The 57671-nt window shown below is 58.0% G+C and carries 46 protein-coding genes and 4 pseudogenes (2 of these 50 only partly in view); 23 read left to right on the top strand and 27 right to left on the bottom strand.

What is annotated here, in order from left to right:
• Window positions 1–24, top strand: partial view of a C13 family peptidase gene (locus tag AC4ANE_RS03300; RefSeq protein WP_460408698.1) — the 3' portion only. The gene continues 1704 nt to the left of window position 1, outside the view; the window shows 24 of its 1728 coding nt (coding positions 1705–1728); the start codon falls outside the window, past its left edge; it ends in the stop codon at window positions 22–24.
• A 28-nt stretch (window positions 25–52) separates the two neighbouring features.
• Window positions 53–690, top strand: a pseudogene (locus AC4ANE_RS03295) (NAD(P)H-binding protein).
• Between the two features lie 143 nt (window positions 691–833).
• Here AC4ANE_RS03295 and AC4ANE_RS03290 read toward each other — a convergent pair.
• From AC4ANE_RS03290 to mpl, 3 genes are read right to left on the bottom strand one after another with little or no spacing between them, the layout of a single operon-like run.
• A complete protein-coding gene (locus AC4ANE_RS03290) occupies window positions 834–1118 on the bottom strand; it encodes a YceK/YidQ family lipoprotein (protein ID WP_002555551.1) in 285 nt (94 codons plus the stop codon).
• A complete protein-coding gene (gene ubiX, locus AC4ANE_RS03285) occupies window positions 1111–1740 on the bottom strand; it encodes a flavin prenyltransferase UbiX (RefSeq protein WP_002555552.1) in 630 nt (209 codons plus the stop codon). The genes AC4ANE_RS03290 and ubiX overlap by 8 nt, the downstream gene beginning before the upstream one ends.
• Window positions 1737–3086, bottom strand: coding sequence for a UDP-N-acetylmuramate:L-alanyl-gamma-D-glutamyl-meso-diaminopimelate ligase (gene mpl / locus AC4ANE_RS03280; RefSeq protein WP_460408696.1), 1350 nt, complete (start codon window positions 3084–3086; stop codon window positions 1737–1739). The genes ubiX and mpl overlap by 4 nt, the downstream gene beginning before the upstream one ends.
• A 225-nt stretch (window positions 3087–3311) precedes the next feature.
• Between mpl and exaC the strand changes: the two genes are divergently transcribed.
• From exaC to AC4ANE_RS03230, 10 genes are all read left to right on the top strand, one after another.
• Window positions 3312–4832, top strand: coding sequence for an acetaldehyde dehydrogenase ExaC (exaC, locus tag AC4ANE_RS03275; protein WP_002555554.1), 1521 nt, complete (start codon window positions 3312–3314; stop codon window positions 4830–4832).
• A 90-nt stretch (window positions 4833–4922) separates the two neighbouring features.
• Window positions 4923–6274, top strand: a protein-coding gene (locus tag AC4ANE_RS03270) for an IS3 family transposase (protein WP_095077641.1) whose coding sequence is annotated in 2 segments (ribosomal slippage) — window positions 4923–5382 and window positions 5382–6274 — 1353 coding nt in all. Because the reading frame shifts where the segments join, the coding sequence is not laid out codon by codon here.
• Window positions 6275–7456: 1182 nt separating this feature from the next.
• The gene (locus tag AC4ANE_RS03265; RefSeq protein WP_002551875.1) at window positions 7457–8851 is read left to right on the top strand and encodes an ethanolamine ammonia-lyase subunit EutB; all 1395 of its coding nucleotides are present in this window, start codon (window positions 7457–7459) and stop codon (window positions 8849–8851) included.
• Window positions 8848–9711: an ethanolamine ammonia-lyase subunit EutC gene (gene eutC, locus AC4ANE_RS03260; RefSeq protein WP_010212896.1), complete on the top strand. Its 864-nt coding sequence runs from the start codon at window positions 8848–8850 to the stop codon at window positions 9709–9711. Before AC4ANE_RS03265 ends, eutC begins: the two co-directional genes overlap by 4 nt.
• Before the next feature lie 83 nt (window positions 9712–9794).
• Window positions 9795–10253, top strand: coding sequence for a GNAT family N-acetyltransferase (locus tag AC4ANE_RS03255; protein ID WP_002551873.1), 459 nt, complete (start codon window positions 9795–9797; stop codon window positions 10251–10253).
• A gap of 190 nt (window positions 10254–10443) precedes the next feature.
• A complete protein-coding gene (locus tag AC4ANE_RS03250) occupies window positions 10444–11091 on the top strand; it encodes a DedA family protein (RefSeq protein ID WP_002551872.1) in 648 nt (215 codons plus the stop codon).
• Between the two features lie 3 nt (window positions 11092–11094).
• Entirely contained in the window at window positions 11095–11904 is an 810-nt protein-coding gene (locus tag AC4ANE_RS03245; protein WP_002551871.1) for a M90 family metallopeptidase, read from the top strand.
• Between the two features lie 110 nt (window positions 11905–12014).
• Window positions 12015–12542 (top strand): inorganic diphosphatase, encoded by a 528-nt coding sequence (gene ppa, locus AC4ANE_RS03240; RefSeq protein ID WP_002551870.1) that lies wholly within the window; start codon window positions 12015–12017, stop codon window positions 12540–12542.
• 356 nt (window positions 12543–12898) lie between these two features.
• Entirely contained in the window at window positions 12899–13630 is a 732-nt protein-coding gene (locus AC4ANE_RS03235; protein WP_002551869.1) for a LexA family transcriptional regulator, read from the top strand.
• Between the two features lie 407 nt (window positions 13631–14037).
• Window positions 14038–14280 carry a helix-turn-helix domain-containing protein gene (locus AC4ANE_RS03230; protein ID WP_002551868.1) on the top strand — a complete coding sequence of 81 codons (243 nt, stop codon included), beginning with the start codon at window positions 14038–14040 and terminating at the stop codon, window positions 14278–14280.
• 92 nt (window positions 14281–14372) lie between these two features.
• Here the strand turns inward: AC4ANE_RS03230 and AC4ANE_RS03225 are convergent, their stop codons facing one another.
• The 12 genes and pseudogenes from AC4ANE_RS03225 to AC4ANE_RS03170 form a co-directional block, all read right to left on the bottom strand.
• On the bottom strand, window positions 14373–15224 hold the full coding sequence (locus tag AC4ANE_RS03225; RefSeq protein ID WP_002551867.1) for an alpha/beta hydrolase: 852 nt from the start codon (window positions 15222–15224) through the stop codon (window positions 14373–14375).
• On the bottom strand, window positions 15224–17503 hold the full coding sequence (locus AC4ANE_RS03220) for an autotransporter family protein (protein ID WP_031594771.1): 2280 nt from the start codon (window positions 17501–17503) through the stop codon (window positions 15224–15226). The genes AC4ANE_RS03225 and AC4ANE_RS03220 overlap by 1 nt, the downstream gene beginning before the upstream one ends.
• Before the next feature lie 192 nt (window positions 17504–17695).
• Window positions 17696–18739, bottom strand: coding sequence for a WavE lipopolysaccharide synthesis family protein (locus AC4ANE_RS03215; RefSeq protein WP_002551865.1), 1044 nt, complete (start codon window positions 18737–18739; stop codon window positions 17696–17698).
• 42 nt (window positions 18740–18781) lie between these two features.
• Window positions 18782–19387, bottom strand: a complete 606-nt coding sequence (locus AC4ANE_RS03210) for a hypothetical protein (RefSeq protein WP_002551864.1) — start codon at window positions 19385–19387, stop codon at window positions 18782–18784.
• Window positions 19384–21158 (bottom strand): annotated as a pseudogene (locus AC4ANE_RS03205) (hypothetical protein). The gene AC4ANE_RS03210 and the pseudogene AC4ANE_RS03205 overlap by 4 nt, the downstream one beginning before the upstream one ends.
• 3 nt (window positions 21159–21161) lie before the next feature.
• On the bottom strand, window positions 21162–21482 hold the full coding sequence (locus AC4ANE_RS03200; RefSeq protein WP_002551862.1) for a hypothetical protein: 321 nt from the start codon (window positions 21480–21482) through the stop codon (window positions 21162–21164).
• Complete coding sequence (locus AC4ANE_RS03195) at window positions 21479–22210, bottom strand: glycosyltransferase family 2 protein (RefSeq protein ID WP_002551861.1); 732 nt, start codon at window positions 22208–22210, stop codon at window positions 21479–21481. Before AC4ANE_RS03195 ends, AC4ANE_RS03200 begins: the two co-directional genes overlap by 4 nt.
• Window positions 22207–22845, bottom strand: coding sequence for an HAD family hydrolase (locus AC4ANE_RS03190; RefSeq protein WP_002551860.1), 639 nt, complete (start codon window positions 22843–22845; stop codon window positions 22207–22209). The genes AC4ANE_RS03195 and AC4ANE_RS03190 overlap by 4 nt, the downstream gene beginning before the upstream one ends.
• A gap of 7 nt (window positions 22846–22852) precedes the next feature.
• The gene (locus tag AC4ANE_RS03185) at window positions 22853–23467 is read right to left on the bottom strand and encodes a PI-PLC domain-containing protein (protein ID WP_002551859.1); all 615 of its coding nucleotides are present in this window, start codon (window positions 23465–23467) and stop codon (window positions 22853–22855) included.
• A gap of 1 nt (window position 23468) precedes the next feature.
• Complete coding sequence (locus AC4ANE_RS03180) at window positions 23469–24236, bottom strand: glycosyltransferase family 2 protein (protein ID WP_002551858.1); 768 nt, start codon at window positions 24234–24236, stop codon at window positions 23469–23471.
• Window positions 24237–24294: 58 nt separating this feature from the next.
• Window positions 24295–24999 (bottom strand): ABC transporter ATP-binding protein, encoded by a 705-nt coding sequence (locus AC4ANE_RS03175; protein ID WP_460408693.1) that lies wholly within the window; start codon window positions 24997–24999, stop codon window positions 24295–24297.
• Window positions 24996–25771, bottom strand: a pseudogene (locus tag AC4ANE_RS03170) (ABC transporter permease). Before AC4ANE_RS03170 ends, AC4ANE_RS03175 begins: the two are co-directional and overlap by 4 nt.
• A gap of 312 nt (window positions 25772–26083) precedes the next feature.
• Here AC4ANE_RS03170 and yghU point away from each other — a divergent pair.
• The 7 genes from yghU (at window position 26084) to AC4ANE_RS03135 (ending at window position 33946) form a co-directional block, all read left to right on the top strand.
• Window positions 26084–26926, top strand: coding sequence for a glutathione-dependent disulfide-bond oxidoreductase (gene yghU, locus AC4ANE_RS03165; protein WP_002551855.1), 843 nt, complete (start codon window positions 26084–26086; stop codon window positions 26924–26926).
• A 200-nt stretch (window positions 26927–27126) separates the two neighbouring features.
• Window positions 27127–28122: a PDDEXK nuclease domain-containing protein gene (locus AC4ANE_RS03160; RefSeq protein ID WP_460408691.1), complete on the top strand. Its 996-nt coding sequence runs from the start codon at window positions 27127–27129 to the stop codon at window positions 28120–28122.
• 85 nt (window positions 28123–28207) lie between these two features.
• On the top strand, window positions 28208–29374 hold the full coding sequence (metC, locus tag AC4ANE_RS03155) for a cystathionine beta-lyase (protein ID WP_002551853.1): 1167 nt from the start codon (window positions 28208–28210) through the stop codon (window positions 29372–29374).
• A 102-nt stretch (window positions 29375–29476) separates the two neighbouring features.
• Window positions 29477–29722 carry an exodeoxyribonuclease VII small subunit gene (locus AC4ANE_RS03150; protein WP_002551852.1) on the top strand — a complete coding sequence of 82 codons (246 nt, stop codon included), beginning with the start codon at window positions 29477–29479 and terminating at the stop codon, window positions 29720–29722.
• Window positions 29719–30606, top strand: a complete 888-nt coding sequence (locus AC4ANE_RS03145) for a polyprenyl synthetase family protein (protein WP_002551851.1) — start codon at window positions 29719–29721, stop codon at window positions 30604–30606. Before AC4ANE_RS03150 ends, AC4ANE_RS03145 begins: the two co-directional genes overlap by 4 nt.
• A 160-nt stretch (window positions 30607–30766) precedes the next feature.
• The gene (dxs, locus tag AC4ANE_RS03140; RefSeq protein ID WP_002551850.1) at window positions 30767–32659 is read left to right on the top strand and encodes a 1-deoxy-D-xylulose-5-phosphate synthase; all 1893 of its coding nucleotides are present in this window, start codon (window positions 30767–30769) and stop codon (window positions 32657–32659) included.
• 72 nt (window positions 32660–32731) lie between these two features.
• Entirely contained in the window at window positions 32732–33946 is a 1215-nt protein-coding gene (locus tag AC4ANE_RS03135) for an AGE family epimerase/isomerase (RefSeq protein ID WP_031594768.1), read from the top strand.
• 42 nt (window positions 33947–33988) lie between these two features.
• On the opposite strand, the gene AC4ANE_RS03130 is transcribed toward AC4ANE_RS03135, so the two are convergent.
• From AC4ANE_RS03130 to AC4ANE_RS03105, 6 genes are all read right to left on the bottom strand, one after another.
• Window positions 33989–34753, bottom strand: coding sequence for an SDR family oxidoreductase (locus tag AC4ANE_RS03130; RefSeq protein ID WP_002551848.1), 765 nt, complete (start codon window positions 34751–34753; stop codon window positions 33989–33991).
• 720 nt (window positions 34754–35473) lie between these two features.
• The gene (locus AC4ANE_RS03125) at window positions 35474–36190 is read right to left on the bottom strand and encodes an ABC transporter ATP-binding protein (protein WP_002551847.1); all 717 of its coding nucleotides are present in this window, start codon (window positions 36188–36190) and stop codon (window positions 35474–35476) included.
• Window positions 36187–37062: an ABC transporter ATP-binding protein gene (locus AC4ANE_RS03120; RefSeq protein ID WP_002551846.1), complete on the bottom strand. Its 876-nt coding sequence runs from the start codon at window positions 37060–37062 to the stop codon at window positions 36187–36189. The genes AC4ANE_RS03125 and AC4ANE_RS03120 overlap by 4 nt, the downstream gene beginning before the upstream one ends.
• Entirely contained in the window at window positions 37059–38372 is a 1314-nt protein-coding gene (livM, locus tag AC4ANE_RS03115; protein ID WP_002551845.1) for a high-affinity branched-chain amino acid ABC transporter permease LivM, read from the bottom strand. The genes AC4ANE_RS03120 and livM overlap by 4 nt, the downstream gene beginning before the upstream one ends.
• 2 nt (window positions 38373–38374) lie before the next feature.
• Window positions 38375–39289 carry an ABC transporter permease subunit gene (locus tag AC4ANE_RS03110; protein ID WP_002551844.1) on the bottom strand — a complete coding sequence of 305 codons (915 nt, stop codon included), beginning with the start codon at window positions 39287–39289 and terminating at the stop codon, window positions 38375–38377.
• A 161-nt stretch (window positions 39290–39450) separates the two neighbouring features.
• The gene (locus AC4ANE_RS03105; RefSeq protein ID WP_002551843.1) at window positions 39451–40587 is read right to left on the bottom strand and encodes a branched-chain amino acid ABC transporter substrate-binding protein; all 1137 of its coding nucleotides are present in this window, start codon (window positions 40585–40587) and stop codon (window positions 39451–39453) included.
• Between the two features lie 504 nt (window positions 40588–41091).
• On the opposite strand from AC4ANE_RS03105, the gene AC4ANE_RS03100 reads away from it, so the two are divergent.
• From AC4ANE_RS03100 to nadE, 3 genes are all read left to right on the top strand, one after another.
• A complete protein-coding gene (locus AC4ANE_RS03100) occupies window positions 41092–41997 on the top strand; it encodes a LysR substrate-binding domain-containing protein (RefSeq protein ID WP_031594767.1) in 906 nt (301 codons plus the stop codon).
• Between the two features lie 99 nt (window positions 41998–42096).
• Window positions 42097–43320, top strand: a complete 1224-nt coding sequence (gene pncB / locus AC4ANE_RS03095; RefSeq protein WP_002551841.1) for a nicotinate phosphoribosyltransferase — start codon at window positions 42097–42099, stop codon at window positions 43318–43320.
• A gap of 26 nt (window positions 43321–43346) precedes the next feature.
• Window positions 43347–44174 (top strand): NAD(+) synthase, encoded by an 828-nt coding sequence (gene nadE, locus AC4ANE_RS03090; RefSeq protein WP_002551840.1) that lies wholly within the window; start codon window positions 43347–43349, stop codon window positions 44172–44174.
• 214 nt (window positions 44175–44388) lie between these two features.
• Here nadE and azu read toward each other — a convergent pair whose 3' ends face one another.
• The 4 genes and pseudogenes from azu to AC4ANE_RS03070 all read right to left on the bottom strand — a co-directional run bounded on the left by azu (window position 44389) and on the right by AC4ANE_RS03070 (window position 51744).
• Complete coding sequence (gene azu / locus AC4ANE_RS03085) at window positions 44389–44835, bottom strand: azurin (protein ID WP_002551838.1); 447 nt, start codon at window positions 44833–44835, stop codon at window positions 44389–44391.
• 153 nt (window positions 44836–44988) lie between these two features.
• Window positions 44989–45882: a transglutaminase family protein gene (locus AC4ANE_RS03080; protein ID WP_002551837.1), complete on the bottom strand. Its 894-nt coding sequence runs from the start codon at window positions 45880–45882 to the stop codon at window positions 44989–44991.
• A pseudogene (locus AC4ANE_RS03075) lies at window positions 45882–48376 on the bottom strand (circularly permuted type 2 ATP-grasp protein). The gene AC4ANE_RS03080 and the pseudogene AC4ANE_RS03075 overlap by 1 nt, the downstream one beginning before the upstream one ends.
• An 89-nt stretch (window positions 48377–48465) precedes the next feature.
• Entirely contained in the window at window positions 48466–51744 is a 3279-nt protein-coding gene (locus tag AC4ANE_RS03070) for a transglutaminase family protein (protein ID WP_002551835.1), read from the bottom strand.
• Between the two features lie 273 nt (window positions 51745–52017).
• On the opposite strand from AC4ANE_RS03070, the gene AC4ANE_RS03065 reads away from it, so the two are divergent.
• Window positions 52018–54762 carry a hypothetical protein gene (locus AC4ANE_RS03065; RefSeq protein ID WP_002551834.1) on the top strand — a complete coding sequence of 915 codons (2745 nt, stop codon included), beginning with the start codon at window positions 52018–52020 and terminating at the stop codon, window positions 54760–54762.
• Between the two features lie 51 nt (window positions 54763–54813).
• Here AC4ANE_RS03065 and AC4ANE_RS03060 read toward each other — a convergent pair whose 3' ends face one another.
• Both AC4ANE_RS03060 and dnaB read right to left on the bottom strand, forming a co-directional pair.
• On the bottom strand, window positions 54814–57129 hold the full coding sequence (locus AC4ANE_RS03060) for a YgiQ family radical SAM protein (RefSeq protein ID WP_002551833.1): 2316 nt from the start codon (window positions 57127–57129) through the stop codon (window positions 54814–54816).
• 107 nt (window positions 57130–57236) lie between these two features.
• On the bottom strand, window positions 57237–57671 hold the end of the coding sequence (gene dnaB / locus AC4ANE_RS03055; RefSeq protein ID WP_002551832.1) for a replicative DNA helicase. It continues 960 nt past the right edge of the window; the window shows 435 of its 1395 coding nt (coding positions 961–1395); its start codon lies beyond the right edge, outside the window; it ends in the stop codon at window positions 57237–57239.

The following is a 57671-nucleotide window of genomic DNA, read 5'->3' as shown; positions in this document are numbered from 1 at the left end:
GCGAAGACCTCGACTAGCCACTAGGCTATCAGTGTATGAAGGGAGAACAGTTATGTATCTGACGCCGCAACACATCCTGCTTGCAGGGGCCACCGGCCTGACGGGCGAGCACTTGCTTGACCGCCTGCTCAACGAACCGACAGTCAGCCGCGTGCTGGCACCAACGCGCAGGCCCTTGGCAGAACACCCGCACCTTGAAAACCCGGTCGGCGAGCTGACCACTCTGCTGCCAACATTGGCTGGCCGTGTGGATATCGCGTTCTGCTGCCTGGGCACCACGATCAAGCAAGCGGGCTCACAGGATGCGTTCAAGGCGGTTGATCTGGACCTACAGCGTTCGCCAAACGAGCGCGTGAGCTGGGCGCGCGCCACTTGCTGGTAATCAGTGCGATTGGTGCAGACCCCAAGTCCAGCACCTTCTACAACCGTATCAAAGGCGAGACGGAACAGGCATTGCGCGCGCAGGACTGGCCGCAACTGACCATCGCCCGCCCTTCATTGCTGGTAGGCAGCCGCACCGAAACCCGCTGGGTCGAGCAACTGGCAGCCCCCATCGCCAAACTGATCCCCGGTAAGTATGGCGCTATCGAAGCCTGCCAGCTGGCCCGCGCCATGTGGCGCCTGGCGCTGGAAGAGCAGAATGGCGAGCGTATCGTCGAGTCGGATGAACTGCGCAAGCTGGGCAAGTAGATGACGGTCGCTGCGGCCGGACGATGATCGTTTCCTAGCCCATCGCATGATCGTTCCCATGCTCCGCGTGGGAATGCAATTCGTGACGCTCTGCGTCACCCAAGGGAGCATTACCTGATAGCGCAGGTGTTGCACCGGTAACCCTAAAGCCCGCCCGTAGCCTGAACCCCTAGTCCCGCTGCCGTCAGCAATGACAGCGGCAGCAACAAGGTGTCGAGCAGCGCGCTGCCCGGCAGGTCCAGGCCCGGATAGCTCGGTGCTTCGGCACCGAAACGGTCAGCCGCACAGCAACCACCCTGCAGCGCATACATATTCAACCGCGTGCCTGCATACACCACCGGCGCGCCGGGTTTGGCCGCATCGAGCGTGCGCGCGGTGGCGCAGCCGGTCAGTGCCAGCGCAAGTGATATCAATATCAGCTTATTCATCGCCGCCAATGTGGTGCTCGCCCCAACGCGGCAGCATGTCCTGAGGAATATTCAGCAGATTGAGAATCCGCGCGACGACAAAGTCCACCAGGTCGTCGATGGTCTGCGGCTGATGATAAAAGCCCGGAGATGCGGGCAGAATCACCGCACCCATGTTCGACAGCTTGAGCATGTTCTCCAGATGAATACTGGAAAACGGAGCCTCGCGGGGCACCAGAATCAACTGGCGACGCTCCTTGAGCGTGACGTCGGCAGCGCGTTCGATCAAATTGTTGCAGGCCCCGGTAGCAATTGCCGACAGCGAACCGGTGGAGCATGGCACCACCACCATTGCGCTGGGCGAACCAGAACCTGACGCCACTGGCGACATCCAGTCGTCACGACCATAAACGCGAATCTGCCCGGCAGACGCGCCGGTGTATTCCGTCAGAAACGCCTGCATCATCATCGGTTTGGGTGGCAGGCGTACGTCGGTCTCGGTGGCCATTACCAACTGCGCGGCCTTGGAAATCAGGAAGTGCACCTCCCGGTCCTCACGCACCAGACAATCCAGCAAGCGCAGGCCATATTGCGCGCCAGAAGCGCCGGTCATCGCAACCGTAACGCGCTCCGGACCGCTCATTTCAGCGCCTCGGCCAGTTTGCCGTGCAGGCCGCCAAAGCCGCCGTTGCTCATGATGACGATATGCGTGCCGGGCCGCGCCTGGCTATGGACTCGCGCGATGATTGCTTCAAGCGAATCACATACCGTCGAGGGTACGCTGCCTCCTGCGACCGTAGCCGCCAGGTCCCAGCCAAGATTGGGCGGGGCATACCAGACCACCTGATCTGCCTGACTCACGCTTTCCGGCAGACCATCGCGGTGCGCGCCAAGCTTCATGGAATTGGAACGCGGTTCGATGACGGCAATGATCGGCGCATCACCGATTTTCTTGCGCAGGCCATCCAGCGTGGTGGCAATGGCCGTCGGGTGGTGAGCGAAGTCATCATAAATAGTGATGCCGCGCACTTCGGCGACCTTTTCCATGCGCCGCTTGACGCTCTTGAAGGCGCTGAGTGCCTGCACGCCCAGCGAAGGCACAACGCCCACGTGGCGAGCAGCCGCCAGCGTTGCCAGGGCATTGGCCACGTTGTGCTGACCGGTCATGTCCCACTCGACGCAACCTTGAAGCTGGCCTTCGAACAACACTTCAAAACGCGAACCGTCTTCACTCAACAGTCGAGCCTGCCACTGACCGCCTTCGCCAGTGGTTTGCACCGGCGTCCAGCATCCCATTTCGATGACCCGCGACAACGCAGGCTCGGTGGTCGGATGGATCACCAGGCCTTCACTCGGAATGGTACGCACCAGATGGTGAAACTGGCGTTCGATAGCGGGCAGATCCGGGAAGATGTCGGCATGATCGAACTCAAGGTTATTGAGGATCGCAGTGCGCGGGCGGTAATGAACGAACTTGGAGCGCTTGTCGAAAAACGCACTGTCGTATTCATCGGCCTCGACTACGAAGAACGGTGTGTCACCCAGACGCGCCGACACGGCGAAGTTCTGCGGGATGCCACCGATCAGGAAGCCGGGGCTCATGCCGGCATGTTCCAGCACCCAGGCCAGCATGCTGCTGCTGGTGGTCTTGCCGTGCGTACCGGCCACCGCCAATACCCAGCGGTCTTGCAGCACATGGTCGGCCAGCCATTGCGGGCCGGACACATACGGCAAACCTTTATTCAGGACATATTCAACCGCCGGGTTGCCACGCGACAGCGCATTGCCGATCACAACCAGATCAGGTGCGGGGTCCAGTTGCGCAGAATCGTAACCCTGGGTCAGCTCGATGCCCTGGGCTTGCAGTTGGGTGCTCATCGGCGGATAGACGTTGGCGTCGGAGCCGGTGACCCGGTGCCCCGACTCTTTGGCGAGCACCGCCAGAGAACCCATGAACGTGCCGCAGATACCAAGGATATGAATATGCATGACCAACCTCTCAGAACATCTGCGCAGGTTAACGTAGGGACGGTGAAATGGCACCCTGAGTTTGTCCGCTGCATTGCCTGCACAGGCCATTTCAATGACCGGCAGATAAGCCTAAAGTCCTAACCACGGCCGGATGCAATTGGCCTATTCTTGAACGCTTATTGCCATATGCCCGAAAGCAGAATCGACACAGACTCCCTCACAACAAGAACCAGGAGACATATCATGCGTTACGCTCATCCCGGTACCGAAGGCGCTATCGTCAATTTCAAGGAACGCTACGGTAACTATATCGGCGGCGAGTTCGTCGCACCGGTGAAAGGCCAGTATTTCACCAACACCTCGCCGGTCACCGGCAAGGCCATTGCAGAGTTTCCGCGCTCCACCGCCGAAGACATCGACAAGGCCCTCGACGCTGCGCACGCTGCCGCTGCGGCCTGGGGCTCGACCTCGGTGCAGGCACGCTCGCTGGTCCTGCTGAAGATTGCCGATCGCATCGAAGCCAATCTGGAAGTCCTGGCCATCACCGAAACCTGGGATAACGGCAAGGCAATCCGCGAAACCCTCAACGCCGATATTCCGCTGGCCGCCGACCATTTCCGCTACTTCGCCGGCGTGCTGCGTGCGCAGGAAGGCAGCGCCGCCGAAATCGACGGCAATACCGTGGCCTATCACATTCATGAGCCGCTGGGCGTGGTCGGGCAGATCATCCCGTGGAACTTCCCGCTCCTGATGGCCGCCTGGAAACTCGCCCCTGCGCTGGCTGCCGGTAATTGCATCGTGCTCAAACCTGCCGAGCAGACGCCGCTGGGCATCAGCGTGCTGATCGAACTGATCGGCGACCTGCTGCCTCCCGGCGTGCTGAACATCGTGCAGGGTTATGGCCGCGAAGCGGGTGAAGCGCTGGCCAGCAGCAAACGCATCGCCAAAATCGCCTTTACCGGCTCGACACCGGTCGGCTCGCACATCATGAAACTGGCGGCGGACAACATCATCCCGTCCACCGTGGAACTGGGCGGCAAGTCGCCGAACATCTTCTTCGAAGACATCATGAGCGCCGAGCCGGAGTTCATCGACAAGGCCGCCGAAGGCCTGGTGCTGGCGTTCTTCAATCAGGGCGAAGTCTGCACCTGCCCGTCCCGCGCGCTGGTGCAGGAGTCGATCTATCCGCAGTTCATGGAAGCGGTGATGCGCAAGGTCGAGAAGATCAAGCGCGGCGACCCGCTGGACACCGACACCATGGTCGGCGCTCAGGCATCCGAGCAACAATTCGACAAGATTCTTTCGTATCTGGACATCGCCAAGGGCGAAGGCGCCGAGCTGCTGACCGGCGGCAAGGTCGAGAAGCTTGAGGGCAGCCTGTCCACTGGCTACTACATCCAGCCGACGCTGCTCAAAGGCAACAACAAGATGCGTGTGTTCCAGGAAGAAATCTTCGGCCCGGTGGTCAGCGTCACCACCTTCAAGGACGAAGCAGAAGCTGTGGCCATCGCCAACGACACCGAGTTCGGTCTGGGCGCAGGCTTGTGGACCCGCGACATCAACCGCGCCTACCGCGTGGGCCGGGCGATCAAGGCCGGGCGAGTCTGGACCAACTGCTACCACCTGTACCCGGCCCACGCCGCATTCGGTGGCTACAAGAAGTCCGGCGTCGGCCGCGAAACCCACAAAATCGCGCTTGAGCACTATCAACAGACCAAAAACCTGCTGGTGAGCTACGACACCAACCCGTTGGGTTTTTTCTAGGCCAGTTGATTGTCCGACGATCGTTACCACGCTCCAGCTGAACTGCCCCCAAGAAGTTGGACACCAATCCGACCTCACGGGGGTGTTCAAATGGGTAAGTATTCAGAGCAGTTCAAGCTCACTGTCGTCAAAGCGTATCTTGAAGACAACATGGGCTTTCGTATGGTAGCCCGCCAGTTCTCGATCGATTTCAGCCTGCTTCGACGCTGGGTCGCTAACTACAAGAGTCATGGTCACACCGGCCATCGCAAGCCTGGTCTTCGATACAGCGAAGCTTTCAAGCGCTCAGTGCTTGAGCACAGGCGTGAACACAAGCTATCGCTCCGTCAGGCCGCTGCGCATTTTGGTATCGGGGATCCCGGCCAAATAGTCATTTGGGAAAAGCGGCATTACAGTAGCGGTACAGCCCCGTATGTTCCTGCCAGAAGAAAGCCTGTCGCCATGCCAAAGAAGCCTTATCCCGCCAAACCAGTAACCGCCGACGATACGCAGAAGACGCGCGACCAGTTGATGAGCGAGCTTGAATATCTGCGCATGGAGAACGCTTACCTAAAAAAGTTGGAAGAGCTGAAGGAGCAGAAACGACGGCAACCGAAAAAGCCCTGAGCATCAAGCAACTGAGGGGCCGGTTCCCGCTTTGCGCTCTGCTGAGGCTGGCGGGCTTGGCACGCAGCACGTTTTACTATCAGGTTCAGGTGCAATCCAGACCCGATCCCTATGCTGCTTTGAAACAGTTAGTCGAAAGCATTTACCACGAGGAGAAAGGCCTTTATGGCGCTCGGCGTATCACGGCGGTCATTCGCACTGCAGGTATTTTGGTCAACAAGAAGGTTGTAGAACGACTGATGGCAGAACTGGGCCTGCGATCAGTGGTGCGCCCCAAAAAATACCGCTCCTATAAGGGCGTAATCGGAACCATTGCGCCGAATTTGCTGGAGCGCAATTTCAGCGCGCAACGCCCGAACCAGAAGTGGGTGACCGATGTGACTGAGTTCAAGGTAGGCAATCGAAAGCTGTATCTCTCACCCGTGATGGACTTGTACAACGGTGAAATCGTGGCGTATGAAGTGTCGACAAGGCCGAGCTTTGAGCTGGTCACCAGCATGCTGGACAAGGCGCTTCAGCAGTTGCAGGACGAGCCGAAGCTTGTGATGCACTCGGACCAGGGCTGGCAGTATCAACACGCGCAGTATCGCCATAAGCTATCGGTACGAGGCGTCAAACAAAGCATGTCCCGTAAGGGCAACTGCCTGGACAATGCGGCAATGGAAAGCTTTTTCGGTACACTGAAATCCGAGTTTTTCTACCTGAAACAGTTTGAAAGCATCGATGAGTTGAAAGCAGGTCTGGATGAGTACATCCACTACTACAACCATGACCGCATCAAGCTGAAGCTCAACGGCCAAAGCCCCGTAAAATACAGGGCTCAGGCGGCAAGCTAAAACCGTCCAACTTTTGGGGGGCAGTTCATCCAATCCTGAATGCGCGCTGGCAGCACGAGCTTGTGACGCAGGGCGTCACGAACTGCATGCCGACGCGGAGCATCGGCACGATAGTCGCCTCAGGATGTTCATCGTTACCACGCTCCAGCGTGGTAACGCCGTTCTGGACGCTCCGCGTCCGATCCTGAATGCGCGGGGTCAGTACGAGCTTGTGACGCAGAGCGTCACGAACTGCATGCCGACGCGGAGCATCGGCACGATAGTCGTCTAAAAATGTTCATCGTTCCCATGCTCCGCGTGGGAATGCCTTTCTGGACGCTCTGCGTCCGATCTCAAATGCGCGGTGTCAGCACGAGCTTGTGACGCAGGGCGTCACGAACTGCATGCCGACGCGGAGCATCGGCACGATAGTCGTCTCAAAATGTTCATCGTTCCCATGCTCCGCGTGGGAATGCCTTTCTGGACGCTCTGCGTCCAATCCTGAATGCGCGCTGGCAGCACGAGCTTGTGACGCAAAGCGTCACGAACTGCATGCCGACGCGGAGCATCGGCACGATAGTCGTCTCAAAATGCTCATCGTTCCCATGCTCCGCGTGGGAATGCCTTTCTGGACGCTCTGCGTCCAATCCTGAATGCGCGCTGGCAGCACGAGCTTGTGACGCAGAGCGTCACGAACTGCATGCCGACGCGGAGCATCGGCACGATAGTCGTCTCAAAATGTTCATCGTTCCCATGCTCCGCATGGGAATGCCTTTCTGGACGCTCTGCGTCCGATCTCAAATACGCGGTGTCAGCACGAGCTTGTGACGCAGAGCGTCACGAACTGCATGCCGACGCGGAGCATCGGCACGATAGTCGCCTCAGGATGTTCATCGTTCCCATGCTCCGCGTGGGAATGCCTTTCTGGACGCTCTGCGTCCGATCTCAAATGCGCGGTGTCAGCACAATAGTCATCTCAAAAAGCATCGCGCACCAACCCTGTGCATGGCGCCTTGGCATACTGCCTTGGCGTGATGCATCTTTGCTCTGAATCCTCTGTTCATGGTTGCAAACTCGCACTCCCGGCCGGGATGGAGTATTAATTGCTTGCATCGCTTCCCTCAGTCGTTTGAACCGGGACGTCACCGGTTCACCCGAAAGACTACGTCCGACGCAAGCAGCGCGGCGTCATGGAGAATCTGTATGGCGAGCTTTTCCCATTCTGTCGGTGCGCAGACGTACCGCTTCGACAGCCTCAAAGAAGTCATGGCCAAGGCCAGCCCCGCGCGCTCCGGTGATTATCTGGCCGAGGTTGCGGCGCAAAGCGACGGCGAGCGCGTTGCAGCGCAAATGACGCTGGCGAATATTCCGCTCAAGCACTTTCTTGAAGAAGCCCTGATCCCGTACGAACAGGACGAAGTCACCCGGCTGATCATCGACACCCACGACAAACTGGCGTTTGCCCCGGTCAGCCATCTGACGGTCGGCGGCTTTCGTGACTGGCTGCTCAGCGAGCAGGCCGATGAAACCAGCCTGCGCGCCTTGGCTCCCGGCCTGACACCGGAAATGGCCGCTGCCGTGTCGAAAATCATGCGCGTGCAGGACCTGGTTCTGGTGGCACAGAAGATCCGGGTGGTGACGCGCTTTCGTAACACCATGGGCCTGCGCGGGCGGCTGTCGACACGCCTGCAACCCAATCATCCCACCGACGACCCGTCCGGCATTGCCGCCAGCGTGCTCGACGGCCTGCTGTACGGCAATGGCGATGCCATGATCGGTATCAACCCGGCAACCGACAGCACCTCGTCCATCGTCGCCTTGCTGGAAATGCTCGACGCCATCGTCCAGCGCTATGAAATCCCGACCCAATCCTGCGTGCTGACCCATGTCACTACGTCCATCGAAGTGATAAACCGTGGCGTACCGGTGGACCTGGTGTTCCAGTCGATCACCGGCACCGAGGCCGCCAACGCAAGCTTCGGCATCAGTCTCAAGCTGTTACAGGAAGGCTACGAAGCGGGCCTGAGCCTGAACCGCGGCACCCTCGGAAAAAACCTGATGTATTTCGAGACCGGGCAAGGCAGCGCGCTGTCGGCCAACGCACATCACGGCGTCGACCAGCAGACCTGCGAAACCCGAGCCTATGCCGTCGCCCGGCATTTCAATCCGTTTCTGGTCAACACCGTGGTCGGTTTCATCGGCCCCGAGTACCTCTACAACGGCAAGCAGATCATCCGTGCCGGTCTGGAGGATCACTTCTGCGGCAAGCTGCTGGGTGTGCCGATGGGCTGTGACATCTGCTACACCAACCACGCAGAAGCCGATCAGGACGACATGGATACCCTGCTGACGCTGCTGGGAGTTGCCGGGATCAACTTCATCATGGGCATCCCCGGCTCGGACGACATCATGCTCAATTATCAAACCACCTCGTTCCACGATGCGCTGTATGCCCGGCAAAGCCTGGGCCTGCGTCCCGCACCGGAATACGAGGCCTGGCTGGAGAAAATGGGCATCTTTACCCAGACCGACGGCCGCGTCCGCTTCGGTGACAGCCTGCCGCCTGCGTTCCGCCAGGCACTGGCGCACCTCGCATGAGTGATCAGCCAATGAACGAAATACAAGACAACGCCGCACCAGCCAATCCCTGGCTGGAGCTACGCCGCCTGACCTCCGCACGCATCGCGCTGGGGCGAACCGGCACCAGCCTGCCCACCTCCGCGCAGCTCGACTTTCAAGCGGCGCATGCCCAGGCGCGCGATGCCGTGCATCTGGCCTTCGATCATGCCGCGATCAGCGCGCAACTGACCGAGAAAGGTCGTGAAACCATTTTGCTGCACAGCGCTGCTGCCGACCGCGACAGCTACCTGCAACGCCCGGACCTGGGCCGACGCCTGAATGAAGAGTCTGCGCAGGCACTGCGCGAGTACGCGGCGGCTCATCCGGGCGGCCTCGATCTGGCGGTAGTGGTCGCCGACGGTCTGTCAGCCCTGGCCGTGCATCGACATGCCGTGCCTTTTCTCATTCGCCTTGAAGAGCAGGCAAACGCCGAAGGCTGGTCCCTGTCGCCAGTGATAATGGTCGAGCAGGGCCGCGTCGCCGTGGCTGACGAGGTGGGTGAACTGCTCGGCGCGAAAATGGTGGTTATCCTTATCGGCGAGCGCCCGGGCCTAAGCTCACCGGACAGTCTGGGGCTGTATTTCACCTACGCGCCGAAGGTCGGGCTGAATGATGCGCACCGCAACTGTATTTCCAACGTGCGCCTGGAGGGCTTGAGCTATGGCATGGCAGCCCATCGGCTGCTGTACCTGATGCGCGAGGCCTGCAGGCGGCAGATCTCGGGGGTCAATCTTAAAGACGAAGCGCAACTGCAGACCCTTGAGTCAGACGGATCTGCCGAGCATTCAGGCAAGCCGATCGGCAATTTCCTGCTCGACGGCCCGGCCGCACCACATTAGATTGTGCTTTCTAAAGTCGCCGGGCAGGATCGCGTAATCATCCCGGCGCACTGCATCAGCCCATAGGGAAGTTGAGGCCAACCATGCGGATCATCAAAGCGACTCTCGAACACCTGGACCTGCTCTGCCCATTGTTCATCAAATACCGCGAGTTCTACGGTGAGTCACCGTTCCCGGACTCCTCACGGGACTTTCTCGAAAAACGTCTGCGTCGTGACGAGTCAGTGATCTATCTGGCGCTGGCCAAGGATGACGAGAGCAGACTGCTGGGCTTCTGCCAGCTGTATCCCAGCTACTCATCGCTGTCGCTCAAGCGGGTATGGATTCTCAACGACATCTATGTTGCCGAGGACGCGCGCCGCCAACTGGTCGCCGATCACTTGATGAAACAGGCGAAGAAGATGGCCAAGGAAACACATGCGGTGCGACTGCGCGTGTCGACCAGCAGCAATAACGAGGTGGCGCAAAAAGTCTATGAGTCCATCGGTTTCAAGGAAGACACGCAGTTCAAAAACTACGTGCTGCCCATCAACCAGGACTGATCACCCCCTCGCCAGCACGCGGCAGCAAAGCCGCGTCAGCGCAACATACCGCTCCAGTCGTCACACATCAAAAACCCAGCGTTTATTCCCAAACCCCTTCTGCGCATTCTGCTCCTATAATGCCGCGCATACTGAACAGTCGTTTCTTCCGCATGCGACCCCGTACAGGGTTCTCGCCTCAGGTGCCTTAATGGATTTCAACCCGCTTGACCTTATTCTGCATCTCGACGTCTACCTTGACCTGTTGGTGACCAACTACGGTACGTGGGTCTACGCGATTCTGTTTCTGGTGATTTTCTGCGAAACCGGGCTGGTGATCATGCCCTTCCTGCCAGGCGACTCGCTGCTGTTCATCGCCGGAGCCGTGGCTGCCGGCGGCGGCATGGACCCGGTCCTGCTGGCCGGGCTGCTGATGCTGGCGGCGATTCTGGGCGACAGTACCAACTACGTCATTGGCCGCACTGCGGGCGAAAAACTGTTCAGCAACCCCAAATCGCGCATCTTCCGCCGCGACTACCTGCTGCGCACCCAGGACTTCTATGAGCGCCACGGCGGCAAAACCGTAACACTCGCGCGTTTCCTGCCGATCATCCGCACGTTCGCTCCATTCGTGGCCGGTGTGGGCAAAATGTCCTATCCGCGCTTCGTGGGTTTCAGCGTATTGGGCTCAGTGCTGTGGGTCGGCAGCCTGGTGACACTGGGCTTCTTCTTCGGCAACGTGCCGTTCATCAAGCACAACCTGACCTTGCTGGTGCTGGCAATCATCCTGCTGTCGCTGGTGCCGATGATCATTGGTGTGGTTCGCAGCCGTAGCGCGCCTCCGGCAGACGCACGCTGAATCATGTGGTCGTTCAGCAACTGGCGCAGGCAGCGCACGCTCGCCAGACACCCGGTTGCTGACGAGCTGTGGCAGAAGGTGCGTGGACGTCTGCCGATCCTCGATGGGCTGAGCAGCGGGCAGCATGCGCAATTGCGTGACGCCTGCGTACTGTTTCTAAATGACAAACACCTCAGTGCACTGCCGGGCGTTGATCTGGATGACGAGCAGCGATTGTTTCTCGCCGCCCAGGCGCAACTGCCTCTGCTGAATCTGGGCGAACTGAACTGGTATCAGGGCTTTCACGAGATCGTGCTGTACCCCGACGACTTCGTCAGCCCGCAGCGCCATCGCGATGCCAGTGGCGTGGAGCACGAGTGGGATGGCGAACACAGCGGCGAAGCCTGGCTGCAGGGCCCGGTGATTCTGGCCTGGCCGGGCGTGTTGAGCAGCGGCGACTGGGATGGCTACAACCTGGTGATCCATGAACTGGCGCACAAGCTCGACATGCTCAACGGCGACGCCAATGGGCTGCCGCCGCTGCACAGCGATATGCAGGTGACCGAATGGGCTCGCGTCATGCAAAGCGCGTTCGATGATCTCAACCGGCAACTGGACCACAACCCCGACGCCGAGCCCGCCATCGATCCCTATGCCGCAGAAGACCCTGCCGAGTTTTTCGCCGTGACCAGCGAATACTTCTTCAGCGCACCCGACCTGCTGCACGACAGTTACCCGGCAGTCTACGAACAACTGAAGGCGTTTTACCGGCAAGACACTCTCGCCAGACTGAACCTGCTGCGTCAGCAGGACCCGGCTTACCGGGACAACTGACAGCCGCCAAGGCCATGCGTGGCAACCAAAACAGAATATGCCTATAATCCGGACCACTTTTTGGCGGTTCGCGCCAAAATCTGTCTGGTCAACTATGGGGGCAATGCCCAATGAGCTACAGCAAGATTCCGGCAGGCAAAGACCTTCCGAACGACATCTACGTCGCGATCGAAATCCCGGCCAACCATGCGCCGATCAAGTACGAAATCGACAAAGAAACCGATTGCCTGTTCGTTGACCGTTTCATGGCCACCCCGATGTTCTACCCGGCCAACTACGGTTTCATCCCTAACACGCTGGCTGACGACGGCGACCCGCTGGACGTGCTGGTGGTGACGCCTTACCCGGTGTCCCCAGGTTCGGTCATCCGTGCCCGCCCGGTCGGCATTCTGCACATGACTGACGACGGCGGTGGCGATGCCAAGGTTATCGCAGTGCCACACGACAAGCTGTCCCAGCTGTATGTCGACGTCAAAGAGTACACCGACCTGCCAGCCCTGCTGCTTGAACAGATCAAGCACTTCTTCGAGAACTACAAGGATCTCGAAAAAGGCAAATGGGTAAAAATCGAAGGTTGGGGCAATGCTGACGCTGCCCGCGCCGAGATCACCAAATCGGTTGCAGCGTTCAAAGGCTGATCACTGATCTGGCGTTTCAGGGCACGCCACACACGTGCCCTGAAACACGCTTGACCCCTTCCCTGCCGCTGCTCCCCGCTAATACCGTTCCTTGAAACACACCTATCCATTTTTTTGCAGCGCACACGTTTAAAAATGCGTTCGACTTTTAGGCGCTCGATAAACAGTTCGTTAACTCCCGTATAGCAAGGGTAAACGCCCGATAAGTCGTTTAGCCAAAAAAGCGCTATTACGGAATCTGCCTACACGATGTTCATTCCATCCGTAGTCCGAATAGCCGCCACCCCCTTGGGATAACGTCGATCTCAACACCTCGTTCATTTAAACGCCCAAGCGACGTCCGTAGACTTCGCCCTATGAATACATCAGGCGATCGACTCCGCATCCTCCTTCGGGAGTGCCATCTCACAGCGACTGACTTTGCGGCCAACCGCAAAATCACGCCGCAACACGTCAATAACTGGTTCAAGCGTGGCGTGCCCATGGCGCGGATCGATGAGGTGGCTGAACTGTTAACCGTAAACGCACGCTGGCTGCGCACGGGCGACGGGCCCAAACATCCCAATGAATCGGCCAATGAAAACACTGGTGAAGACACACGCATGGTCATCCAGCAGACCAGAAACGTCCTGCGCGGCGATGTGGAAATTCAGATCTACACGGAGGTTGAATCCACTCATGGCGTCGGCAAAACCGTCCTTTCCGAAGCCCCTGGGCAAAAAATCCGCCTGCCCGTGCAAGTTCTGCAAACCATGGGCATCGACCCAAAAAACTGCATGTGTGTCGCCATGGTCGGCAACAGCATGGCCGACAAGATCCAGGACGGCTCGATTCTCGGCGTCGACCGCGAACTGACCCAGGTCATCGACGGCGAAATCTACGCCCTCGAGCACGGCGGCATCCTGCGCGTGCGCTACCTCTACCGCATGCCCAATGGCGGTCTGCGCCTGCGCAGCCATAACGACGCCGAATACCCGGACGAACTGTTCAGTGCCGAAGACATCGACCGGGAGAAAATACGGATTCTGGGCTGGATATTCTGGTGGTCGACACTCAACAGTCGGCGCAATGCGATGCTGCTGTTGTGAGGCGTTTGGGGTTGAAAGGCATTCGGGCTGGGCATTGGCGGAGAATTTCAGTATTCTGTGCGCCATCCAGAGCACCTGACGCAGTCATGCGATGCGGTGTTTGAATGGGGCATGTGATCCGTTTGCCCTGTTGCCTATTCGCGCTTCTTCAAGAGGCGCATCTGTTGAAGGCGATTGCGGTCTATCAAAAATAGATCGGAACCGCCTACGAGAAGCCGGCCACAAGCCGGCTTTTTAATGCCTCCCGCGTTCTTCTCGCGGCTGGGCAGTGGATATCATCTACTTGAGAAGCTTCCCGCCAAATCAGCCGTTGACAGTACTTTGCTGGTTGTCCCGGTCGAAACCCACTTTAGGATAATCCCAAGTCAGGTTTATTCAGGTAACCGGACTATTAGAGGGTTTGCCACGTGAAAACCATCCATAACGCCCGCTACCAAGCGTTGCTTGATCTTTTGCTGGAAGCGCGCAGCGCAGCCGGTATGACGCAAAAAGAATTGGCCGTCAGGCTAGGGCGGCCGCAGTCATTTGTCTCAAAGACGGAGAACGCCGAGCGCAGGCTCGATGTCATTGAGTTCATGGATGTCTGTCGGGGGATCGGGACTGACCCGTATGCGCTGCTCAGCAAGCTGGACTCTATGGCTCGCCTGTAATCGACAATCGCGAAGCTTTGCTGGATGAGCGCTTGCGTGAAAAACGACTCATAGCGATTCAATGCAGTGCGTTTTGGTCAGATATAGGACGATCACGGACACACATCTACGCCCCGCCCTCTCCACAGCTTCCAGACCTGTTCCCAACCGTCTTCGTGACTCGGCCCCGAGACGACAATCAGTTGGCTGCACGCACCGTTGCCCAGTTGCCTGCTGTAACCCTTTGCAAGTTCAGTCGGGATCATTTCGTCACGCGTGCCCGACAAGTGACGCTGAGGTATCAATGCCAGGCGCTGAATGTAATCGAGTGGGTCCAACGATCCATTGAGAGGCGAAAGTCCTTTTAGTGCTGTCCACTGATTCGGGGCCAGATTGCCAGCGATGGTCTGGATCCGGGTGATGTCGTTTCGTTGTCCAGCCAGTAGCAACGCGAGGGTTGCGCCGCCTGAATAACCAATCAGCTCGAACTCGTTATTACCGTAACGTTGTTTCATATGGTCCAGCGCACTGCTGAGGCTGGTGACCACTGCCTGGGAGAAACGGCGATTGGTCCAGAGGGCAGCGTTGCAAGCCGGGGCCGTGATGAATTGGCAAGGTCGTGCCAGATAGGCGCTGGGCGTCGGGTCGTTGACTGCCAGCTGCGGCACGAGGAGCTTACGTGGGCTCGGGTCGAGACTGGGTTGAGTGGCGGTGGCCCAGGCATGACCGTCGCCTTCCAGATAGACCCGCAGACGGTTCGCTCTGAAGGTCTCTGGCGGTAACAGCGCCGCAAGTGGAAAGGGCTGTGCCGACAGAATCTGCATCTGTCGGCCATGCTGGTTGGCCAATTGCTGTAGATCAGCGCGCGGAGACTGACAACCGGCGATGGCTCCGCTCAACAGCAGCGCCATCACGACTGCAAGGGTACCGCCCAAGCGTTTTCGACCGAGGCGGTAACTCCACATCAAAAGTCGTAACGCACTTTTGCAGAGAACACATCGGCATCGAAGCCTGATTTACCGATGTAGTCATAGTTGACGCCCAGTGTGACGGCACCCAGTTTGTAATCGGCACCCACACCCGCTTCGTAACTGTCACGCACAGCCTTGGCACCGCTGGTTACAAACGGTGTACTGCCGAGCAAAAAGGTGGACGTGCTCTGCGCTTCGTCGGCGGCGAAGTCGTGGTAGGCCATCAGTTTGGCTTGTGGCTCCAGTGTTCCGGCGCCCAAGAGGAAGCTGCCAGCCACGCGCATGCCTGCGCCCAGCTCAATGGTTTCATAACGCTGGTCTTCAACCTTTAACGCAGTCGACGAGCCTTTCTCACGATAGCCGTCGATGTTCACTTGGCTGTAACGCGCCGCCAGGCGTGGTTCGACCAATACTTGCGGGTTGACGTGATAGGTGTAGCCACCCACCAGATTCAGGCCCAGCAGGTCACTGTCGTAATCTGCCTTGGCACGCGTACCTGCAATGCTGCGTTTGCCCTGGTTGTCGTTGAGGCCGTAAGTCAGGCTTGTATCGACAAAGTAATTGCCTTGTTCGAAGCCGCTGTACAGCGTGAATGCATGGCTATCGACTTCGGTCTTGTTGCCACTTTTGCCATTCACGTCGGTATTGATGAAGCTGTACGCCAACCCCAGCGTCAGGTTGTCGTTGAGCTTGCCGTCAGCGCCCACCGCGACTCCGCTGCTGTACGCGTTATAGCCAGCAATTCCGTCACGCTGGCCTTGAGTGGCATCGCTGTAGAGCGACTGGACCCAAACCCCGGCATTCTTGAAACCTTCGCCAGAAGACGCGCCGCGTATCGAGCTGGTGCGGCTGCCCGTTACGTTGCTGATCAGACCCTGGCTGGTAGTAGCGGCGCTTCTGGCCCCGCCGTTGACCTCCGGCGACAGCTGCGAGGCCAGCTTGGCAAGCTGCCCTCCGTCAGCGTTCAGCAAAAGCTGTTTGAACGCATCGCTGTCGTTCAGCTTGCTGATGATGCTGTCGCCGGTCAGGTTGACCAGTGTGGTCTGTTCATTAACTGAGCCGCCGTTGTTGGCAACTACCTGAGCGACCTCTTCCTTGCCCTTGGCGGTGACCACAGCTACAACGTCTTTGCCGTCAACGGTATAGCTGTCGATTTTAAGTAGCGCCGAGGTACTGACTACATCCAGTTTGCCAGCAGGGTCGACCGCGCGCCCATCCTTGGTCAGCAGTTCGATCTTGCCTGATTCGATGAGCGTGTAAGCAGTGCCGTTGGCATTGAAGTCGTCACCCTTGGCCGCGAGCTTTACTTGCGCTCCCGGTTCGAACTGAGTAGTGCCGGTAACTTTCAGCACCGCGGTTTTAGTATCAGTGGCCTTACTCAGATTCAGGCCGAGTGCCGAATTGCCGTCGACATACAGATCGCCGCCAATGCTGCTGTGTGCGGACTCGAAAGTCATGGTAGTAGGACTGTCGGAGGTGCCACCAACATAAACCGATCCGCCGCTCTTGAGGCGAATGTTGTAGCCATCTTTACGGCTGTCAGTACCTGTGAAGGAAGTATCCCCCTCCAGCTCGATATTGCTTACGTCGATCAGGTTACCGACAACGACGCTGCCCTTTCTCAGGATCAGCTCGATCGGACGATTGCTTCCAGAAGCGTCGATAGCCCTGTCAGCGGAAATGATCGAACCTTCGTTATAGATATTGAAGTCGCCCCGTTCGATGTACCAAGGCTGAGCGCCGATCATAGAGAATTTAGTAGTGCCCATCACGATAGCAGCGCTCTCGCCGCGGATCGTCCCGGTGTTGGTTATGTCCGCACTATTGCCTATCATAGTGGCCCCGTCGATTCGAAGACCTTGAGACCCCGCGCCGCTAGCGGAGAGGCTGCCATGGTTTTCGAAGAATTTCAGGCTCGTGGCGACGTCCAGGGCCGTCGCGCCTTGACCGGAAACTTCAACCAGACCGTGGTTGATGACGTTGCCGTTGATCCTACCGCCCTCCAGGCTGATGCCTTTGGCTCCTTCACCACTAGCAAAGGTGCCGGAGCCACTGATGTTCCCGTTGAGGATAAGGTTCTTTTCAACGGTCGAACCACTTAGCTGAATCGCATCTTTAACCGCACTCCCCGAATAGGCACCGTTGATCTCAAGATTGCCGGTATGGGTCTGACGCTCGCTTTTGTAGCCAGCGTTGGTCAGTTGGACTGTTTCAGCAAAAGCCGGAACGGCAGTTGCAGCCACAGCCATGGCGAGAAGGGTCTTGCGAAACATCACAGAGTTCAAGATTCATTCCTTATGTTGGGGGCGCTGCCATGCTTGTCGAGAACCTGTCGCAGCGAAAAGTGGCCATTGGCCACACAGAAGAGCGCGGCGAGAATAAAGTAACCGACTTGAAATAACATCAACTATTATCGGCGCAATCGCACTTCGCTAAAGTCGAGCAAGTGCTCAGGGTCGGGATGACTAGATCCGATATGACTCTGCATGCGCTACCTTCCTGAGCGTGCGCCAGTACGAGCGAACGCGCTTGGCAAAGGTCGGCGAACTGCTGAACAATACGATGGTCGCAAAGGACACCCACCAGCCGGGGCGCAGGCAGGTCAGCAGGTACTGATTGAGCCAGATGCGCGCGATTCTCAGCCTGTAGCGCTTCGGATCAATACCCCGCAATTGCTCTATCGCAGAAGCTTTGTAGAGTGTGCTCAATACGCGGCGGCTGGTTAGAAAGCGTTCCGGGAAGTCTACGCCAGCCTCGGAGTGATTCAGGACTCTGAAGTTGCGCCTCAAGACGTTGTCCCATAACTTCAGATTGCTCAGCCCTACCTCGCAGGGACGTCCAAGCCGGGCGTCAATGCCCTTCCTGCGCATGACACCCAGCATCAGCGCCTGCTCGGTCACCATGCGCGCAGACGTGTAGCCAATGAAGTTGCCAAACGGGTTGCGAGACGGCTTGTCATTGAAAAGCGCGCGCCTTTCAAACAGTGGTTGCTCCCACATGGCGAGCATCGCATCGCGTGTGCCGAACTGAACAAGGTCCGATATGTGGAACAACATCGGTAACCGTTCAGGGTCACGAATGTAGAGCGTCGTGGTGGTAATGGGCGTCTCGAACAAGCGCGTTTCGCCAGGGTTGGCATCATCTGGCTGGCCTATGACAGCCAGTGCAGGGCTGGTCAGGTTGTGGTCGGCGCGCGTCTTCATGACATACGGTCTTGAGGCGGCCTGAATACCGCACAACGTCGATCGCAGCATGCGATTGATGTTGATCTGATTACCGGCATCGTCGACGAAGGCACCCGGATCATCCGACATGATGAGCTGATCCGCTTCAACCGCAGAAGTATCTTCATGACACCAGGTAGAGACGATAACTTCGGCATGTGGCAGGTGTGTCCTGACCGATGCGATACAGGCGAAGATATTCCGCTGGGGGCTCAGGTTGCGATAAAGAGGTCCCTGGATAACCACGCTGATTTTTCTGGAATCAACGGCCACAAGATGAGGCATGTTCTTAACCTTTAATGAGGAATGACGACGAGAACAGATCATTCAGATAAATCTCGCAGCACGCCGAAAGACGCGCAAAAAAAGACGATGCATGCGACGCAGGACTCCAGCCAGCATTGGCAGGCTGATCAGCACCGTCTCAAGACGAGTGACCATGAATAACCTCCCGATTTGAGCCGAACGAGCTGCAGCTGTTGTGATTGAAGGCAGGTTATTGAACGAGGCATTGAGGGTTCGCGAATAGATACCCAGGTGCATGGCAGGCACCATGATCACGATGTTTCGGTTTCGAAGCCTTGGGCTCAAATAGTTGTAGCGAGCCATTTTCTGGATGAAGTCCATGCAGGTAGCCGAGTCATGCTGACCAAAATCAATCAGCACCCATACGCTCTCGACCTTATCCATATGACGCGCAACGCTGTTCGCCACGATGCCGCTCAGGCCATTTTCGTGAAGGAAGTCTTCCAGACTGAACTGGACGTGGTCCGTCGGTAGATCGCTGATGGGCAGTTCGGTCAGGTTGTAGCGGTCATCGATGACAAGCACCGGGATTGTCTTTCTATACGCGTGCTGGATGTGGGACAGCTGACAGATCAGCTCATGACTGGCCGGCCTGGGGCTCAAATGAGACACGACGAATATCTTCATTTTGAACCTCTGGCATAGGACTCGAAGGGAGTGGAGTTATAGATAGCCTTCACCGCAGCCCACACGCTTTCAAAATAGAAGATTTTCCCGTTGTTTCTGCAAGCACGAACCGCGGAAATCAAAATACCCGGGAGCGACAGGAGGAGGTGATGAAAGTAATCATCCTGCTGACGAACAAACCATGTCTGCGTACTGCGTTGACGCAACATATTGCGCACTTCACAGCTCTGGGTGATCAGCGTCTGTTTGGCCAGCACAGGGTCTGCAAGGAAGCGATTGACCAGAAACTCTTGCCGCGTACTTGGGAGCTGGTCAAACAACACCAGCCTCTCAAAGTCGCTGATAAATTCTCTGACCGTTCCAATATCGTTTTGAACGTGGACTGCTGAACGACATGATTGATCAGCTCGATCCAGGCTCGAACACTTATATGACAAACCCCGGTCGGTATACTCACTGCTGCCCGGCTGACGAGGTACTTACTTGCGAACTGGTGCAGCCTGGCGAGAGCCGTTTTGCTGGAGATGTTGATCAGAGGCTTCTTGTTCAGAACCGAGAAGTAACGCGGGCCTATGCGTCCGAGTTTGCCACTTGCTGATTGCACCAAAGTCTCTGATCCCAATAGCGCACGGGAGGTGATTGATTGCGTAATGCCGAATGGATTGACCCTGCAAGGTACGCCAGCTTTTGACAGGCGCATACCGTGTTCAATGTCTTCAAATTCAACCCAATACAAAGACTCGTCCAACGGGAAGGCATTCCACACTTCCTTCCGGCAGATGTAGAGACTGCCGGTCGCGTAGCAGGAGTCGCTGTTGTAACGCATGGCACTGGCATAACTGAAACCGGTCCGCTCGATCTCTGGAAAAATCGACGGGGCGATACTCGCTGCATCGCTGCAGTTTCGGCTCACCCCCTGAAGACCGTTGGCTATCGCGCCCAAAGCCATGCCGTAATCCGAATAGCGGCGAGGGTGCATACTGAGCCGATTGTCGAAAAACATGCTTTGCAGTGTCATCAACGGATAGCGCGGACCAAAGCGACGTACGATTTCTCCAAAATTCCTGGGCAGAAATACGCGGTCATGCAGGATCACGAGATTGCTGAATCCGGCCTCCAGAGCGAGACGATTTTTCTTCTTGCAGATCTGCACTGGCGGAGCGGTAATGTCCTGCCCCACGATGCGGACCTTGTCGAAATAGGCGAAGTTGCTTCCCGGTGTGCCACACAGAAGTATCTCCTTGCGCGGGACGTCAATTTCCAGAATACGCTTCACTACCGCATTCAGGACCGTGGCGTCTCCTGGCCCTACAGGAAGGCAAAAGCTCCAGCCATCAAGATCGTCATCGGATTCCGCCGCCAGCCTTGCTACCTTTTTGTAGGTGACAGAGGTGGCCGAGCGTTCGATTACCTTGAGTGATCCGGCAAAATACTCACGGTCCAGATAGCACTCAAACTCAGTGTCTTCGATAACTGTAATCTTCTGGCCAACATTCAGAAAATGGGCACCGTCCCACAGCAGCAGTGGCGCCAGCGGTGAATCACTCTGGACACCATAAAAGCAGTAACTACCCGAGTCGTACATGGATAACGGACGCAGTGCGGCATGCAGGTTTTTGATTACCCGCTCCGGCTTGCGAAACGGATGGGCGCGGAACGAAACAAAACCCGAACATTCATGGGGCAGCAGCAGGCCAACCGGGAGCTTATGCAGGCTGTCCGCCGCCAGGTAACCAAGGCTTGGATGGTGCTGGAGATGGGTCGTTTTCATGGCTCAGACGACGTACTTGTCGGCAAGCGCGCCGGGCACCTTAACGACAACGGTGGTTGCATCAGTGAGCGCTTCGAACGCAGTGATGTCGCCCGGCTCCAGAACGATGATGTCGCCTGCATGCCAGACCTGATCGCGCATGTTGACGGACCCGGAAATGAGCACGGTTATCTCTGTGGCAACCTTATGATAATGGGCAGCTTCCTTTTCGCCTGCCTGGTAAATCTTGACCCCGACCTCACAGGACTCGGTATTGAAAGCAGCAGGCTCGAAGCCGCCCACAAACCAGCCTTTGACCATGTCTTGCAGTCTTGCCGTTTTCATCGCATTTCTCCTGCTTCGAAAGCGTGAAGCTGACTATTGGTTTTCAGTGGCCGGTACTGACTGGGTTCGATTCGGTAGGCACCGATCCTTTTCTGTAACAGCACCAGTTCATTGAGGGCGGGTGCTATGTAGAAGTTGTCATTGACCCTGGCATCCTTGCGAATCATCTCTTTCGCCGCCGCCACGAACAGCGAGCCGGATTTGAACCAGTACACACCTGCAATGGCGTGGGGACTGATCGGATTTTTTTCGGCAGCTTCAATGACCCGGCAGTTGCTATCCAGACGTGCGAATGAATAGCGAGGGTGCAGTGAATTGAAGATAACCACGCCGGCATCTTCATCGTTGTTCCGAAACGCACGCACGGCGTCACGCAGCTCTATATCCAGAAAATCACTGACACTGAGAATCAACAACTCATCATCGTTGTCGATTTGCCCGCTCGCCAGAAGTGCCGTGCAGGCGGCACCCCGGGTGACTTTGTTAATGGGCAGAACACTGGCCGCAGGGTGCATTTGCTGGACCATGTTGCGAAGGTGCAGCCGAGTGACATCGTCATTCGAGAATGTGCAGATGATCCTGCGCGGCTCAAGCGCAGCACAGTTGTCGATCAGCGTATGGATCAGTGGCTTGCCATTGCATTCGCACAGATATTCGGGGTACTCGCCGTCGTCGAGCGACGTATCTCCCTTCTTTCCCGACAGAAGAATGATGTTCAATGCGCTCACAGGCTAGCCACCTTGTCGACGTTGATCTCATCGACCTTGCCGAGGATGTTATTGAGGTTTACATCGCAGGTTTCAGCCACGACCAGAACATGGGCACCGGAATCTCTGGCGGCTTTGATACCATTTTCGTTGTCTTCGACGATCAGACACTCTTCGGGCATCAGGCCCAGTTGCCTGATGGCTTTGGTGTAGATATCGGGAGCTGGCTTGGCATGTTTGACATCCTCGTTGGAGAGCTGCAAATCGAGGTATCGCTCCAGGTCTGCCCTGTTCATCATGACCTCCACGGTGTTGCGAATGGAGTTGGATGCAACCGCCAGCTTGTAGCCCATTGTTTTCAACGATGACAGCGCGTACTGATGCACAAACGTCGGTTTGCACTGGGCGTACACGATTTCCATGGTGTACTGCTGCTTCATTTCGTTGATGAATGCGTGCAACGCAACCGGCAGGTCGCGCTCTACGCTCAGCATGTCGAGTTTGCGCGAGGTGGGCAGACCGTCGTAGGCGGTGAGGTGTTCATGGCGACTGATGTTGTAACCGAACAGGCTGAGGGCTTTGTTCAGTGCATCGTAATGCCATTCCTTGGCTTCAATGAGGACGCCATCCATATCGAATATCACTGCCTTGATCATGATTGCCTCACTTGAAGAAAGTGGCTGCGTCTGCGGGAATATCAGTGCAAATCGTTAAACCGTCGTGCGCGTCGAGTTCAAGCAATTGCTGCCACAGGCTGCGATGGTCACGCCCATGCAACTCGGGAGATACCACACACACCTGCTTGCCCTGAGATAGAAGATCGCCAATAACCTGACTGGAAAACCATTCCCCCTCAAAACCGTCAAGCCAGACACCTGCTGCCTTTTCGATCCAGGCTGGGGACGGTTCAACTTCGCTGAGCCGGGTGTAAGTAATAACGTTCGCGTGAAAGTAACTGCGCATGTCCGGTACCGCCATATCGAAGGCAAACCAGTTGGTATGACCATATCGAGCGAAGGTTTTGGCGAGCGCCTGCGCCATTCCATCAGCTTTGATGTTGATGGCCAGTGGCAAGTTACGACCTGCCATGATGGCGAGCAGCTCCTCAAGCGTCAGCTCGCCACCAACGGGCATGTCGTGAGAAATAACCAGTTGACCCGCCACGTCGCGGACATCGGTTTCTGTACCGAAACCAAGGTCGAATGATCGGTGAAATGCTTCGGGCAAATTGCGCTCCGGCTTTTGCAGCCAATAGCCGCGATGGCTGATGATCTGCATGTCAGGCCTGCCTTCCCGAGGCTGCCTGCCTGCTTAGCGGCAACGACAGGAATTGGTTCAGGTCTGCCGGTATACCCAGTCCGTACATGCCATGACCCTCTGCGCCAATACTGTAATGAATCACTTTGGCGCCGCGTCCGATGATCTCGTTGTACGCCGGGGCAACATAGAACTCGCCATTGACGCGAAGATCTTTCATGACCATTGTCTCGATGGCCGATATCAACTGACCTGCATTGCGAAAGTTGTAGATGCCGACAGTGGCTTCATCAGAGATGACCTCTTTTTCCACTACGCGGGTGATGAGGCCTTCTGCGCTGAAGCCCACAAACGACCACTTCGGATCACTGGCTTTCATCGTCATGATCAAGCCCGCTGCGTCACTCTCGTTAATTGCCTGCAGATAAGCGTTTATGTCCACATCGACATACTGGTCGCTGTTGGCAATCATCACTTGCTGGCTATAGTCGAGCAGGTGCCTGGCGGCATAAACGGAGCACGCGGCGCCCCCCGTCAGCCCACCAAGCTCGACGATGTCGCATCCAGGTGCCCAGGCATTCAGCTTTTCCCTCAGCGAATAGGTTGCGACCTGATCCGCCTGACAGATGAAGATGAAGATGAATCGGTGCGGACAATTCGGCGTCAGGTTGTCAATCACGACCTTGATCATCGGTACGCCATGTACAGGGATCAACGGCTTGGGATCGGTGTAGCCCGCGACCGCAAAGCGACTCCCGGCACCCGCCATCGGAACGATAATTTGCAGCATGAAAATCCCTTTTGAATGGGTGATTTGAAGTTGACGAAGCGGCATTGACTGCAATGAATCAATAACAACCGTGTTCAATCATCCGGCCACGCTCAAGCGTCAAATAGCGCTGACAAAACTCTTTACCCTCTTCTACCGCGTGGGTAACAAGAATCAGGGCCATGCCGTCATCCTGCAAATTGCGAATTCGCTCGTGGCATTTGCGCTTGAACTCTTCGTCCCCCACAGCGAGCACTTCGTCAGCCAGCAAAACCTGTGGCTCAACATGAACCGCCACCGAAAAACCCAGCCTCATATACATACCCGACGAATAGTTCTTGACCGGGGTATCAATGAAGTTTCCCAGCCCGGAAAAATCCACGATCTCGTTGAAACGCGAACGCACTTCCCTGTTACTTAACCCGAACAGGCTGGCGTTGAGATAGATATTCTCCTCCCCTGTCAGATCAGGGTGAAAGCCCACACCGATTTCTATTAAAGGGGCTACACGACCCACCGTAGTCAAACGTCCGCTGGCGGGAACAAGGATGCGTGAAACCAGCTGTAAGAGCGTGCTTTTACCTGAACCGTTATGTCCCACAAGTGCAAGCGACTCCCCTTTATGCAAGGTGAACGACACGTCGCTGACTGCCATGAACGTTTCGGCATGCTCACGGTATCGAGCATCGAACAGGCCTAGAAACTTGCTTTTCAAACCGCCCCTGTTGTGGCGAAGAGTGAACTGCTTGGTAAGGTTTTCCGCCTTGATGACGACGCGGCTCATAAATACTCCACCACGTCGTCGACCTTTCTGAATATCAGCAGGCCGATGAGCAACGAGGCGGCCCCCATCAACACGCAAAGCAGCAGATCACGGGTGTCTGGAACCACACCAGCATGCAAAATGCTGCTGAAACTATCGAAATATAGAGCTACCGGGTTGTAGGCCGCTATGCTGGCGACACCCTCGGGCAGCGCGGAGGTGACCCACACAATTGGCGTCAACCAGAACAGCAAGGGCAGAAACACATCGATGAAGTGTTTTGCATCCCTCACAGTTACCTGAATGACGCTAAGCGCCAGACCGAACCCCATAATCAGCGCCATGAACGCAATCAGTACAATGGGATAAAAAACAGAGCGCGTGAAAACACGCCACCCAGCATGGGAAATAACGATGCATACACGATCATGCAGCCCGCCCAGAACACAGCAATCGACAATGCTCCGGAGAGGGGTAGCAATATACGCGGGAACCGTAACTTTCGAATGAGATTGCCGTTATTGATGAGCCATTCCCCGCTCTGTGAAACTATTTGCGCCAAAAGCATCCAGTGGACAACACCCGTTACCAGATGAAGTGCAAAACGGTCCTGACTGCTGGGCAGGATATAGGTAAAAACCGTGTAATACGTAAGTGTAACAACCAGCGGATTTCCCAATGACCAAACGAAGCCTAGCGTCGCACCCATGTAACGGATTTTAATTTCCTTGGACACGAGATTGATGATCAGGTCACGCCATTTTATAAAGCTTGTGCTGCGAGATGACGACATACGGTATCCAGCTATTGACAGGTAGATCAGAGAACGATTTTGACAATCAAGATCATAAATGGATAACCTTATGGCCTCATGCTGCGGGCACATGCTCTCTTCTTTCATAGAGTTACAGCTATAGGACGACGCCTTAGTTACTGTAGGAATATTCCACAAACTACCGGCGGCAGCTAAATGGCCCTTTCGAGGCCTCGCCACGCTCGATCAGAATCGCAAGGCACTTCCATCCGCGCACGTTGATCTATAACGTCAATGGTCATTCGCAATACGACCGGTCCAGCGATCACCCTTGAACAAGCGAGGCTACTCATGACCCAAACCCCTTACACCCCGCCGAAGGTATGGCAGCAGGAAACAAAAGCAGGCGGTACGTTCGCCAGCATCAACCGGCCCGTAGCCGGTCCCACGCATGACAAGGTACTGCCCGTCGGCAAGCACCCACTGCAGCTTTATTCTCTGGCCACACCCAACGGGGTGAAGGTCACGATCATGCTCGAAGAGCTGCTGGCGCTGGGGCATAGCGGCGCGGAATACGATGCCTGGCTGATCCGCATTTCCGAGGGCGATCAGTTCTCCAGCGGCTTTGTCGAGATCAATCCCAACTCCAAGATCCCTGCATTGCTGGACCGAAGCCATGAAACACCTGTTCGGGTATTCGAGTCCGGTTCGATTCTGCTGTACCTGGCTGAGAAGTTTTCCAGTTTCCTGCCCGCCGACACGGCAGGCCGTACCGAAACGCTGAACTGGCTGTTCTGGCAGATGGGCGCGGCGCCCTACCTGGGTGGCGGGTTCGGGCACTTCTACGCCTACGCGCCGGAGAAACTCGAATACCCCATCAATCGCTTCGCGATGGAGGCCAAGCGCCAACTCGATGTGCTGAACCGCCGACTGGGCGAGCACCGCTACCTGGCTGGCGATACCTACACGATTGCCGATATCGCGGTCTGGCCATGGTATGGCGCGCTGGTAAGGAACAAGGTTTATTCGGCCGCCGAGTTCCTGTCGGTGCACGAATACCCGAACCTGATTCGCTGGACGGAAGAAATCGCCGCGCGCCCTGCCGTCATCAAAGGCCAGAAGGTCAACCGCACCTGGGGCGAAGAGGCGGATCAGGTGCCGGAGCGGCATCAGGCATCCGACCTGGATAAATAAGACGCAAGTCAAGGCCTGCGCAAACAGAAACCTGTTGCTACACACTCAAAAGAGATTCTGGGTCGGACAGTCGTGATCTGAACGTAAAGTAGCGTCCTTAGCCACTGCCCAAGGACGCGCCCTATGAGCCGGACAACTGCCCATCCAGATTTTCACTTGCAACTCGACACCGGTTTTCCATGCAGTGGAGTACTTGCAGCATGAGTACTCCCAATGCACCGCATACGCCTGTAAATGATCGCTTTGATGAAGTGCTCGCAATGATTCAGCAAGCTGCACAGGCGGTCAACACTCGCCTGATCGAGCTTTACTGGCAGGTAGGCGCTTACATCAGCCGCAAGATTGAAAACGCCGAATGGGGTGACGCGGTGGTCAGCCAGCTTGCCGAGCATCTGGCTGTAACCCAGCCAGGGTTGCGCGGGTTTACGCGTCGAAACCTATTTCGTATGCGCCAGTTCTTCGAGGTTTACCGCGACGATGAGAAAGTGTCAGCAGTGCTGACACAATTGCCATGGACTCATCACCTGATCATCTTCAGCCAAAGCAAGCGCCCCGAAGAGCGTGAGTTTTATCTGCGCGTGGCAATCAGGTCCAGCCGAGAGCTGGAGCGCCAGTTCAAGACAGCCTTGTTCGAGCGCAGTATCACCCAGCCAGCCAAGGCCTCGGCGATGCTCAAGGAAACCCGACCGGCAGCACTGGATGTGTTCCGTGATGCCTACATGGTGGAGTTTCTCGAGCTGCCATCGGGACACGCCGAAGCTGACCTGCACCGCGGTTTGCTGCAACGCCTGAGGGATTTTCTGATCGAGCTGGGCCGCGACTTCTGTTTTGTCGGCTCCGAGTACGCGTTGCAGGTCGGCGGCCAGGATTTTGCGCTGGATCTGCTGTTTTTCCATCGCGGCCTCAACTGCCTTGTTGCCATCGAACTCAAGGTCGGCCGCTTTGAACCCGAATACCTGGGCAAGCTGGACTTTTATCTTGAAGCGCTGGACCGGAATGTACGCAAACCCCATGAAAACCCGGCCATCGGCGTTTTACTCTGCGCCAGCAAAAACGATGAAGTGGTCGAGTACGCCCTGAACCGCTCGCTTTCACCCGCGCTGATTGCCGAGTACCAGACCCGCTTGCCGGACAGGCAGCTATTGCAGGCGAAGCTGCATGAGTTCTATGCGAGTGCTGTGCTGAGCGATCAGTGATACCTGCCAGACGCACGATGCATTACGCTTGTGCATGCCTGAGCGGCAGTCTGCCTGCTTGCCCTTTCCCTGACTGGAGCCTCCAATGCCGCACGATAAGGACCCTCGCGCCCACACCGCCCTGTCGCAACGCGGCCGTAGCGCCAGCAGCGGGCCAGGGCTGGCGGTCAACCCGCCGGTCGTGCGTCTGAGTACGGTGCTGTTCGACAGTCTGGAGAGTTTGCGCGAGGCGGAAATTCGCACCACGGGGCCTGAGCGCTCGCTGACTTACGGTGCCAACGGCAACCCGACGGCGTTTGCCTTGCAGGATCTGATTTCCGGGCTTGAGGGCGCACACGGTACTTGCCTGTACCCGACCGGGCTGGCGGCAGTGGCGCAGATGTTTCAATCGTTTCTGCGCCCAGGCGACCATGTGCTGATTACTGAATCGGTGTATGGCCCCGTTCGGCGCCTGGCGAAAACGATGCTGACGGCCTTCGACATCCAGTTCGATTTCTACGCGGCTGACGGTAGTGATGTGGAATCGCTGATCAAGACCAACACACGGATGATCTACGCTGAAGTGCCCGGCTCGCTGACGTTCGGCATGTGCGACCTGCCTGCACTGTCACAGGTGTGCAAGGCCAGGGATCTACTGCTGGCTGTGGATAACTCGTGGGGCTCGGGAATTCTGTTCAAGCCGCTGGAACTGGGCGCGGACATTTCCCTGATGGCCCTGACCAAGTACGTGGCCGGGCATTCCGACGTCATGATGGGCAGCGTCAGCACCACCGAAGCGCACTGGAAAACCCTCAAGACCATGAACACCGCCGTGGGCAATACCGTCAGCCCCGACGATGCGTATCTGGTGCTGCGCGGTGCCCGCAGTCTGGCGGCACGCATGGCCATGCATGAACGCCACGCGATGCAAATTGCACAATGGCTGCAGGACCAGCCTCAGGTTGCCCGCGTGCTGTATCCCGCATTGCCGGACGATCCGGGCCATACCATCTGGAAGCGCGATTTCCATGGCTGCAACGGCTTGCTCAGTTTCGAATTCCATGCCGTTGACCGGCAGGTGCTGGACCGATTTACCGGCGCGTTGAAACTGTTCGGGATTGGTTACTCCTGGGGCGGTTTTGAAAGCCTGATCACTGAAGTCGAGCAATATGGTCCTGAGCGCGGCACCGGCCCGATGCTGCGGCTGCAGGTTGGCCTGGAAAGCCCGGAAGACCTGATTGCAGACCTGCAGAACGGGTTCGCTGCGGGTTAATCCTGATAGTTGCTGCCCTTGCATTGCTCCGTCGCCGTTATTTGCCCAGAAGCCCTCGCTCTGCTAGTGTCGCGCGGTTCAACCTCTACCGGAAATGCCCCCATGGCCCGCAAGAAAGCTGCACTGGATTTCGAACAGTCACTCGCTGACCTGCAAGCGCTGGTAGAGCGGCTGGAGAATGGCGAGTTGTCTCTGGAAGACTCCCTGACCGCCTTCGAGCAAGGTGTACGCCTGACCCGCGACTGCCAAAGCGCCCTTACCCAGGCCGAACAGAAGGTCCAGGTGCTGCTGGAGCGCGATGGCGAACTGAGCGAAGAGCCGTTCGACGATGCGGAACTTCCCGAATGATCGCGAGCTATCAAGCGCAAAGCCAGACTCGCGTCAACGCAGCACTCGAAAAACTGTTTCAGGCACCGAGCCCTGAGCTGAACCGGCTTTACGAAGCCATGCGCTACAGCGTGATGAACGGCGGCAAGCGCGTGCGCCCGCTGCTGGCCTACGCGGCCTGCGAAGCGCTGGGCGGCGTAGCCGAGGATGCCAACGGTGCCGCCTGTGCGGTTGAACTGATTCACGCTTACTCGCTGGTGCACGACGATTTACCGGCGATGGACGATGACGACCTGCGTCGCGGCCAGCCGACCACGCACAAGGCTTTCGATGAGGCCTGCGCGATCCTCGCAGGTGACGGTCTGCAAAGCCTGGCGTTTACTGCACTGCTCGCGCCGCACCTGACCTCACGCGATGCTGAAACGCGTCTGCAGATGGTCAATACCCTCGCAGCCGCTGCCGGCCCGGCAGGTATGGTGGGCGGGCAGGCGATCGATCTGGGCTCTGTGGGGCTGAAGCTTGATCAGGCAGCGCTGGAATACATGCATCGGCACAAGACCGGTGCGTTGATCGAAGCCAGCGTCCGGCTTGGCGCACTGGCCAGTGGTCAAGCCGATCAGCCGCGTCTTGACGCCTTGCAGATTTATGCGCGCGCGGTCGGTCTGGCCTTTCAGGTTCAGGACGACATTCTCGATGTCGAAAGCGATACTGCGACCCTCGGCAAGCGTCAGGGTGCCGATATCGCCCGCGACAAGCCGACCTACCCTGCGTTGCTGGGCCTGGAAGCGGCCAAGCGCTATGCACTGGAACTGCGTGATCAGGCGCTGACGGCGCTGAGCACATTCGATGCCGCCGCAGAACCGTTGCGCGAGCTGGCACGCTATATCGTCGAACGTCGCCACTGATCACCGTCACCGAAGCCGGAAATCTGCTGAATCAACCACGGTTCGTCAGGTCTCAGTCATTAAGCGTGTCAGTCGGCGGACTATCCGCCGACTCACTTCATGGGCAGCTTGCGATGCATAAGGTAAACTGCCGCCTCTTTTACTTATAACGATTCGCCTGATGCCCACGACGTTCAAAGAGATCCCCCGCGAGCGCCCGGTCACGCCGCTGCTCGACCGAGCCGATACCCCGCACGGCCTGCGCCGTCTGGGCGAAGCCGAGCTGGAAACCCTGGCCGATGAGCTGCGCCTGGAATTGCTGTATTCCGTTGGCCAGACCGGAGGGCATTTTGGTGCCGGTCTTGGGGTCATCGAGCTGACCATCGCGCTGCATTACGTTTTCGACACTCCGGACGATCGCCTTGTGTGGGACGTGGGTCATCAAGCCTATCCGCACAAGATCCTCACCGGCCGTCGCGCGCGCATGTCCACCCTGCGCCAGAAGGATGGGGTGGCGGCCTTTCCGCGTCGTAGCGAGAGCGAGTACGACACCTTCGGCGTCGGGCATTCCAGCACCTCGATCAGCGCCGCACTCGGCATGGCGATTGCCTCGCGCCTGCAAGGCAGCGAGCGTAAATCCATTGCCGTGATCGGCGACGGTGCGCTGACTGCCGGCATGGCCTTCGAAGCGTTGAACCACGCGCCGGAAGTGGCAGCCAACATGCTGGTAATTCTCAACGACAACGACATGTCGATCTCGCGCAATGTCGGCGGTCTGTCGAATTACCTGGCCAAGATTCTTTCCAGCCGCACGTACAGCAGCATGCGCGAAGGCAGCAAAAAGGTGCTTTCGCGCCTGCCCGGCGCCTGGGAAATCGCACGTCGCACCGAAGAATATGCCAAAGGCATGCTGGTCCCGGGCACACTTTTCGAAGAGCTGGGCTGGAACTACATCGGCCCTATCGATGGCCACGACCTGCCGACTCTGATCGCCACTCTGCGCAACATGCGTGATCTGAAAGGCCCGCAGTTTCTGCACGTGGTCACCAAGAAGGGCAAAGGTTTTGCGCCAGCCGAAGTCGACCCGATCGGTTATCACGCCATTACCAAGCTTGAGCCGCTGAATGCGCCTGTCGTCCCGAAAAAAATCAGCGCGCCGAAGTATTCCGCAGTGTTTGGCCAGTGGATATGTGACATGGCCGAGGCTGACTCACGGCTGGTGGGCATCACGCCAGCCATGAAGGAAGGCTCGGACCTGGTGGCATTCAGCGAACGCTTTCCAGAACGCTACTTCGATGTTGCCATCGCCGAACAACACGCTGTAACACTGGCGGCCGGTATGGCCTGCGAAGGCAGCAAGCCGGTCGTGGCTATCTACTCGACCTTCCTGCAACGCGGCTACGATCAACTGGTGCATGACGTCGCGGTGCAGAACCTCGACGTACTGTTTGCCATCGACCGCGCCGGGCTTGTGGGCGAAGACGGCCCGACCCACGCAGGCAGCTTCGACCTGTCCTACCTGCGCTGCATCCCCGGCATGGTGGTCATGACGCCGAGTGACGAAAACGAACTGCGCAAGCTGCTCAACACCGGTTACCTGCACACCGGCCCCGCGGCAGTGCGTTACCCACGCGGTACCGGTCCGGACGCGTTGATCGAGACAGGCCTTGACCCGGTCGAAATCGGCAAGGGCGTTGTGCGTCGTCAGGGCCAGGGCGTTGCGATTCTGGTGTTTGGCGTGCAACTGGCCGATGCGCTGGTGGTGGCCGAGAAGCTCGACGCGACGGTGATCGATATGCGCTTCGTCAAGCCACTGGACGAAGCCTTGGTGAGCGAAGCGGCCGCCAACCACGAGTTACTGGTCACACTGGAAGAAAACGCAGTGATGGGCGGTGCCGGTGCTGCGGTCAGTGAGTTTCTGGCACGCGCCAATATCCTCAAGTCGGTACTCCACCTGGGCCTGCCGGACACCTACGTCGAGCATGCCAAGCCTGCGCAGATGCTGGCTGAGTGCGGGCTGGACGCCCAAGGGATCGAAGCGGCGATCAATGCGCGGTTGGCGTTGATTGGCTGAGTGGCAGAGGTTCCTCACGCGCCGAGCGTGAGGAATCATCACCACGACCCCGCACGCAGCAATCCTGATAACATGCTGCGCACTTCGACACTGCCGCGATGCCAGCCGATGCCTCATGTGACCCGTTCCGCCCCCACGCCTGAATTGACCTCGGTGTTCGCTGCCTTGCAGCAGCATTTTCTGCAGGTCGTCGTTCCGCTCTGGCAGGGCCCTGGCTGGAACGCACAATTGGCATTGCCTTACGAAGCGCTCGACGCCAACGATCAGCCTCTACCGCCGCAACGCTATCGAGCCATGGCCTGCGCACGTCAGCTGTTTCTGTTTTCCAGCCTTATCGATAACGTCGAAGTGCCGAACGCTCGGGCGCGGGCCGGTGAGCTGTTTCGCTCCCTGCAACAGCACTTCCACGATGCCGAGCATGGCGGCTGGTTCTATAGCATCGATCCACAGGGCAAACCTCTGGATCGCCGCAAGGACCTCTACACTCACGCCTTCATTATTTTCGCCTGCGCACATTACTGGGCGAAGGTGCAGGACCCGCTGGCAGAGTCAGTGCTCAATGCGGCGCTCAGCGTTGTAGCGGAGCGCTTTGCCGACGATGACGGGCTGTACGAAGCGCAACTCGATGAGGACTGGTCGACGCTGGGCAGCGGCCCGCTCCAGAACCCCTTGATGCATCTGGCAGAGGCCTTTCTGGCAACGCTGTCAGTGCGCGCCGACCCTGCAACCCAGTCAGCGCTGGACGCCCTGGTTATCCACATGCAGCGTCGCTTTGTCGACACCGCCACCGGCGTGATGCTGGAGAAACCCTTGGGCGCTGTGGATAACTGGTACGAGCCAGGTCATCAGTTCGAATGGTTCTTCCTGCTGCAATCGTCGCCAGAGCTGCATGGACGTGAGCTGCACGAATCCATGACCCGCGCGTTTGCCTACGCTCAGGCACAGGGTGTCGAGCCGCAGAGCGGCGCGGTGACTGCAATGCTGACACTTGATGGCACGGTACGCGACGCCACCCAGCGTATCTGGGCTCAGGCGGAATACCTGCGAGCCATGGCCATGCGGCCAGAGTGCGAGGCGAACCTGGCTGCGCAAATGTCAGCCTTTTCGCAGCGCTTCCTGCATGCCAAAGGCTGGAACGAGTGCGTAGAGCCCGATGGCGCGGTCAGCCGCAGTGACATGCCGTCGACCACGCCTTACCACTTGGCAACCTGTTACATCGGGCTGGCTGACTTTGTCGAGAACCGCTTCGTGAACGCTTTCCCGCCGCCGACGCCTGTAGAAGACTGATCGATCGAACCGCACCACCTGTGCGGCCCGATCAGCAAGCAATCAACCGCGGTTACGATCAATCGCAAAACCGGCCCAGGTCTGGCTGACGGGCATCAGTTCCAGGCTGTTGATGTTGACGTGCGCTGGCGTGTTCATGATCCAGAAGATGGTATCGGCGATGTCCTGCGGCTGAATCGGCTCGGCACCTGCGTAGGTCGCATCGTACTTGGCCTGATCACCGCCGAAACGTACCAGCGAAAACTCACTCTCGCACAGCCCGGGTTCCAGGTTGGTGACGCGTACGCCAGTGCCGATCAGATCGTTGCGCAGGTTCAGCGAGAACTGCCCGACAAACGCCTTGGTGCCACCGTAGACGTTACCACCCGGATAAGGATAGTTGCCGGCTACCGAGCCCAGGTTGACGATACTTGCCCCGCGACCATGCGCAATCAGACGTGGAAGCAACAGGCGTGTGGTGTAGACCAGACCTTTGACGTTGGTGTCGATCATGGTGTCCCAGTCATCCAGATCGCACTTGGGCGCAGGGTCGATCCCCAGCGCCAGACCGGCGTTGTTGATCAGCCCGCGAATGCTGCCGAACTCTTCAGGCAAATCTGCGATAGCACTCTCCATCGCCTTGCGGTCACGCACATCCAGCACCAGCGTATGCACCTTGGTCTGCTTCGACAGCTCGGCGCTCAAGGCATCCAGACGGTCCTTGCGTCGACCGGTCAGCACCAGCGACCAGCCCGCCTCGGCGAAACGGCGGGCACACGCCTCGCCAAAACCGGAAGTGGCGCCCGTGATGAATACAGTGGAAGTCATTTCATTCTCCTGACATGGCGCAAAAACAGCGCTGCCTGTTAATAAGTTTCTGGCAAGGGCAGCAGAATGCCCGTCAGCGGGACATCGATGCAACAACCGAGTGCATTTGTACAAAAAACAACCAACCCGGAGCAAGCCTTGCGCCACGGGCCTCGCAGGTACTTTTGCCCACCTTATCCACAGTCAGACCCACAATCTCTGGGGGCAAGTCAGTGGCGCTGGACATCACGTGTTTCGGGGCCTGCAGCGTATCAGGCGAAGTTTTTTCCTTGACTTTGCCCGACACTGGCAAGAGGCCGGAAAGCGTCAGAAAACGGTGGTGGCCTGTAGCCCAGACCCTATAACGTCCGGGGCAGTCTTTCCAAGGCTTGTTAACAGACTTATCCACAGGCTGCCCACCTGGAAACCCTGTATGAACGACCAGCCCCCATGCTGTTGACAAACGGCCCATCAGGCCGGTCGAAAACCACTGTGCGAAATTTAACCACTCTTCTACAGGCCTTATGCATAAAAGGCTGCAGGCAAATACTCCCAAGTTATTAACAGCCGGTTCCACTGCAAACCTGAACAAGTCAAAACGGTGACAAAACAACCATTTGCAGCGGTTTTATGTCGCACTTATCAGACGCGCCAAAATTGTTTTCCACAATTGCATACGACCGCGCCCCGGATGTTTGAGCATCCGGGCCGCGCGAAGAAAACGGCAGGGTTTTGACGAACTCAATGCCCGCCCAGATAAGCGTTCCTTACCTCTTCATTTACCAGCAATTCCTGCCCGGTGCCGGACAGCCGGATCTCGCCATTAACCATCACGTAGGCGCGATCAGACAGCTTCAGCGCATGGTTGGCGTTCTGCTCGACCAGAAAGATTGTCATGCCAGTCGCTGCCAGTTCCCGCAGGGTCGAGAAGATCTGTTTGACGATGATCGGCGCCAGCCCAAGGCTCGGCTCATCAAGCAACAACAGCCTGGGACGACTCATCAGCGCACGGGCGATGGCGAGCATTTGCTGCTCGCCTCCGGACATGGTCATGGCGCGCTGGTTGCGGCGTTCCTTGAGCCTGGGGAACAGTTCGAACATGCGCTGCATGTCTTCGGCCGAATGCTCGTAGCCAATCGGTATGGTGCCCATCATCAGGTTCTCCTCGACCGACATGTCGGGAAACACCCGCCGCCCTTCCGGCGACTGCGCAATGCCGTTGGAGGCGATGTAATGCGAGGACTTCTGGGTGATGTCGGTGCCCTGATAGATGATCTGCCCGCTGGCGGCGCGCGGCTGGCCGAAGATCGACATCAACAGCGTCGACTTGCCTGCACCGTTGGAGCCGATCAGGCTGACTGTTTCGCCCTCGTTTATGTGCAGCGAGACCTTCTTCAAAGCCTGAATCGGCCCGTAAAACACATCGATCTCTTTCAGTTCGAGGATCGGCTTGCTCATACCAGCTCCTCTTCATCAGCGCCCAGGTACGCAGCAATCACTTTCGGATCGTTGCGGATCTGTTCCGGCCCGCCCGCGGCAATCACGTTGCCATGGTCGAGCACCACAATATCGTCGGAAATCCCCATCACCATGCCCATGTCGTGCTCGATCAGCACAATGGTCATGTCGTGTTCATCGCGCAGCAGTCGGATCATGCCGCTGAGCGCCTCGGTTTCCTGCGGGTTGAGACCGGCAGCCGGTTCATCCAGGCAGATCACCTGCGGACGCGTGCACATGGCCCGGGCGATTTCCAGACGACGTTGCTGCCCGTAGGACAGCTCTCCGGCCAGACGATTGGCGCAGTCCACCAGGTCCACGACTTCCAGCCAGTAGAACGCCGTATTGAGCGCATCCTCTTCAGCCTTGCGATAGCCTTTGGTGTTGAGGATCCCGCTGATCAGGCTGCGGTTGACCCACATGTGCTGGGCAACCAGCAGGTTTTCAACGACCGACATTTCCTTGAACAGACGAATGTTCTGAAACGTACGCGCCAGCCCTGCCCTGTTGACCAGATGGGTACCGCCGAACATTTTGTAGTACACCCGGCTGAAGAAGCTTTTCGGCGAAACAAAGTCGGTCGCCTTGAACGGCTCGCCCAGCAGCCTGATCACATTGGTGGTCTTGCCACGAGTATGCAGCTCGATGCGTCCGCCTGTGGCCTTGTAGAAGCCGGTCAGGCAGTTGAACACGGTGGTCTTGCCTGCGCCGTTGGGGCCGATCAGAGCGAAGATAGAGTTGCGGCGGACTTTGAGGCTGACATCGCTGAGAGCCTTGATGCCGCCGAAGTGCATCATCAGGTGCTCGACGGAAAGAATCACTTCATTACTCATCGCGCACCTCCTTCTGTCACCAGCGCACCCTTGCGCGGTTTCACGCCGGTACGGCTGATGCGGATCAGCCCGCGTGGGCGCCAGATCATCATCAACACCATCAGGATGCCGAACAGCAGCACGCGGTACTCGGAGAAGCTGCGCAACAGTTCAGGCGCAACGGTCAGCACGAACGCAGCGATAACCACCCCTACGGTCGACCCCATACCACCCAGCACCACAATCGCCAGAATCAGTGCAGACTCGAAGAAGGTGAACGACGTCGGGTTGACGAAGCCCTGATAGCTGGCAAAAAACACCCCGGCCAGTCCCGCCGTCGAAGCACCAATGGTGAACGCCGAGAGCTTGACCAGAACATGATTGAGGCCCATCGAACGGCAGGCGATCTCGTCCTCGCGCAGGGCTTCCCAAGCGCGGCCGATCGGCATGCGAGTCAGACGATGCTTGATGAACAACACGGCCAGCACGACGAGAAACAGCACGGTGTAGATGAACAGGAATTTCAGGTCCGGGTTGTAATCGAAGCCGAAATATTCATGAATCGGAATGCCACCATCCTTGGCACGACGCCCGAACTCCAGGCCGAAAAAGGTCGGTGACGGCACCGGAACACCATTCGGGCCGCCGGTGAACGACAGCCAGTTGTTCAGCACCAGACGGATGATTTCCCCGAACCCCAACGTCACGATGGCCAGATAATCGCCATGCATGCGTAACACCGGAAAGCCCAAAATACATCCGGCCAGCGCTGCCGCAATTGCCGCCAGCGGCAGCGCCGACCAGAAGCCCAGGCCAAGGTACTGATAGCCAAGCGCCAGACCATAGGCTCCGATGGCATAGAACGCCACGTAGCCCAGATCGAGCAGGCCGGCCAGGCCGACCACGATATTCAGGCCAAGCCCCAGCAATACGTAGATCAGCCCGAGAATAACCACGGTCAGAATGTACTTGTTGGCGAAGATCGGAAACACGATGGCAATCACGATCAGTAGCGGAATGATCCAGTACAGGCGGGATTTGTGATCAGGCTTGAGCACATGCACGCCGGAGTCGGAGCTTTCGAAGCTCTGGGAAACACGTATGCCTTTGGGTGTTTGCAGAAACAGGCTGATCAGAAAACGACCGACCATGACCACGGCCACCAGCCAGGCCACGCGAGTGGGTTGCAGGTTGAAACTGTAGCCATCGAGCACTATCCCGACGATGGGACCGAACACGATCAGCGCCAGCAGCCCCGCGACCACGGCATCTATCAGGCTTTTCTTGATTTCAACAGGTTTGACGACAGGAGCAGCAACAGGAGCGGACATACTTATACCTTCGCCACGAGTGGGCGACCCAGCAGGCCTTGAGGACGGAAAATCAGGATCAGCACCAACAGGCCGAAACTGAACACGTCTTTGTAATCGGAGTTGATCAGGCCGGAGAACTGCGACTCGGCAACCCCCAGGATCAAGCCGCCCAACATGGCACCCGGCAGCGAGCCGATCCCGCCCAGCACTGCGGCAGTGAACGCCTTGATGCCGATGATGAAGCCAGCATAGAAGTCGAACGTGCCGTAATTCATGGTGATCAGCACACCGGCCAGCGCCGCCATGGCAGCACCGATGATGAACACGTAGGAGATGACCCGATCAGTGTTGATGCCCAGAATCGACGCCATCTTGCGGTCCTGCTGCGTGGCGCGGCACATGCGGCCCAGCTTTGTGTATTTGATGATGTAGGTCAGCACGCCCATGCCGACAAAAGCGGCGATGAGAATGAAGATCTTGGTGTAGGTAATTTGCACAAAGCCGCTGCCAATCTCGAAGCGCCACGCACCTTCAAGCAACGTGGGCACGCCCTGCTGGCGAGCGCCCTGACTGATCTGCGCGTAGTTTTGCAGAATCAGGGAAATACCGATGGCGCTGATCAGCGGTGCCAGCCGGGTCGAGTTGCGCAGCGGCTTGTAGGCCACGCGCTCGATGACAAACCCGTATACCCCCGTCACCACGATGGTGAAGACCAGTGTGCCGAGAATCAGGAATGGAAAGGACTCCAGTCCGAAGAAAGACAGAACCGCCAGACCGATAGCGGCCAGGTAGGCGGAAATCATATAAACGTCGCCGTGGGCGAAGTTGATCATGCCGATGATGCCGTAGACCATCGTATAGCCGATGGCGATGAGGCCATAGACAGACCCGAGGGTGAGTCCGTTGACCATTTGTTGCAGGAAGATCCCATCCATCACGCACGCTCACACTGAAAGGCAGCTCAGCACCCCGCCGATCACACCCTCGTGAGGTGCGACCGACAGGTCCGAAAACAATAAAAGAGATGCAGGCTCGCTCATGGGCGAGCCCATCACCGGGTCAACGTCTGCTGGGCAGAACTGACACGAGGTCTATATCACTTCTGTTTTTCGAGTTGCTTGTATTTGCCGGCGGCGTCCCACTGGTAAACAACGTAGTCGGAAACTTTCAGGTCGCCCTTGGCATCCCAGGCTTTTTCACCCATGACGGTCTTGACCGGGTGCGCTTTAAGCCACTCTGCGGCTTTGTCGCCCTTGTTGGATTTGGCACCATTGAAACCGGCAGCCAGGGCCTGTATCGAAGCGTACGCGTAGAGGGTATAGCCTTCAGGCTCGTAACCGGACTTGCGGAATTGGTCCACGACTGCCTTGCTGTCCGGCAGTACGCGCGGGTCGGCACCGAAGGTCATGTACACGCCGTCTACGTATTGCGCACCACCGGCAGTGGTGACCAGTTCGTCAGTCACGATACCGTCATCAGACATGAACTTGACGTCCTTGAGGCCCTGCTCGCGCATCTGGCGAACCAGTGGACCGGCCTCCGGATGCAGGCCACCGAAATACACAACGTCGGCACCGGTCGAACGGATTTTCGTTACCAGCGCACTGAAATCCTTTTCGCCTCGGGTCAGCCCCTCCTCAAGTACCGGCTTCACGCCACGCGCTACCAGTTGTTTGGCAGTGGCATCAGCAAGCCCTTTGCCGTACGTGTCCTTGTCATTGATGACCGCGACTTTCTTGCCCTTGAGCACATCAACGATGTAATCACCGGCGACCACACCTTGCTGATCGTCACGGCCACACATGCGGAACATTTCCTTCAGGCCACGCTCGGTCACCGTCGGGTTGGTCGAACCCGGCGTGATGGCAATTACTCCCGCATCGCTGTAAACCTCTGAAGCAGGAATGGTCGATGACGAGCAGAAGTGGCCGACCACCCCGATCACCTTGTCGTTATCGACCAGACGGTTGGCCACCGCCACGGCCTGTTTCGGCTCACAGGCGTCATCGCCTGCGACCAGCACGATTTTTTCCCCGTTCACACCGCCCGCAGCGTTGATCGCGTCGGCCGCAGCCTGCGCACCTTTCATGTACTGCTGCCCAAATGATGCGTTCGCGCCGGTCATCGGACCCGCAACGCCGATTTTCACGTCCGCCTGTGCAAACGAAGACACGCCCAATGCAGTTGCCACTGCGATTGCCAGAAAACCTTTCCTGTAAAACGTATGCGACATGAGTGGTGCTCCTGAGGATATTTTTTTAATTAGCAGTGCGGTTACATGATTGCCCGGATACGCGTTTGCTTAGAGCAAGGCCCGTGCCATCACTTTTTTCTTATTGAAAATGTCATGCGTTTCCAGCCATTCAATAACACGACTGCTCAAGTCGCTGGCCGTACAACCGCTTGAGACGCCAAAGGTGCAACCCTACCCATAAAAAGGGCAACCCAAGCCAGGTCAAATAGCAACCCAGCCCAATACCTTTGGACAACCCACCTGTAACAACACGCGTCACCGAATTGCACACGCCCGGTGCGCGAACGCTACGAGACGCACCATTTGAGGCTAGCGGATTCAGCCGCAACTGCCGGAATCAACGCCTTAATCTGAAAAACACGTCACGTAACCGCAGTAATAACCTTCCCGCATGCGACCGACAAACGACCTTTAAGCGAGATATCATTCCGATTATTCATAGTGACCGTGTCTGCACCCTCGCGCCTGAACAGAGAAACCATCATGCTGAACAAACGTCATCTGCCCTCGATAGCCGCATTGCAATGCTTTGAGGCGGTGACCCGGCACCTGAGCTTCACCCGCGCGGCCGAAGAACTCAACCTGACCCAGAGCGCCGTCAGCAAACAGGTTGCGCAGCTTGAGGAGCTGGTTCAGCACCTGCTGTTTCAGCGCGTCCGCCGCCGTTTGCAGTTGACGCCAGCCGGGGCGCTGTATCTGGCCGAAGTGCGCAAGATCCTGACCCAGATAGAGATGTCCACTCACTTCCTGCGCTCTTACGGCGGAGAAACCGAGGTACTGCGGGTGTCCACGCCCTCGACGTTCGGTGCCCGGTGGCTGGTGCCACGCCTGAAGGGCTGGCGCTTGCGTCATCCGCATATTCACCTGGACCTGATCAACGAACAGGAGTCCGACGACCTGATCAAGGGACGTTGCGACGTGTCGTTCTACTTCGGTCAGGCCGCCATACCGGGCGCGGAAAGCGTGAAGCTGTTTGGCGAAGAACTGGTAGCGGTGTGTTCACCCGAGAGCCTGCCGGTTGAAACCCTCAGCGACCCGACTCAGTTGAGCGAACTGGTCCTGCTGCAGAATGCCTTCCGCCCCGAGGCCTGGCACGAATGGTTCGAAAGCCAGGGGTATCACACCGACCATAGCTATCACGGGCCGCGTTTTGAGACGTTCTATATGTGCATCCGCGCCGCACAGGTTGGCTGCGGCGTTGCGCTGCTGCCACGCTTTTTGGTCGAGGAGGAACTGGCCGAGGGCAAACTGGTGATTGCCTGGGATTACGCATTGCCCAGCACTAACAGTGCGTACTACCTGTCCTATCCGGAACACACTGCCGACGTGCCCAAAATCCGGGTTTTTCTGCAGTGGATGCTGGAACAGTTGGATCAACCGGCCCGTTAAGGGCGACAATGCCCACCCATCCGGCCGTGAGCTTTCCGTGGTGACAGACAGGAAGTCGCGGGTCCGACATTATCCGGCTGCTCTGGAGAGCCCGATTCAATGAGCGAGAGCGCCTTTTCAAATCGTATCGTGCAAAGCCTGCTCGACACCGATTTCTACAAGCTGACCATGATGCAGGCAGTGCTGCACAACTACCCCAACGTCGACGTTGAGTGGGAGTTTCGGTGCCGCAACGGGGAGGATCTTCGCCCCTATCTGGACGAGATCAGACACCAGATCGAGTTGCTGTGCGAGCTGTCCCTGAGCCCGGAACACCTGGCTTTTCTGGAGCGCATCACGTTCATAAAACCGGACTTTCTGAGGTTTCTGGGACTGTTCCGCTTTAACACCCGCTATGTGAAAACCAGCATCGAAAACGATGAGCTGTGCATTCGCCTGCACGGCCCCTGGTTGCACGTCATTCTGTTCGAAGTGCCACTGCTGGCGATCGTCAGTGAGGTGCGTAACCGGCACCGCTATCCTGACACCCTGCTCAGTCAGGCGCGGGATCGTCTGTATGACAAGTTCGAATGGCTGACCACTCATGCCACGGCCGATGAACTGGCCGAGCTGAAAGTGGCAGACTTCGGCACGCGCAGGCGTTTTTCCTATCGCGTGCAGGAAGAAATGCTTGGCGTCCTGAAAAATGACTTCCCAGGCCAGTTTGTCGGCACCAGCAACGTTCATCTGGCCCGTCAGCTTGACCTGAAACCACTGGGCACAATGGCTCATGAATGGATCATGGCCCACCAGCAACTGGGACCGCGCCTGATCGACAGCCAGATCGCCGCGCTTGATTGCTGGGTTCGCGAGTACCGCGGCCTGCTGGGTATCGCGCTGACAGACTGCATCACCACTGACGCATTCCTGAATGACTTCGATCTGTACTTCGCCAAACTGTTCGACGGTTTGCGCCATGATTCGGGCGACCCGGTGAAGTGGGCCGAAAAATGCATCTCGCATTACCAGAAGCTCGGTATCGACCCGATGAGCAAGACGCTGGTGTTTTCCGACGGGCTGAACCTGCCCAAGGCACTCGACATCTTCCGGGCGTTGCGCGGACGCATCAATGTCAGCTTCGGGATCGGCACCAACCTGACCGCCGACATACCCGGCATCGCGCCCATGAACATGGTGCTGAAAATGACCGCATGCGCCGGTCAGGCTGTGGCAAAGATTTCCGACGAGCCCGGCAAGACGCAGTGCAAGGACCCGAACTTTGTCGCCTACCTGCGACATGTGTTCAAGGTGCCGGATTTGCCGAGCCCTGAAAAACCAGCTTGAATTGTCCTATTTACGAGGAGTGAATCATGCACGCCGTACAGCGCCAGATTGCTGAACAGCTCAAGGTCCAGCCACCTTTCGCGGACCAGAACGCGCTACAGGCCGAAGTCGCCCGCCGCGTCAGTTTCATCAAGGAATGCCTGCAGAACGCACGGCTCAAGACCCTGGTGCTCGGCATCAGCGGCGGGGTCGACTCACTGACGGCCGGCTTGCTCGCTCAGCGTGCGGTGAAGGAATTGCGCGCGAGCACAGGCGATAACAGCTACCGCTTTATCGCCGTGCGTCTGCCCTATGTCGTGCAGGCCGATGAGCACGAAGCCCAGGCCTCGGTCGACTTCATCGAGCCGGACGAGCGCCATACCATCAACATCGGTAGCAGCGTCAAGGCGCTGGCTGCCGAGGTGAAGGCGTTTGACGGTCTTCCAGCCAGCTCGGTGGATTTCGTTCTCGGCAACACCAAGGCGCGCATGCGCATGGTCGCGCAGTACACCGTCGCCGGCGCTTATCAGGGGCTGGTGATCGGTACTGACCACGCTGCCGAAGCGGTCATGGGCTTCTTCACCAAGTTCGGCGACGGCGCATGCGATCTGGCACCGTTGAGCGGTCTGGTAAAAAACCAGGTACGCGCTATTGCCCGCCATTTCGGCGCACCGGAATCACTGGTCGAGAAAGTACCGACGGCGGATCTGGAAGACCTGTCCCCCGGCAAACCGGACGAAGCCTCGCACGGCGTGACCTACGCCGAGATCGACGCTTTCCTGCACGATGAACCGGTGCGTGAGGAAGCCTTCAAGATCATCTGCGAAACCTACGCCAAGACCCAGCACAAACGCGAATTGCCGTACGCGCCTTGAGTGGGTACGTGCGGAACGAGAGAGCAGCAACACCATCGTGCCCATGCTCCGCGTGGGTACGCCTTTCTGGACGCTCTGCGTCCGTTCCTGAATGTGCGGCGCGGCACAGTTCTGCGACGCGGAGCGTCAACCAAGGCATCCCCACGCTGCGGCGTGCGGAACGATAATCTCAACTATCGTGCGACGCTCCGCGTCCTCGTTCGGGGGCGTGTGGTTACTTCAGGGTCACAGCGCCTTTCATCATGCTGATGTGCCCGGGGAATGTGCAGAAGAACTGGTATTCCTGTGCCGGGTCCAGCTTCGATACATCAAAGGTCACCGAGTCTTTTTCACCAGCGCCGATGACTTTGGTGTGGGCGATGACGCGGCTGTCGTCGGGCTTCAGGTAATCCTTGTCGATGCCTACAGCCATGCCGTCGGTAACGATTGCCTGGGTGTCGGACTTCTTGCTCAGCACCCAGTTATGGCCCATGACATTCTTCGGCAGGCTGCCGGAGTGAGTCAGGTTGACGGTGAATTCCTTGCAGCTCTTGTCGATCTCAATGGCTTTGGTGTCGTACATCATTTGATCGGTCGAATCGACTGTGGCCGAACACTCGGCAGCCAGCAACTGGCTACTGGCCAACGACAACAGCGAAATCGCTACAAGCTTGCGAATCATTTGAATCTCCAGGGCAGGACTTGATTAACGTGATAACTGACGTAAGAAGAGAGTGCCCGATCAGGGCCGGGGTTCCAAGGACGTGCGTCAAATGGTCCCTCGGGCGCTCGCGACGGAGCGCCCCACTGAATAACGATTCACGGGAGCAGGTAATTAGGCGCTGACCGGCATTACCGTCACCCGGACATCGGGATCATGCGTGCCACCGCCCAGAATCACGCCGCGCAAAGGCGATACGTCGGAGAAATCACGCCCCCAGGCCAGGCTGATGTGCTCCAGCGCAGGTTGCACATTGTTGGTGGGATCGAAGTCAACCCAGCCAGAGGCCGGACAGAACACCGATACCCAGGCATGCGAGGCATCGGCACCGATCAAGCGGGGCTGGCCCGGTGGTGGCTGGGTCAGCAGATAGCCACTGACGTAGCGCGCCGCCAGGCCACGGGAGCGCAGACACGCCAGCATCAAGTGGGCGAAGTCCTGACACACACCCCGTCGCCGCTCCAGCACTTCCACCAGGGGCGTGGCGACCTGAGTCGCCTCGTCATCGAAGGTGAATTCGTCGAAAATCTTTTCCATCAGGGCCTGTACGCACAGCAACAACGGGCGGCCCGGCGGGAAACAGACCTGCGAAAATTCGACGAACGAACGCTTCAGGTGAACATAGGGGGATTCGAAGCGATAGCGGCAGGCCTCCAGAATATCAGCAGTCATCGGCTTGGCGCTGTAAGTCAGCGCACTGCGGGTCACTCCCCATTCCGGCGACAGATTGAAGTCCAGAAACGGCTTCTCCATGACCTCGATACGCAACCGCGCATTGACTTGCAACTCGTCGTGCGGACGCTCGAACGCCAGTCGGGTCAGCGGGTTGCCGAACACATCCAGCTCGTCACGGCGCGTGGTAGGCTCCGGGAAAATCTCGAGTGTCTGCTCGGTGCAACGCTGCCACGGGCTGCTGCGCGGCCAGAGATGCGCCAGTTGCTGAGCCAGCGAAACCGGGCTGTCGTACTTGTAATGCGTGTCATGAAAAATCTGGTAGAAGGCGCTCATCAGACAGATACCGTGCGTTGGCTGACGTCATCGACGTGAGCAAAATGGCGCAGCGCCAGGCGGTCGGAGGCCTGCTCACTGCTGTCACCAATGCTCTGCAGCAGATCGGCCAGCCCGTCGAGGACAGCGTCGATGCTGCTCTGACCGAACAGCGGGTTCTCCAGGCTGCCAAGGTCAAATGCGGCGAGACGCTGAGCCAGCACCGCCAGGCTGCTGTCACGCGGCGCATCAAACTCGTCGTTCAGGCGGCGCAGCGAGCGTTGCACCAGCTTGAGCTGAAACAGCACCGCATGCGGGTTCTGCTCATCAAGCAGCAACAGGTCCAGCACCGGAATCAGGTGCGGCACGGCCATGTACCGCGAACGATAAGTGATGCTGCTGTTGCCCAGCTCCAGCAACCACTCCAGCCCGGCTTTCTCCGAGACTGCCGAGCCACGCAAAAACGCCGCCAGACTGGTGCTGAGAAACTTCAGACGCTCGATACGTCGCCCGATCATCAAAAAGCTCCAGCCTTCGTCGCGGGTCATGTCGTCCAGCGCAAAACCGGAAAGCGCTGCCAGAGACATCACCAGCCGGTTGAGGAAATCCAGCAATTCGCCAAAATCCGGCTCGTCGGTTTCCAGGCTCGAGGCTTCGCGCTGCAATTCGACCAGCGCCTGCCAGTTTTCCCGTGAGAGCTTGCCGCGCACTTGCGAAGCGGCCCACTGCAGCGCTGCAAATTGGCGCGCAGGCTGAACGGCCACTCGTCGCCCAGCAGAGCAACCAGCAGGCGGTCCTTCAACTCTTCGCCCTCCTCGGCTTCGGGCAGCATGCCCAGGCTCTCGGCCAGCGCGACAGCCGCCTGCAACGCGAGGGGATCGTCGTCATCGACATAGCGCGTCAACATGATGCGCAGCAGGCGAGCACTGTCGTCGCAACGTTCGCAGTAACGCCCGAACCAGAACAGGTTCTCCACCACCCGCGACGGCAGGTAAGGGTCACGGCGAATCAGGTCATAGACACCCAGCGTGCGCTGCCCCTTCCAGGGCTCGCCAAGGTGCGAGCGTTCGCCCAGCACCCAGGTGTCCTTGCTCGCACCGCCGCGCTGCATCGACACCACGTCGGCATCGGCTTCGGCGGCCACTCGGGTCAGGCCGCCCGGTAGCACGCGATAGCCGTCGAGGCTGGCCACTGCGTAGACACGCATGCCGATGGCGCGCGGCTGCAAACCGGTACCATCGGCCTGCAGCACCGGTGCATGAGACAACTGCGCCAGCTCCTGGGCGACGTAGGCATAGGGGCGCGACTGCATGCGCAGGGCAAGCGCGTTGCGCTGCTCCTCATTCAAATCGCGACCGAACACCGGGGCGAAGTGCTGCGAAGGAAATGCAGGTTTGATCAACAGATCAGGCAGTTTCTCCAGCGCTTGCGCCAGCACGGGCGGTTCTCCGCACCACCAGGTTGCGACCGATGGCAGGATCAGATCTTCGCCAAACAGGTACTGACTGATTTTCGGCAAAAAGCCCAGCAGGCCAGGCGACTCCAGAACACCACTGCCCAATGCGTTGGCGACCAGCACATTGCCCTGACGCACCGCCTCCAGCAGCCCCGGCACACCAAGCGCGGAATCGGTACGTAATTCCAGAGGATCGCAGAAGTCGTCGTCCAGACGGCGCATGATCGCGTGAACCCGACGCAGACCGCTGAGGGTTTTCAGGTAAACAGTGGCATCGCGTACGGTCAGATCGCCGCCCTCGACCAGCGGATAACCCAACTGCCGCGCTAAATACAAATGCTCGAAGTAACTTTCGTTGAAACGCCCCGGCGTCAGCAGCACCACCAGAGGCGCCTCGCTGCTGGTCGGTGCCTGCCGGGCAAGCGTCTGTTGCAATGCGTCGAAGAAACCCGAGAGGTGCCGGACTTGCAGGTCACGATAGGTTTCCGGCAAGGCACGCGCGACGCTCTGGCGATTTTCCAGCGCATAACCGGCACCCGAAGGCGCCTGGGTGCGGTCGGCAGTCACCCACCAGCGCCCGTCCGGGGTGCGTGCCAGATCGACCGCGTACATATGCAGGAACGTGCCTTCTGGAGGTTTTACGCCCTGACACGGCCACAGAAAGTTGTTATGGCCAAATACCAGTTCAGCGGGCAGCAAGCCATTGGCAATCAGCGTCTGCGGGCCGTAAAGGTCCGCCAGCACCGCGTTGAGCAGTCGTGCACGCTGGGCAATCCCTGCCGCTACGTGCTGCCACTCATCCGCCGCAATGATGTGCGGCAACAGGTCCAGCTCCCATGGGCGATCCGCGCCTTTGGGGTCGGCATAAACGTTATAGGTGACACCGTTTTCCTGGATCTGCCGGGTCAGCAAGGCCTGGCGCTGGATCAGTTGCGCCGAGGTGCTGCGTTGCATGTGTTCGTACAGACGACGCCAGTGCGGGCGGACGGCACCGTCGGCATCGAGCATTTCGTGGTAAGTACCCTCGGACAGCGGGTAATGGTCAAGCAGGTCGGGCATGGAAGGCTCGGCAGGCAACGTAAGGACTTCAGATTAGTGCAGTCAGATGTCACGTCCGTGTGCATCTGACGCACAGAGCCACTGTTTTTCTAATGCAGACGCATATCCAGCGTCATCGGCAGCTCGTCGTTAATGTTGAGCGACGGAACGTCCAGTTTGCCCGGGGTGTGACCGATGCGGAAGAAACGTGACAGGCGACGGCTTTCCGCTTCGTTGGCGTTGACCGGCAAGGTTTCATAGTTGCGGCCGCCCGGGTGGGCGACATGATACGCGCAGCCGCCCAGCGAGCGGTGCATCCAGGTGTCGACCAGATCAAAAACCAGTGGCGCATGGACGCCGATGGTCGGTTGCAGGCAGTTGGCCGGCTGCCAGGCGCGATAACGCACACCCGCGACGAACTCGCCAGCCCGTCCGGTGGGCTGCAAAGGCACCGCGACACCGTTGCAGGTCAATACGTAGCGCTGCGGTGGTAGCCCGCTGAGATGCACCTGCAAGCGCTCCAGCGACGAATCGACGTAGCGCACCGCGCCACCGGCCGAGCCCTCTTCACCCAGAACGTGCCAAGGCTCCAGCGCCTGCCGCAGCTCCAGCTCGAGGCCGTTGACGGCGTAATCACCCACTTTCGGAAAGCGGAATTCCAAATGCGCAGAGAACCAGTCGGCCTGCACCGGGTAGCCTGCCGCGTTGAGGTCGGCGACCACATCGGCGAAATCCTGCTCGATGAAGTGCGGCAACATGAAGCGATCATGCAGTTGCGTGCCCCAGCGTGCCAGCTTGGCCGGCGCATAGGGTTCACGCCAGAAACGCGCCACCAGCGCCCGTAGCAGCAACTGCTGCGCCAGGCTCATGCGCGCATGCGGCGGCATCTCGAAGGCACGCAGCTCCAGCAGGCCAAGACGCCCGGTTGCACCATCGGGCGAGTACAGCTTGTCGATGCAGAATTCGGCGCGATGGGTGTTGCCGGTGACGTCGATCAACAGGTTGCGCAGCAGACGATCGACGATCCACGGCGCGACTTCTTCACCCGGCTCCGGCATCTGTGCGAAGGCGATTTCCATTTCATAAAGCGAGTCGTTGCGCGCCTCATCGATACGTGGTGCCTGGGACGTCGGGCCGATGAACAGACCGGAAAACAGGTACGACAGCGAAGGATGGTTGTGCCAATAGCTGATCAGGCTGCGCAGCAGGTCTGGGCGACGCAGAAACGGCGAGTCCGCCGGTGTCGCGCCACCCAGCACGAAGTGGTTGCCGCCGCCAGTGCCGGTGTGACGCCCGTCGATCATGAATTTCTCTGTGGTCAGGCGTGTGAGACGCGCCTGCTCGTAAAGAAACTCGGTGCGCTCGACCAACTCGTCCCAACTGGCGGACGGCTGCACGTTGACCTCGATCACACCAGGGTCCGGGGTAATGCGGAAGTTGCACAGCCGCGGATCGCTCGGCGGCTCGTAGCCTTCCAGCAGAATCGGGCATTGCAGTTCTTCAGCAGTCGCTTCGATCACGGCCACCAGCTCAAGGTACTCCTCAAGCTTTTGCAGTGGCGGCATAAACAGATACAGACGCCCGTCGCGCGCTTCGGCGCACAGCGCCGTACGGGTCAGCCAGTCGGCCGACTCATCGATTTTCGGCGAGCGTTCGGCGTCGATATCTGTGGACTTGAGCGCCGAGGTCAGCGAGTCGCTGTCGGCAAGCTCCGGGAAGTCCTGGTTATGATCGGTCGGATGAATGAACGGGTACTCCGCCGCCTTGACCCAGGGTTGCGAGGCCAATGGCAGGCGATAGCCCAGCGCGGAATCACCCGGCACCAGACGGCAGTGTTCGTCACGCAAGTACCAGCGGCCACTCTGCCAGCTATCGCCGCCTGCATTACGGGCCAACGGCAGGACCTGACCAATCATCTTGTCCAGCCCCTGAGCGAAGACCTTGCGCAGACGCGCGCGCTCCAGCTCATCACCCAGCCGCGAGTCTTCGGCAGTCACGTTGACTGGCAATGCGCCTTCGCGCCACAGGTAGTAGAAATTGTCTTCGTAAGCCGGAAAAACGAAACGGGCCGGTAGTTTCAGACGCTCGGCAACGCTGGCCAGAAAGCGCCCGGCCAGCTCGCCGGTAGCGCCGTAATCCTGGGTTTCATCGGCTATCAGCGCATTGTTGCGCCAGACCGGTTTGCCATCCTTGCGCCAGAAACAGTTCAGTGACCAGCGTGGCAACTGTTCGCCCGGATACCATTTGCCCTGGCCAAAATGCACGATCCCCAGTGGCGCGTAATGCGCGCGCATGCGCTGAAACAGCTCGGCAGACAGCTCGCGCTTGCGAGGCCCCAGCGCAGCCGTGTTCCATTCGGCACCGTCGCGATCATCGAGGGACACGAACGTCGGTTCGCCGCCCATGGTCAGGCGCACGTCGTCACGCGTCAGGTCCGCGTCGATCTGTCGGCCGAGGGACTGAATGTCCTGCCATTGCTCTTCGGTGTACGGCTTGGTGACCCGCGGGGCCTCCCAGATGCGCTCGACCGACATTTCGTGGCTGAAATCGGTTTCGCACGGCTCGACCAGACCGCTGATCGGCGCTGCGGAAGACGGTTCCGGGCTGCACGCCAGCGGAATATGCCCTTCGCCTGCAAAGAGGCCGGAAGTAGCATCCAGACCGACCCAGCCAGCACCCGGCAGATAGACCTCGCACCAGGCATGCAGGTCGGTGAAGTCGACATCAGTGCCCGACGGCCCGTCCAGCGCCTCGACATCGGCCTTGAGCTGGATGAGATAGCCCGATACAAATCGCGCCGCCATACCCAGATGGCGCAACAGCTGCACCAGCAGCCACGCGGAGTCACGGCAAGAACCTGAAGCGTTTTCCAGGGTGAATTCCGGGGTCTGCACACCCGGTTCCATACGGATCAGGTAAGCGACATCCTGACTCAGGCGCTGGTTGAGACCCACCAGAAAGTCGATGGCGGGTATCGGCTCGCGACTGATGCTGTCCAGATACGCCTGAAATCTTGGGGTCAGCGGCAGTTTTTCCAGGTACGGCGCCAGCTCGCGCTGTTCTTCGCTGGCATAGGTGAAGGGGATGTTTTCGGCGTAAGGCTCCAGAAAGAAGTCGAACGGATTGAACACCGCCATCTCGGCGACCAGATCGACCTCGACGCGAAATTCCCTGGTCTTTTCCGGGAAGACCAGACGCGCCAGGTAATTACCTTGAGGGTCCTGCTGCCAGTTGATGAAGTGGTTTTCAGGCAGGACTTTCAGCGAATACGACAGTACGCGCGTGCGGCTGTGAGCGGCCGGGCGCAGGCGAACGATCTGAGGACCCAGTTCGACCGCGCGTTCGTAGCGATAGTGCGTGACATGGTGCAAGGCAATATGAATCGACACGGCGTGCCTCCTGCGAGCCTGAACGGTAATTGAGCCGCGCAAGACTTATGCCATCCGGTCAAAGTCGTGCGCCAACGAGAGTGACATTCCCCGCCCGATCAGGCGCAGCACCATAATTGTGCTCGCCTGAACTGAAGGTGCAAGGGTCGCACGGAAACGGGGCGCACAGGGCAATAAGGTTGGACCCGCACGCAATATTTACTTAGTGCCACAGCCAGATTGATGCCTGATTACATCGTCCTCCAATGATTAACCATTATCGGAGCACTTGTAATGACACAGCTAAATCCCGCGCAACAACCGCTTTCAGAACCGACCGAAGCTGTCGACGCTCACATCGACCTCATGGATCCGGCCGAACGTGCTGACTACGAGACGACACGAAAAGCATTGCTTGCGGTAATGCAGAGCAGCAATGCCCCTATCAGCCTTGAAGACATTCGGATCAAGCCAGATCCAGCGTCCGGATTCGGCGAATACTGCGCTGAGAAAGCGGCTCTGCCTGCACCGCTTCAAGCCGAAAAGCAGGAGTTGCCGTTTCAGATAGACAGCGATGGCCGCGTCAGCCTGGCATTGATGCTGAGCTACAACTACGGGTTGTCGCTTCCACCATCGCCTGACACAACGGCAATCAAAAACCTGCTCAATACGCTGGCAGAACTTCGCGCCAGTCAGGAATTGGGGCTTATTGATCAGTTCGACATCAAGGCCATGCTGACACCGAAAAATCTGCAGGACCTGAAACGAGCCCGCACCGAGTACTTGGGCAACGAAGGTGGCACGCTGCTAAGCAAGCTGGGTGCTGAAATCATTGCCTCCTGTCCACTGGCACATGTTCAGGACTCCCCAGTGGCGGTTATGGCCCGGGTTCTCAGATCCGGACCGGCAAGGGCATTGGGACAAACGCTGCTGGCACAACTTGATCGGCCTGAGGGAGAAACGTCCGCGTCCCTGATGACACTCATGGACCGGATTTTATGGCATGCCATCAGCAGCGATCTTCAGCAACCTGAGGATCGAAAGCCTGGAGAAATTGCCGACTACACATTCTCCAGAACAGAAAACCTGGGGCGTAGCCACGCTGACATCCTGAACGATATGCACAGCCACCTGATCAACACGGGCAAGGCGGCGTCGATCAACGAAGCAATACTCGCACGCTTCATACTGGCACTGGAGAACTGCCCTGAATGGCTGGTCAACGGTGTTCCCGACGATCTGCCATATGGTTGTACTGAAGTGTGGGTCAATTTTCAGCATGGGGTCACCCTTGCGGAAGCCATCGAGTTTGGTTCTTCACGCTGGATGAGCTTTGACGACCTGATCGAACTGCCAGTGATCTTCAACAAAAAGATGGACACCGATGAACAGCAGGCAGCCTATCTCACAACCCGCCTGCCCATCCTTCTGGCATGGGCGCAGGCCAACGGTTATATCCGTATTCAGGGCAACCTGCCTTATTCCGAACAAGAGATAGCACAGGCAGTCAGCGCGTTCGAAGAATCCGAAACCGAATCACTTGAAGCTGTGAATGCACTGGTTCGCACAGCGCCAGAACGCAAGGCGATGGCCATCGTCGCCATGACAGAAGCGCGAAGGACGCCTGCAATTCAACAGATACTTGAGCAGGAAGATTATCCATTCCCGCCCATTGATCTACGCCCCAGGCTGGCGGTGCTACGGAAAAGCCATACGCCTGTCTATCGCGATCATAAAGGCACCCTCTCAGCATCCAATCTGCCCTATAACGCTTACGGCATAAAACACGATTCGTCGTCGTTGCTGGAGGTCTACATGGCCGGTGAAAACATTGATGACTGGAGACTGCCGGGGCGCGACAGCACGGAAGGCCTACTTCCCATAAACCGTGAAATGCAGTTGCTGTACAAGGCGCTGCCAGACATCAATCAACAATTCGAGCATGAGTTTCAGGCTTATCTGGCTGATGCCCGCAAGGCTTACGCGACAATCATTAAAAAGTTGCTGACTCAACTGCCTTTCAAGCATCGCCTGGCCATCGAAAATGGTGCCGTATCACTCTACTCGCTCAGACTACCGACCCAAGACCTGATGGCTGTTGCAGAAAGCGAGAAGCATCGAGAACCACTGCGAGGCCGCGCCGGTTTTATCATTCAGGCTGTCTACGAAGGCAAAACAAGGTTCTACGAAGTTTTCCCGCTGTTGATGATGGTGCGTTATCGCCCTGATCTGAAGGCGCTTATCGAGAATGGTGTACCCGGGATCGAGTTCTGGACGATTACATCCACAATCCCGACGCCGGTGGTTGTCAATAAGGGAAGAACATTGCCGTTTGATCAAAACGCCTACCTGCGCGGCGATGAACCGCGTGATGGCGCGACCGCCACCATGATTGCAGAAATTGTTGGCGAACCATTCGGCCCATCGAACACTGAGACAGCCCTGCATATGCCCATAACCACGTTTTCAAAACGCTGTACCGGCATTGCCAGTATTGTCTGCAGCCAGTTGTTCTACGTTAATGAGGATGACCTTTATGCACAATGCAAAGGCATTACCAAAATAGAAAAGGACAAAAGCGCGCCCGGGGCTATCGAAGAGATAACCAATATCCTGATATCTCTGACGCCCTGGCCCGAATTCAAAAGCCTCCTGTCCGGAGAGAAAAACCGCATGAGGGCAGGAGCACTAGGGCTGACGGTCTACATGATTCCGTACGGTGGCTTCGCCGGAAAGCTGCTTGCAGGTACTGCAAAGGTCGCCACGCGTTTAGGCAGAAATCTGATAGCCCGAGGTGGCAAAGTTCATGTTTCGAAATTGCTCATGAAGACGCGCATTACACTCAGAGGTACCACCTCGATCAATATCAGGCCAGCCCCTGACGTGACGGGAAAAGTATTGACTGGCGTCTCGCAATTCGTCGTGAAGCACGTCACCTGGAAATTTTTGGCGATAAACGTAGGTAAGGGTTACAGTCGCAGACTTCTCGCCAGTATGGGCACGCAGGAGCCTCAAGCTGAAGAGCAAAAGGCTACCTGACCTGAAGAACAGCCGGGCCGCAGGTACAAGCGTACCTGCGGCCCATAGCTATCAGCGAGGCACTACAGGCTTGCGGGCTGGCTTGCCGCCTTTGCCCTTGCCACCCTTGGCTGCATCCATGCGCTCCTTGGCGGCCTGCTTGTTGCGCGCCATTGCGGCGGCCTTGGCCTCTTCGCGTTTGTCCCACGGCTTGCTGCCATCGCTGCCACGCGGTGGCAGGCCAGTATGCTGGGTCTGGATCAGCGTAGTCTTCGCGTTCTTGGCAACCTTGTGGCTGCCAGCTGGCGTCGAGTTCTTGCGGCGCGCACTTTGATAGCTGTCGGTCGCCGGCTGATGCAACGGGATCAGTTGATCCTTGCCCGGCCCGATCAGATCGGCACGGCCCATGCGTTCAAGGGCCTCGCGCAACATCGGCCAGCCTTTCGGGTCGTGATAGCGCAGGAAGGCCTTGTGCAGACGACGCTGCGCTTCACTCTTCACAATCGTGACTGCGTCGCTCTTGTAGGTGACCTTGCGCAACGGGTTCTTGCCGGAGTGGTACATGGCCGTGGCGGTTGCCATAGGCGACGGGTAAAACGCCTGCACCTGATCCGCGCGGAAGCCGTTGCCCTTGAGCCACAGCGCCAGGTTCATCATGTCTTCATCGGTGGTGCCGGGGTGGGCGGCGATGAAGTAAGGAATCAGGTACTGCTCCTTGCCGGCTTCCTTGGTGTACTTCTCGAACATGCGCTTGAACTTGTCATAGCTGCCAATGCCCGGCTTCATCATCTGGTTGAGCGGACCTTCCTCGGTGTGTTCCGGGGCGATCTTCAGGTAACCACCCACGTGGTGCGTTACCAGCTCTTTGACATACTCCGGCGACTCGACCGCAAGGTCGTAGCGCAGGCCAGAGGCGATCAAGATTTTCTTCACGCCCGGCAGGGCGCGGGCGCTGCGATACAGCTGAATCAGCGATGAGTGATCGGTGTTCAGGTTCGGGCAGATGCCGGGGAATACGCAGGACGGCTTACGGCAAGCCGATTCGATCTCCGGGCTTTTGCAGGCGATGCGGTACATGTTCGCGGTCGGCCCGCCCAAGTCGGAAATCACGCCCGTAAAGCCCGGCACCTTGTCGCGAATCTCTTCGATTTCGCGAATGATCGACTCTTCGGAGCGGTTCTGAATGATCCGGCCTTCATGCTCGGTGATCGAGCAGAAGGTGCAGCCGCCGAAGCAGCCACGCATGATGTTCACGGAGAAACGAATCATGTCGTAGGCAGGGATCTTTTCCTTGCCGTACGCAGGATGCGGGACGCGCGCGTAAGGCATGCCAAACACGTAGTCCATTTCTTCAGTGGTCATCGGAATGGGCGGCGGGTTGAACCAGACGTCGACCTCTCCATGCTTCTGCACCAGCGCACGGGCGTTGCCCGGGTTGGTTTCAAGGTGCAAGACGCGGTTGGCATGGGCATACAGCACAGCGTCATTACGGACCTTTTCCACCGATGGCAGGCGGATGACCGTCTTGTCCCGGGTCATGCGCGGGCTGGCAAGAATCTGCACCACCTTGGCTTCGTTAGGGTCCTCGACGTTGCCTTTTTCCTGCTCGATGGCGCAGGCCTGCGTGTCCTGGGTGTTGACGTACGGGTTGATGATCTTGTCGACCTTGCCCGGACGGTCAATACGCGTCGAATCGACTTCGTACCAGCCCTGCGGCGTGTCGCGACGAATGAACGCGGTGCCGCGCACATCGGTGATGTCTTCGATCTTGTGGCCGTAGGACAGGCGCTGAGCGACTTCGACAATCGCACGCTCGGCGTTGCCGTACAGCAGGATGTCGGCGCAGGCATCGATCAGGATCGAGTTGCGAACCTTGTCCTGCCAATAGTCATAGTGGGCAATACGACGCAGGGAAGCTTCGATGCCGCCCAGCACGATAGGCACATGCTTGTAAGCTTCCTTGCAGCGCTGGCTGTAGACCAGACTTGCGCGATCCGGACGCTTGCCGGCCATGCCGCCAGGGGTATAAGCGTCATCGGAGCGAATTTTCTTGTCCGCGGTATAGCGGTTGATCATCGAGTCCATGTTGCCTGCAGCGACACCGAAGAACAGGTTCGGCTCGCCGAGCTTCATGAAATCGTCTTTGGACTGCCAGTTTGGCTGCGCAATGATCCCGACCCGAAAGCCCTGGGACTCAAGCAGACGGCCGATGATCGCCATGCCGAAAGACGGGTGATCGACGTACGCATCACCGGTAACGATGATGATGTCGCAGGAATCCCAGCCAAGCAGATCCATCTCTTCCCGGCTCATGGGCAGGAAAGGTGCTGGTCCGAAACATTCGGCCCAGTACTTGGGATAGTCAAATAACGGCTTGGCTGCTTGCATGTTCAGGACCTACGTTTGCACGTTGGAAAAATCGCGGGCGCGGAATATAGCACATTTTTTGATCAAACCCGACGACAGTGGTCGGATTTGATGGGCCTTACCCCGGGTCAATCGTCGTCGAAGTTGTAACTGCCCGGTGCCAGGTTCTCGAAACGCGTGTATTTGCCGATGAATGCGAGGCGCGTGGTGCCGATCGGCCCGTTACGCTGCTTGCCGATGATGATCTCGGCAATGCCTTTATGCTCGGTTTCCGGGTGATACACCTCGTCCCGGTAGACGAACATGATCACGTCGGCATCCTGCTCGATCGCTCCGGATTCCCGAAGGTCGGAGTTGATCGGACGCTTGTTCGGCCGCTGCTCCAGGGAGCGGTTGAGCTGCGACAGGGCAATGACCGGGCAGTTGAATTCCTTGGCCAGCGCTTTCAGCGAGCGCGAAATCTCGGAAATTTCGTTGGTCCGGTTGTCACCGCTCGAGCCGGGAATCTGCATCAACTGCAGGTAGTCGATCATGATCATGGCGATATCGCCGTGCTCACGTAC

This window comes from Pseudomonas sp. Pme6b (genome assembly GCF_058129925.1).
Note: the sequence above shows the minus strand (reverse complement) of the source record. Positions and strands in the feature narration are given on the sequence as shown.

Excerpts from the sequence above, each read along its gene's own strand:
- AC4ANE_RS03290 (WP_002555551.1), bottom strand. The coding sequence starts at position 1,118 with ATGAATAAGCTGATATTGATATCACTTGCGCTGGCACTGACCGGCTGC.
- ubiX (WP_002555552.1), bottom strand. The coding sequence starts at position 1,740 with ATGAGCGGTCCGGAGCGCGTTACGGTTGCGATGACCGGCGCTTCTGGC.
- mpl (WP_460408696.1), bottom strand. The coding sequence starts at position 3,086 with ATGCATATTCATATCCTTGGTATCTGCGGCACGTTCATGGGTTCTCTG.
- exaC (WP_002555554.1), top strand. The coding sequence starts at position 3,312 with ATGCGTTACGCTCATCCCGGTACCGAAGGCGCTATCGTCAATTTCAAG.
- AC4ANE_RS03265 (WP_002551875.1), top strand. The coding sequence starts at position 7,457 with ATGGCGAGCTTTTCCCATTCTGTCGGTGCGCAGACGTACCGCTTCGAC.
- eutC (WP_010212896.1), top strand. The coding sequence starts at position 8,848 with ATGAGTGATCAGCCAATGAACGAAATACAAGACAACGCCGCACCAGCC.
- AC4ANE_RS03255 (WP_002551873.1), top strand. The coding sequence starts at position 9,795 with ATGCGGATCATCAAAGCGACTCTCGAACACCTGGACCTGCTCTGCCCA.
- AC4ANE_RS03250 (WP_002551872.1), top strand. The coding sequence starts at position 10,444 with ATGGATTTCAACCCGCTTGACCTTATTCTGCATCTCGACGTCTACCTT.
- AC4ANE_RS03245 (WP_002551871.1), top strand. The coding sequence starts at position 11,095 with ATGTGGTCGTTCAGCAACTGGCGCAGGCAGCGCACGCTCGCCAGACAC.
- ppa (WP_002551870.1), top strand. The coding sequence starts at position 12,015 with ATGAGCTACAGCAAGATTCCGGCAGGCAAAGACCTTCCGAACGACATC.
- AC4ANE_RS03235 (WP_002551869.1), top strand. The coding sequence starts at position 12,899 with ATGAATACATCAGGCGATCGACTCCGCATCCTCCTTCGGGAGTGCCAT.
- AC4ANE_RS03225 (WP_002551867.1), bottom strand. The coding sequence starts at position 15,224 with ATGTGGAGTTACCGCCTCGGTCGAAAACGCTTGGGCGGTACCCTTGCA.
- AC4ANE_RS03220 (WP_031594771.1), bottom strand. The coding sequence starts at position 17,503 with ATGTTTCGCAAGACCCTTCTCGCCATGGCTGTGGCTGCAACTGCCGTT.
- AC4ANE_RS03215 (WP_002551865.1), bottom strand. The coding sequence starts at position 18,739 with ATGCCTCATCTTGTGGCCGTTGATTCCAGAAAAATCAGCGTGGTTATC.
- AC4ANE_RS03210 (WP_002551864.1), bottom strand. The coding sequence starts at position 19,387 with ATGAAGATATTCGTCGTGTCTCATTTGAGCCCCAGGCCGGCCAGTCAT.
- AC4ANE_RS03200 (WP_002551862.1), bottom strand. The coding sequence starts at position 21,482 with ATGAAAACGGCAAGACTGCAAGACATGGTCAAAGGCTGGTTTGTGGGC.
- AC4ANE_RS03190 (WP_002551860.1), bottom strand. The coding sequence starts at position 22,845 with ATGATCAAGGCAGTGATATTCGATATGGATGGCGTCCTCATTGAAGCC.
- AC4ANE_RS03185 (WP_002551859.1), bottom strand. The coding sequence starts at position 23,467 with ATGCAGATCATCAGCCATCGCGGCTATTGGCTGCAAAAGCCGGAGCGC.
- AC4ANE_RS03180 (WP_002551858.1), bottom strand. The coding sequence starts at position 24,236 with ATGCTGCAAATTATCGTTCCGATGGCGGGTGCCGGGAGTCGCTTTGCG.
- AC4ANE_RS03175 (WP_460408693.1), bottom strand. The coding sequence starts at position 24,999 with ATGAGCCGCGTCGTCATCAAGGCGGAAAACCTTACCAAGCAGTTCACT.
- yghU (WP_002551855.1), top strand. The coding sequence starts at position 26,084 with ATGACCCAAACCCCTTACACCCCGCCGAAGGTATGGCAGCAGGAAACA.
- AC4ANE_RS03160 (WP_460408691.1), top strand. The coding sequence starts at position 27,127 with ATGAGTACTCCCAATGCACCGCATACGCCTGTAAATGATCGCTTTGAT.
- metC (WP_002551853.1), top strand. The coding sequence starts at position 28,208 with ATGCCGCACGATAAGGACCCTCGCGCCCACACCGCCCTGTCGCAACGC.
- AC4ANE_RS03150 (WP_002551852.1), top strand. The coding sequence starts at position 29,477 with ATGGCCCGCAAGAAAGCTGCACTGGATTTCGAACAGTCACTCGCTGAC.
- AC4ANE_RS03145 (WP_002551851.1), top strand. The coding sequence starts at position 29,719 with ATGATCGCGAGCTATCAAGCGCAAAGCCAGACTCGCGTCAACGCAGCA.
- dxs (WP_002551850.1), top strand. The coding sequence starts at position 30,767 with ATGCCCACGACGTTCAAAGAGATCCCCCGCGAGCGCCCGGTCACGCCG.
- AC4ANE_RS03135 (WP_031594768.1), top strand. The coding sequence starts at position 32,732 with ATGCTGCGCACTTCGACACTGCCGCGATGCCAGCCGATGCCTCATGTG.
- AC4ANE_RS03130 (WP_002551848.1), bottom strand. The coding sequence starts at position 34,753 with ATGACTTCCACTGTATTCATCACGGGCGCCACTTCCGGTTTTGGCGAG.
- AC4ANE_RS03125 (WP_002551847.1), bottom strand. The coding sequence starts at position 36,190 with ATGAGCAAGCCGATCCTCGAACTGAAAGAGATCGATGTGTTTTACGGG.
- AC4ANE_RS03120 (WP_002551846.1), bottom strand. The coding sequence starts at position 37,062 with ATGAGTAATGAAGTGATTCTTTCCGTCGAGCACCTGATGATGCACTTC.
- livM (WP_002551845.1), bottom strand. The coding sequence starts at position 38,372 with ATGTCCGCTCCTGTTGCTGCTCCTGTCGTCAAACCTGTTGAAATCAAG.
- AC4ANE_RS03110 (WP_002551844.1), bottom strand. The coding sequence starts at position 39,289 with ATGGATGGGATCTTCCTGCAACAAATGGTCAACGGACTCACCCTCGGG.
- AC4ANE_RS03105 (WP_002551843.1), bottom strand. The coding sequence starts at position 40,587 with ATGTCGCATACGTTTTACAGGAAAGGTTTTCTGGCAATCGCAGTGGCA.
- AC4ANE_RS03100 (WP_031594767.1), top strand. The coding sequence starts at position 41,092 with ATGCTGAACAAACGTCATCTGCCCTCGATAGCCGCATTGCAATGCTTT.
- pncB (WP_002551841.1), top strand. The coding sequence starts at position 42,097 with ATGAGCGAGAGCGCCTTTTCAAATCGTATCGTGCAAAGCCTGCTCGAC.
- nadE (WP_002551840.1), top strand. The coding sequence starts at position 43,347 with ATGCACGCCGTACAGCGCCAGATTGCTGAACAGCTCAAGGTCCAGCCA.
- azu (WP_002551838.1), bottom strand. The coding sequence starts at position 44,835 with ATGATTCGCAAGCTTGTAGCGATTTCGCTGTTGTCGTTGGCCAGTAGC.
- AC4ANE_RS03080 (WP_002551837.1), bottom strand. The coding sequence starts at position 45,882 with ATGAGCGCCTTCTACCAGATTTTTCATGACACGCATTACAAGTACGAC.
- AC4ANE_RS03065 (WP_002551834.1), top strand. The coding sequence starts at position 52,018 with ATGACACAGCTAAATCCCGCGCAACAACCGCTTTCAGAACCGACCGAA.
- AC4ANE_RS03060 (WP_002551833.1), bottom strand. The coding sequence starts at position 57,129 with ATGCAAGCAGCCAAGCCGTTATTTGACTATCCCAAGTACTGGGCCGAA.